We start from the raw sequence: 43,359 nt of genomic DNA on the forward strand, positions 1-43,359 counted from the left end.
GGGCCGGCGCGCGGCGGGCCGGCGCGCGGCGGGCCGGCGCGCGGCGGGCCGGGTGGGGTGCCGGAGATGGCGGGTCCCGGAGGTCCGGTGGGGGCTGAAGCGGCAGGTCGCAAGGGATCGGCGTGGTCCGTCATACGTCCTCGGGCGTTCGATCGTACGGGTCCTGGACGAACACGCGGCCGAACATTAGCAGCGACCCGGCGGCGTTTCGGGCGGCTCCCTGACAATACTGATCCGATACCGGTCCGATACGCAGAGCGATCAACACTGACCGCATGCCGCACTCCGTATCGGTCGTGATCCCCGCCCACAACGCCTCCCGTACCCTCGCCGCCTGCCTGGACTCCGTCCACGCCCAGACCTGGCCGGTCCACGAAGTGATCGTGGTGGACGACGGCAGCACGGACCGGACGGGCGAGATCGCCCGGAGCCGCCCGTGCACGGTGATCCGGCTGGAGCCCAACCGGGGTGTCTCGGCGGCACGCAACACCGGTGTGGCGGCGGCCACCGGCGACATCCTCTTCTTCCTCGACTCCGACGAGGCGCTCGCCCCCGGCTCGGTGGCGGCCGCCGTGGAGATCCTGGCCGCGGACCCGGAATGCGGCTGCGTGCACGGCGTGATCGCCCCCGAGCCGCTCTTCGACGACGGCCCGGTCGAGTGGTACAAGGTGCTGCACGCCCACTGGTGGCGGGCCCGCGGGGTGGGCGAGGTGGAGACGGCGTTCTTCGCCCAGGCGGCCGTGCCCCGGCGGGTGTTCGAGGTCGTGGGCGGGTTCGACGAGCGGCTGCGGGACTCGGAGGACCTGGAGTTCAGCGACCGGCTGGCTCCGCACTTCAGGATCGTGCTCACCGACCGGATCGTCGCCCGGCACGATGAGGAGCACGAGCTGGGAGCGCTGCTCGCCGAGACGTTCCGGCGGGCCCGGCTGCTGGTTCCCGCGCTGCGCTCGGCGCGGCGCGGCGGGCGCCGGAACCTGACCGCCAACAGCCCCGCCTCCGTCGCCGCCGCGGCCCTGTTCTTCCTGACGCTGCCGCTGGCCCCGCTGTGGCCGCCGGCTCCCGTGGCGGGGCTGGCCGCGTTCTGCGTCGCCAACCTCGGGCTGCTGCGGTTCACCGCCCGGCAACGGGGCGCCCGGTTCGTGCCGTTCTTCGTCGCGGTCCACCTGGCGGCCCACGGCGCCCTGCTGAGCGGGGCCGCGCTCGGCGCCCTGCACGCACCGGGCGGAAGGACGCCGGTGGACAGCGGGGCCGGCGCACGCCCGGAGCCGAGGCGGTGAGGCGCCTGCTGCGCGCGCTGCTGACCCCGGCCGTCGTCCTGACCGCGCTCGTCTTCGTCGGCCTCGCGCTGCGCGAGGACGGCCCCGAGGCGGTGCGCGCGCTGGCCCGGCCGGAAGCCGTGCCCCTGCTGGCCGCGGCGGTGGTCGCCAATGTCGCGGGCCTGGTGCTCGCCGTGCACGCCTGGCGGGTCCTCATCCCCGGCGACCACGGAGTGCGGGGCCTGTACGCGGCGAAGGTCTACTTCCTGGGCCAGCTCAGCAAGTACATCCCCGGACGGGTCTGGGGCGTGCTCACCCACGTGGCGCACGGCCGCGCGGCCGGGGTTCCCGGTGCGCAGATGACCTCGGCGTACGTGCTGAGCCTCGGACTGACCCTGCTGACCGGGACGGGAGTGGCCCTGCTCGCCGCGCCCGCCGCGATGCCCGGCACCTGGCCGTGGCTGCTGCTGCCGGCCCTGGCCCTGGTGTCCTGCGTGCTGCGCCCCGCGCTGGCCACCCGGCCGCTGACGGCCCTGGCCTCGAGGTTCCGCGGGCCGGTGGAGGCGCCCGGGGACGGCACGGTCCGGCGGGCGATGCTGCTGGCCGTCGCGTCCTGGCTGGTCTCCGGCGTGCACCTGTGGTTCGTGGTCCTCGCCCTGGGCGCGCCGGCGTGGCGCAGCCTGGGCACGGCGGTGGGTGCCTTCGCCCTGGCCACGGTGGTCAGCAGCCTGGCCCTGATCGTGCCGGACGGGTGGGGTGTGCGCGAGCTCACCATCACCGCCGCGCTGGCCACCGTGCTGCCCGGGGGCACCGCGGTGACCGCCGCCCTGGCCAGCCGTCTCGTCTGTGTCCTGGCCGAACTGGGCAGTTCGGCCGTCGTTCTCGCCTGGTCCCGGTTCCGGGGCACCCCTGCGCTTTCGGCGAGCGCGCGGCCCGCAACGGCGCGGCCCGCCTGCCCGCAGTCCGTGACTTCGATGGGAGAAACCCGTGTACACCCTTGACGACGCCGAACGACTCCCGGTCGACGAGGTGCACGACCTCTACCGGCGGTACGTGAACAAGAGCCAGGTCTCCCTGATGACCTCGTTCGGCTTCGGCCGCGAACTGGTCGACCACGCCGAGGGCGCGTATCTGACGCTGAAGGACGGACGCCGTGTCCTCGACATGACCGGGGGCGTCGGCGTCCTCAACCACGGTCACAACCATCCCCGGATCCTGGCCGCGCGTGCACGGTTCGCCCAGGGCCGGCGGATGGAGGTCCACAAGACGTACTTCTCCCCCTACCTGGCGGCGCTCGGCCGCAATCTGGCCGAGGTGCTGCCCGGCGACCTCAGCATGTCGTTCCTGCCCAACTCGGGCGCCGAGGCGGTGGAGGGAGCGGTCAAGCTCGCCTACAAGTACCACGCCGGCAAGCGGCACACGGTCCTGCGCGCGGACTGCGCCTTCCACGGCAAACTGCTCGGCTCGGGTGGGCTGACCGGCCAGAACCAGTTCGACTTCCCGACGATCCCCGGCATCGACACCTTCCGGTACGGCGACCTGGACTCGGTGCGCGAGGCGGTCGGACGCCACCCGGGGGACGTCTACGCGATCCTGGTCGAGCCGTTCAGCGCCTCCACCGTCCAGTGGTGCTCCGAGCAGTTCCTCCGCGGGCTGCGCGAGTTGTGCACCCGGCACGGCATCGTGCTGATCTTCGACGAGATCTACACGGGGTGGGGCAAGACGGGCAGCATGTTCTACTTCATGCGCTACCCGGGACTGCTCCCGGACGTGGTCACCACGTCGAAGTCCTTCGGCGGCGGCAAGTCGTCCATCTCCGCCTACGTCGCCCGTGAACCGGTCTTCCGCAAGGCCTACGACAATCTCGGCGACTCCCTGCTCAACTCGACGTCCACCACCTACTACGGGTTCGGCGAGGAATGCGCCACCGCCCTGGAGGCCGTCAACATCGCGGTGGAGGACGACTATCCGGCGCGTGCCCGCGCCCTGGAGGCGGTCCTGGAGCCGGGGCTGACCCGGCTCGCCAAGGAGTACCCCGACGCGATCGGCAGGGTGGCGGGCGCCGGTGCGCTGTGGGGCGTCTTCGTCGACGGCGGCCCCAAGGTGCTCGACCTGGTGTCGAAACTGGCGCCCGGCGGCATGGCCGGGGACCCGCGGTTCAGGACCAAGCTGGTGACCTGTGCGGTGATCAACGCGCTCTACGAGGACCACGGCATCTTCGCCTACTACACCCTCAACGGACTCAATCCGCTGGTTCTGGGGCCGTCGCTGGTCACCGAGCCCGACGAGGCGGAGCGCACGGTGGACGCGCTCGGTGCCGTGCTCGACCGGGGCCTGGGCCGGCTGGTGGCCCGTTTCGTCAAGCAGAAGGTGAGCTCGCAGTGGTGATCGCCATCACCGGCGCGGCCGGCATGCTCGGTGGCCGGCTCGCCGAACGTCTGACGGCCGACGGCCGGCGGGTACGCGGGGTGGACCTGCGCCCCGGTCCCGGAGTGGAGTACGTCGGGGACATCCGCGACCGGGACCTCATGCGCCGTGCCCTGGACGGCGTGGACGTCCTGGTGCACGCGGCCGCCGCCCTGCCCAGTTACCCGGACGAGCAGATACGGTCCATCATCGTCGGCGGCACCGAGAACGTGTTCGCCGCCGCGAAGTCGGCCGGTGTCCCCCGGGTGGTGCACGTCTCCTCCACCGCCGTGTACGGGCTGCCGCGGACCGTACCGACGACGGAGGACCATCCGCGCGAGCCGGTGGACACCTACAGCCGGGCCAAGGCCGCCGCCGAGGAGGTGGCCGAGCGGTACCGCGCGGACGGGATGTGCGTACCGATCCTGCGGCCCAAGACCTTCGTCGGGCCGGGCCGCATGGGCCTGTTCTCGATGCTCTTCGAATGGGCGGAGGAGGGACGCAACTTCCCCGTCCTCGGCAAGGGCGACGTACGCATCCAGATGTTCGCGATCGACGACCTGGTCGACGCGGTGGTCACCGTGCTCACCGCCGACGAGGAGATCGCCGACGACACCTACAACCTCGCCGCCGCCGAGTTCGGCACGATCCGCGAGGACTTCCAGGCCGTCCTGGACGCGGCGGGCCACGGCAGGCGTGTGGTCGGACTGCCGGCCCGCCCGGCGCTCGGGGTGCTCGGGGCCCTGCAGCGGGTGAGGCTCTCGCCGGTGTACGGACGTCTGCTGCACAAGCTGATGGCGGACTCGTACGTCAGTATCGACAAGGCCGCCGAACGGCTCGGGTTCACCCCCAAGTACTCCAACCGGGACGCCGTACTGCTCACTTACGAGTGGTGGCGCACCGCCCGGCACGTCTCACCCGCCGGCGGGGCCACCGGCCGCACCAGCCGCGATCCGTGGCGTCAGGGTCTGCTGTCCGCGGCCAAAGTCTTCTTCTGAGGAGTGGGCCATGACCTTCGTCGACGAACGGGCGAAGTCCGCCACCGCCGCTGGCAAGGACGCGGACAACGCCACGAACGACAACTCGAGCGGCGCGACAGGCGACGCCCCCGACGCCCAGGGCGAAGGGTCGGACAGGGGCAGGGACGCGGTCCCGATCCCGGTCGTACCGGCCGGTGGCCGGACGTACCGGTCCACTCTGGCCGGACTGGTCGCCCTGATGCGCCCGGGGCAGTGGCCGAAGAACTTCCTGGTGGTTCCCCTGCCGTTGCTCGGCGCGCCGTGGAGCTGGTCCGCGGCCGGGAACGTCGCCGCGGCCACCGCGGCCTTCGTGCTGGCCTCGTCCCTGGTGTACGTGGTCAACGACATGGCGGATGTGGAACGCGACCGCCGTCACCCGGTCAAGCGGCACCGGCCGCTGGCGTCCGGGCGGGTGCGCATGCCCGCCGCGGTCGCGTTCGGCGGCCTCCAGGCCGTGCTGCTGGTGCTGCTGCTCGCGCTGCTCAGCCCGGAGGGAACCTGGGCGGTCCTGCTCTACCTGGCCGTCAACGCCGCCTACAGCTGGCGGCTCAAGCACCTGCACCTGCTCGACGTGTTCATCGTGGCCACCGGCTTCGTGCTCCGGCTGCTCGGCGGGTACGAGGCGAGCGGCCGGCCCGTGGCGGGCTGGCTGGTCCTGACCGTCCTGACCCTGTGCCTGCTGCTGATCCTGGGCAAACGCCGCCACGAACTGAGCGTCTCCGGCACCGGCCACCGGCCCGCGCTGGCCGGTTACTCCGCGCACTTTCTGGACCTGGTGCTGGTCATGTGCTCGGCGCTCACCATGGTGAGCTACCTGCTCTTCCTGCGCACCGAGTCGGGTTACGCCCCGGCCGCGCTGCTCACGGCTCCCTGCGCGCTGTTCGCGCTCTTCCGCTATCTGCAGATCGTGGTCGTGAAGAGCGAGGGGGGCACTCCGGTGCGGACCCTGTTGCGGGACCCCGTCATGCTCGCCAACTCGTCCGTGTGGGCGGCGCTGCTCCTGCTGTTCCAGGCCGTCTGACCGCGCGTCCGGCCGCGCCCCGGCGCCGCCTGCCCCCTCGGCTCCCTTCACTTCCTGTCCGTTCCTGCCTGTCGGCACCCCGTTTCGAGCGAGGACCTGAATGGCTGCACCCCTCGTGTCGGTGGTCGTTCCCCTGTACAACGACCGCCGCACCGTCGACCTCTGCCTGCGCTCCGTGCTGGAGCAGACCTACCGGAAGCTGGAGGTGATCGTCGTCGACGACGCCAGCGCCGACGACTCGGCCGAGCTGGCCGGCCGGCACCCGGTCACGCTGGTGCGCGCCGAGCGCAACGGCGGCCCCGGCGCCACGCGCAATCTGGGGGTCCAAAACGCCCGGGGGGAGATCATCTTCTTCCTGGACGCCGATCTGACGCTGCACCCCGAGGCGGTGGCGCAGGCGGTGGAACTCTTCGAGGAGAACCCGGAGTACGGGGCCGTCTTCGGCATCCCGGACAAGGAACCGCTGTTCGACGACGGGCCGGTGTGCGACTACCGCATCCTCCAGTACCACTACTGGCGCAAGAGCGCCGAGGGCCTGGTCAGCGGAGGCTTCTACGCGCTGGGCGCGGTGCGCCGGTCCGCCTTCCTCGAGGCGGGCTGGTTCAACTCCGCGCTGCGGCAGACGGAGGAGATCGATCACGCCGAGCGTCTCGCGGCCCGCTTTCCCCTGCTGCTCACCTCGCGCGTACGGGGCAGACTCTCCGACGAGTCCCGGATGCGGCCGTTGCTGCGCAAGGCGTTCGTCCGCGGCCGGCTGCGTGTGCCGTTCTACCTGGACCGCGGCCGGGCCATGCAGGGCATGGAGACCGGCGGGCGTGCGGCGGCCTCGGTGCTGGCGGCTCTCACGCTGCTGACGCTGCCGTCCGTCCTGGTGTGGCCGGCCGCCGCTCCGGTCCCGGTGCTCGCCCTCCTGGCGTGTGTCCTCGCCGACCTGGGCCAGTACCTCTTCGTCGCCAGGGAACGCGGCCCGGCCTTCCTGGTCTTCTTCACCGGCTGTCACCTGCTGGTGAGCACGGCCGTGGTCGCGGGCCTCGCCACGGGCCTGGCCCAGTGGTCGTTCAGCGGCCGCTTCCGCCGCATGTACCGGACCGGGGTGCCGGCATGACCACACAGCCCGCGGCGGCCCACGAGCTGCCCCTGCCCGAGCCCGCTCCGGAGAGCGGCGGCGAGGAGGTCCGCCCGGCTCCCGCCCGCCGGGCGGCCCGTGTCCTGCGGCTCTGGTACGGCCGTGGGGTCGTGGCCCTCGCCGGAGCCTGGCTGCTGTACGCGGCCGTGCGGTGGCTGGTCAGCGGCCGCTGGCACTGGAGCATCCTGCTGGACGCCGCCCCGCCGCTGCTGCTGGTGTCCGTCCCGGCCGTCCTGCTCCTCGCGGGCGCCGCGGCCTGCGGCCGGCGCCGGCCGTGGGCCGCCGGGCTCGCCTCGGCCGCGCTGCTGCTGGCGCTCACCACCGGCTCGGGCATCAACTGGCCCGCACTGTGGCGCGATCCGGGACCCGTACCACCCGACGCGCTGCACGTGGTGTCGCTGAACACCCAGTACTGGGGCCAGGGACAAGGGCCCTCGGGCAGTGACCGGGTGTACGAGCTGCTGCACCGGCACAAGGCCGACGTCTATCTCCTCCAGGAGCACGTGGCCTGGCAGCCGGGCCTCGGGGAGGACGGGTACAGCGAGCTGCGGGACGACGACCGGCTGCGCGAGGAGTTCCCGGGCTACCACATCGCCCGGCGCGGCGAACTTCTCACGCTGTCCCGGTTTCCCGTGGTGGCCACTCCTGCGGTCGGGCCCGGCGCGGAACTCGACGCCCGCCCGGACGCGGACTTCAACAGCGTCTTTCAGCGGGACAAAGTGATGCGCACGGACCTGGCGATCGGCGATCGCGTACTCAGCGTCTACAACGTGCACATCACCGTGCCCCTGGCCGTCGACAATCTCAATCTCTTCTCCGGATACGACTTCGACTCCTACTTCCAGCGGAAGTTCGCATGGCGGCTGGAGGAACTGCGCGGACTGGAAAACGATATGGACCGGAATCCGAATCCGACGCTGGTTTCCGGCGATTTCAACTCCACGGCCTCCATGCGGGAACTGAACGGGATTCGCGAGCGGACCGACGACGCCCTGCGCGCCAACGACGATCTGTTCCCGCTGTCCTGGAAGTTCGGCGCCCCGGCCGGCTTCGAGTGGGACAGCGTGTTCAACCGGCCGCTGCCTCTGTGGCGGGTCGACTGGAGCTTCACCGCCCACCAGGTGCGGCTGCACCGTTACGACCTGCTGCCCACCGACGGGCTGTCCGAGCACCGGCTGCAGGACCTCTGGCTGTCGCTGTGACCGGGACTCATGGCAGGCGGCAGGCGGCAGGCCGGTGGGGTCGTCAACGCCGGGCACCCGAGGAGGGGAGTACGTAGCCGCCGGCGCGGCCGGGACGGGCGCCTTGCGGCCTGGTCCTGTCGCCCGGAGCGTGCCGGGCTGCCGAGGCCCGGTGCCCGGCCGGGCCTGACCCAGCCGAACGGCCCCGGCACGCCCCGGTGCGAAGCGGCCGGTCAGCTCGCCCTGGCCACCCCTCGGACGGGCTGGTCGGCCCCCGTGCCCAGCAGGATGGCCTGCTCCAGGTCGGCGAGTTCGGGGCCTGGTTCGATGCCCAGTTCCTCGACCATCGTCGAGCGGATCCGGCGATAGGCCTCCAGCGCCTCGGCGGTGCGCTGGGACCGGTACAGCGCGAGCATCAACTGGGCGTGCAGGTCCTCGCGGTAGGGATGTTCTGCGGACAGCTGCATCAGTTCGCCGATCAGGTCGTGGTGGCGGCCCAGTCCGAGTTCGAGGCGGATCCGTTCCTCCGTCACCCGCAGCCGCGTCTCCGCCAGCCGCCGCGCGCCCGATTCCAGCGGCCGGCTGGACAGCCCCGAGAAGGCGGGCCCCGTCCACAGGGAGAGGGCGCGGCACAGGACGTCGACGGCCTCCTCGGTCAGCCCGGTCTCCGCGAGGGCACGGGCCCGGCGCACCAGGGTGTCGAAGACCGAGGCGTCCAGCTGGGACTCCTCCAGGCACAGTCGGTAGCCCTGGGGATGGGTCTCGATGAGGTCCGCCAGTCCGGCGGCCTCGAATTCGCGGCGCATGGCGGAAATGCAGATACGAATCTGCGTACGGGCGCTGGCGGGCGGCGAGCCACCCCAGACCGCGTCCACGAGATCGTCGACGGATACGACCCAATTCACTTCCAGAGCCAGCACCGAAAGAATGATCTGCGCTCGCCTGCCGCCGAGATGAATGTTCTTACCGTCGACGGACACGCGCAACGGTCCGAGGATATGGACTAACAAGACAGAGACCCCCCGTATCTGTGCTTCAGGCTCGGCCAGCCTGGTATGAACCAAGGAAGGTGTCAAGGGCCCGTGTCCGTGAGGGAATTGCTCGCCCCGGCCCTCACTTCCGCGCCCGCGGAGGCAACCGGGGAGGCGGCGAAAGAGGCGGCCGGTATTCCTTGACAGCCTCGATTGGTATAGGCCAACCTTGCCATGGTCTGAACCAATCATGGCGCCGTTCGGAGGGTCCACGCATGGCCGAGAGCAGCCACCCGCACCTGCTGCGGCTGGCACATTCCGTGCTCCAGCCGGGCTTCCCCGGTGCCACGGCACCGGACTGGGTGCGCCGCCGGATCGGCGAAGGACTCGCCTCGGTCGTCCTGTTCGGCCGCAACATCCGAAGCGGCGCGCAGGTGGCCGCGCTCACCCACGCGCTGCACGCGGAGAACCCCGACCTCGTCATCGCCATCGACGAGGAAGCGGGCGACGTCACCCGCCTGGAGGCGCGCACCGGTGCCTCCAGGCCCGGCAACCTCGCCCTGGGCGTCCTCGACGACATCGACCTGACCGAGCAGGTCGCCCGGGACACCGGCCGGGAGCTGCACTCGCTCGGCATCACCCTGAACTACGCGCCGAGCGCCGACGTCAACACCAACGCGTTGAACCCGGTCATCGGAGTGCGTTCCTTCGGCGCGCGCACGGATGTGGTCTCCCGGCACGCCGCCGCATGGGTGCGCGGTCTGCAGACCGCGGGGGTCGCCGCGTGCGCCAAGCATTTTCCGGGCCACGGTGACACCGTTGTCGACTCCTATCACGGTCTGCCCCAGGTCTCCGCGCCCGGCGGCACCCTGGCACTCACCGCGCTGCCGCCGTTCATCGCCGCGATGGACGCGGGTGTGCGGGCCGTCATGGCCGGGCACCTCCTGGTCCCGGCCTACGACGCCCGGTGGCCGGCGTCCCTGAGCCGCACCGTCCTGCACGAACTGCTGCGCGGCGAACTCGGGTTCACCGGCCTGGTCGTGACCGACGCCGTCGAGATGGGTGCGGTGGCCGACCGCTACGGCCTGACGGGCGCCGCCGTACGGGCGGTCGCCGCCGGGGCCGACGCCGTCTGCGTCGGCGGGGACCACGCGGACGAGCGGACCACGGCCCGGCTGGCCGGTGCCCTGGTGCGCGCCGTACTGGACGGCCGCCTGCCGGAGGAACGGCTCGCCGGAGCCGCCGGCCGGGTCCAGGAGTTCGCCGCCTGGTCGGGCACGCTGCGCCGTGCGGCGTCCGTGCCCGAAGCGGCCTGCGGTGTGGGGCTCGCGGCGGCCCGGCGAGCGGTCCACGTCCATCACCGGCCGGACCACGACACGCAGTTCCCGCTCGTGGGCACCCCCCACGTGGTGGAGCTGTCCCCCGCCACCATCAGCCTCATCGACCGCGGTACCCCGTGGGGTGTGGCGGAACCGCTGAGCGCACTGCGGCCGGGCACCACCTCCGTCCGGCTCGGCGAAACCGAGTGCGCGGACGGCGCCGAGGTGCTGGACCGCCTGGCGCTGGAACCCGCGTCCGGCCGGCCGCTGGTCGTGGTGGTCCGGGACGCGGCCCGCTACGGCTGGATGACCAGGGCGCTCACCGGCCTGCTGCGCCGACGGCCCGACGCCCTGGTCGTCGAGATGGGTGTCCCCACGGGCGAACGGCCCGGAGCCGTGTACCTGGCCACGCACGGTGCGACCCGCGTGTCCGGCATCGCGGCGGCCGAAGCCCTCGTGGGCGGCCGCACCGGCCCGTAGTCCCCGACGGGTGAGGCACCGAAGACCTCGTTCCCCCTCTCCTTCACCCCGGCCGCGCCACAGAGGCGACGGCCCGACCGGTCCCTGTCCCCATGCGCTCGGCCACCCCGTCCGGACCCCGTCCGGACCCCGGCGGCGGCCACGAGTGCCGTCCGGAGTGTCACCCATACCCGAAAGCGCCACCCATGCCCCCGAGTGCCATCCATTGTTCCGGAGTGACCGCATGACGACGCACCACCGCCCGACGCACCACCGCCCGACGCACCACCGTTTCTTACACCGCGCCGCCTCCGGGCGCCCCTACTTCAGTGCCGACGGCGAGACCTACCTCGCCGAGACCCAGCTGCGGCATCTCACCACGTCACGGCCGTTGCGGGTGCTCTCCGAGGAGGAGTTCGCCTTCTGGCAGGCGTACGGATACGTGGTGGTCCGGGAGGCGATATCCCCGGACGCGGCCAAGCTGCTGCTGGAGTTCGCCTGGGACTTCCAGGGCCTCGACCCGCAGCGCCCCGAGACCTGGTACGAGGAGCGCACCTTCCGCTCGGACCTGGACCGGGACCTGTACGTGTACGGCTTCGTCGAGGCGTACCACCACCAACTGCTGTGGGACAGCAGGCAGTCGCGGCGCGTCTACGACGCCTTCGCCGACGTGTGGGACTGCGAGGAGCTCTGGGTCACCCTGGACCGTCTCAACCTCAATCCGCCCAACGTGAAGAACCGCTCCCGGTCGTTCATCGAGCCGACGGACGAGGGCTTCGACATCGAGTTGCACTGGGACGTCGACACCACGGCCAGTGTGCCGCCCCAGCGGGTGCAGGGCATCATCGCGCTCACCGACACGGAGCCGGACCAGGGCGGCTTCCAGTGCTCGCCCGAGCTGTTCCACCGCTTCGAGGAGTGGAAGGTCGCCCAGCCCGCCGGCCGCGACCCGATCCGCCCCGGCGTCGACCGGGCCGAGTTCCCGGTGGTCCGGCCCCGGCTCAACGCCGGTGACCTGCTGATCTTCAACGGGATGCTGGCGCACGGCGTGGCGCCCAACAGCTCCGTCGACGGGGTGCGGGCGGTGCAGTACCTGTCGATGATGCCGGCGCTGGAGGAGCACGAGGAGCTGCGCCGGTCGCGGATCGAGTCCTGGCGCACGCTCGGCACGCCGGACTGGAACGCGACCCTGCTCGGCGACGCGAGGCGGCACGAGTCCGAGCGGTACGGCACCGCCGAACTCGACGGCCTGGGACGAAAACTGCTGGGCCTGGACTCCTGGCACGAGCACGGCGACCGTCCCGGGCGGGCGCGATGACCGGGGCGTTCGACGTGGCCCGCCGGCACAGGATCGCCCTGGCACTCCCGACCAACCGGGCGTGCTCGGCCACCATCACCGCCGTCGCCGGCGAAGCGGCTTACGCCGTACGGGAGTTCGGCGTCGAGGTGCACCTGCTGGTCCTCGACTCCTCCGACGCGCCGACCGTCGCGGCGCACGCCCGCACCGTCGCCGGACTGCCCGCCGTACCGGGTGTGGTGGTGCACCACCTCGACGAGCGGGCCCAACGCGCCTTTCTGCGGGCCGCGATCGACCGCGCCGCGCTCCCGGAACCGGAGCCCGACCGCCTGCTCGGTCTCCTGCTCCCGGACGGCGTCTCGTACGGAGCCTGCACCAACCGGGCGTTCCTCGTCGCGGCCGCCCTGGGCTGCCGTTCGGTGCACCGCCGGGACTCCGACAGCCGCTACCAGGCCTTCGAGGGCGAGCCCGTCTTCCCGGTCCACCACGAACTGGCGTCCCTCGGCAAGCGGGCCGCCGACGCCTGTGCCGGGGTGTCGGAGGTGAACCTCGATCCCTCGCTCGCCCATCGCCCGGTGGCGATGGTGGGTGCGTCCTTCATCGGGGAACTGTCCGTCGACATCGGCGGCATCCGGGAACTCGACAAGGACGCGTACGACACGGTCGTGGGCCTGTGGGCCCCGGCCGGCTGGTCCGAGGAGGAGCGGGCGGGCCTGGCCGAGGAGTCCTTCAAGGGCGCCGGGCTGCTTCCCTTCCGGGGCGACCGCACGACACTGACCCTGGTCGACCCCATGCGGGTGGACATGTGCAACATCGCCTTCCACCAGGACGTGTACGAGCGGCTGCCGCTGCCGCCCGCGACCGACACCATCGGCAGCGACTACTTCCTCATCCACGCGGTGCACGACGCCACGCTGCCCGGTGTCCTGCACAACCGGGACATCGAGAACTTCTACACCGGGGAACGCCGTACGCACGCCGGGTTCATGGCGTACCAGCGGCGGTTCGTGAAGTTCCTGCTGTCGATGCTCCACTTCCACTTCGTCTACGCCGGCATGGCCGAGGCCGGACCCGCGCTCCTCGACGCCGGGCAGCGGCTCGACGCGGCTCCGGTCCGTGCCCTGCTGGCGAAGAGCGTGCGGCTGGACCGCGCCGAGAACGAGCGCCGACTGGACGTCGTACAGCGGACGTACCGGCGGTTGGGCGGCAAGTACGCGGAATTCGCGGAGTGGTTGGCCGCGGACCGGGAGCGGCTGCTGGCTCGGGCGGGGCGGGACATCGAGGACTTCGTGCTGCTGATCGACGGCTGGGCGGCGCTGGTGGACGCGAGCCGGGCGACGGACGTCCGGGGCACAGCCGGCCGCGGTGGCAGCGCCCGGTCCCGGAGCGCGGCCTCGTGAACCCGGCGCTGCGTGCCGCGCTCGCGGCTGCCCCGGACGACCGGATCATCCACGACCTGGACGGCATTGCCGGTCAGTTCGACGCGCTGGCAGATGAATTGCCCGGCGTCGGCGTGCGGTTCGCCGTGAAGGCGTGCCCCGTCGACGAGGTGCTGGCGTGCCTGGCCGGCCGGGGCGCGGGATTCGACGCGGCGAGCCCCCGGGAGATCGTCCAGGCCCTCACCACGGGCGTACCCGCTCACCGGATCCACTACGGCAACACCGTCAAGTCCGACGAGAACATCGCCCAGGCCCACCGGCTCGGCATCCGGGACTTCGCCACCGACAGCCTGGAGGACGTGGCGGCACTCGCCGAACACGCACCGGGCTCGCGGGTGTTCTGCCGGCTGGCGACCACGGGCCAGGGGGCGTTGTGGGGGCTGAGCCGGAAGTTCGGCTGCTCGGCGGACGACGCCGTACGCGTACTGGAGTCGGCGCGGGAGAAAGGACTGGTCCCTGCCGGGCTGTCGGTGCACGTCGGGTCGCAGCAGATGACCACCGAGGCCTGGCAGCAGGCGTTCGCGACGCTGGGCGAGGTACTGACGGCGCTGCACGCGCGTGGGATCGCGCCCGATCACGTCAACCTCGGCGGCGGCCTGCCCGCGCTCGGCTACACGGACCGGCGGGGGAACCGGCTGGAACCCCCGCTGGACAAGATCTTCGCCGTGCTGCGCGAGGGAATGGAGCGCCTCTTCGAACTCGCCCCGGGTCCGCTGGACTTCCTCGTCGAACCGGGACGCCACCTGGTCGCCGACCACGGCGTTGTCAGGGCGCACGTCTCCCGGCTCACCTCGCGCCGGCGGCCGGACGGGGAACGCGCGTACTGGCTCTATCTGAGCTGCGGGAAGTTCAACGGCCTCTACGAGATGGACGAGGTGCAGTATCCGCTCGTCTTCCCGACCCACCCGGCCGGCGCCGGCCTGGTACCCGCCGTGGTCGCGGGACCCACCTGTGACAGCGACGACTCCTACGCGCCCGAGCACAGCCACGTCCTCGTGCCGAGGGCGCTCGCGTCGGGCGACCCGGTCTGGGTGCTGTCCAGCGGCGCCTACGCCACCAGCTACACGACCCGCGGCTTCAACGGCTTCGCCCCGCTCCCCCACACCTGCGTGGGCGGGAGCGACGACGGTGCGGGGAGGGGCGGTTCACCGGCCCGCTCCGGCCGGGAGCGGATGCCGGCCGGCCTGCGTGTCCGCACCCTCACCGAGGGCGACTGGCCGAGGGTCGCCGCCCTGGAGGCCGAGGTGTACGCGCCCGCCGGGCTGTCCGAGGGCCGGGAGGCACTCGAATCCCGGGGCCGCTCCTCCCCGGCGACCTGCTTCGTCCTGGAGACCGGCGACCGCATCGCCGGCTACGTGCTCGCCCTGCCCTACCCGCCGTCGCGGTACCCGGACCTGGAACGGCCCGAGGAGGAGTCCTTCACCTCCTCCCCCCATCTGCACCTGCACGACCTGGTCGTCGCCGACGACCTGCGCGGCCGGGGTCTGGGCAGCAGGCTCGTACGCCATCTCACCGCGACCGCACGGCAGCGGTACGAGGAGGTCTCCCTGGTCGCCGTGGGAGGCACCGAGAACTTCTGGGCCCGGCACGGTTTCCGGCCCGACCGTCGGGTCGAACTCCCCGCGAGCTACGGCGAGAACGCGGTCTACATGTCCAGCCCGGTCCCGGGCGGCCCGGGCGGCCGGCCCGACGCCCCTGAAACGGAGGGCTGACGCCCATGCCCCGCCCCCTCGTGCCCCGCACGCCCGCACCCCGCCGGTTCGACGCCTTCCGGCGCGACCAGTTGGCCACCGCCGCGCTGTTCTGCTTCCTCGGTTTCCAGTACGCCACGTGGGTCTCCCGGCTGCCGGCCCTCAAGGACCGGTTCGGCCTCGACGAGACCCGGCTGGGTCTGCTGCTGATGGTCTGCGGGGTCGGCGCCGCGGTGTCCTTCCCCCTGGTGGCCCGGCTGATGCGGCAGCTCGGGTCGCGGCGCCTGGCGCTCTGGTCGGCGCTGGTTCTGGCGGCGGTGCTGCCGGCGCTGTCCGCGGCCGGCTCCTATCCCCTCGTCCTGCTGGTGGTGTTCGTGGACGGGGTGGCCGTCGGCTGTCTGAACGTCGCCATGAACGCGCAGGGCGCGGCACTCGAGGCCCGGTACGGCCGGGCGGCGATGGCGCAGTTGCACGCCACGTTCAGCGCGGGCTCGCTGGCGGCCGCGCTGCTCGCCTCGGGGATGACCGTCGTGACGCATGCCGTCTCCGCGCACTTCGCCGCCGCCGCGGCCCTGCTCCTGCTGCTGCTCGCCATCGCGCGCCCCCGGCTGACGGCCGACGATCAGGCTCCGGGTCCCGGGCGGGAGGAGGCCGCCGCCAAGGGCGCCCGGGGCTTCGCCGGTGCTTCCGGGGCGGCACTGTGGCTGGGCTGCGCGATGGTGTTCGGCACCGTCACCGAGGGCGCCATGAACGACTGGTCGGCGCTCTACCTCACGGCGGAGACCGGGGCGTCGGGGCAGCTCGCGCCGCTGGGCATCGCCGTGGTCTCGGTGATGATGGTGCTGGCCCGCCTCCTCGGCGACGGCTGGCGTGGCCGCCTGGGCGACGCCCGGGTCGTCCACATCGGCAGCGTGGTGGCCGGTACCGGTCTCGCGCTCGCCCTGCTGGCCGGCGGGACCTGGCCCGCGCTGATCGGCTTCGCCTGTGTCGGCCTGGGCATGGCGACCGTGACGCCCTGCCTCTACGTCGCCGCCGCCGCGGAGGGCCCGAACGCCCTGGCCCTGGTCGCCGCCATGGGCACGACCGGCCTGCTCGCGGGCCCGGCGCTGATCGGCTTCGTGGCGGGCCGCACGGATCTGACGGTCGGCATGGCGGTGGTCGCCGCCTCGGCCCTGCTGGTGTCCGTCTCCGCACGGCGCATCACCTGGCACGAGCCGGGCAGGTCCGCTCCGACCGGTGAGGGCGAGGGCGGAACCGGTTGAGGCGGTGAGGCCCGTGCGGCACAGAGGTCAGGCCTGTGCCGCACGGGCGGCCGGTGGCCCGGTCAGGGCTTCCGGGGCGGTGCGCCGCCGGGTGCCGTGATGCGGGCGATCGCCTCGAGGGTCAGGGCGCGGTCGTGGGGTTCCCGGGAGAGGGCGAGGTGGAGGGTCAGTCCCTCGATGAGGGCGTCGAGCTGGCGGGCGGTGTCCGGGTCGAAGTACTTCTCGAGGTGGACCCGGCTGCGGCGCATCCACTCGTGGGTGAGTTCCCGGTAGACGGGCCGGCGGGCGGCGAGGGCGTACAGCTCCTGGGTGAGCACGAGGTCGCGCGTGCTGTCCTCGGACAGGGCGTGGATGAGGCCGGCCACGGCCTCGCGGGCCTCCTCGGGGCCGGACGGCGTCGCGAGATGGGTGTCGAAGATCGCGACCACATGGCCGGTGAACTCGCTGAACGCCTCCTTGAGCAGCTCGTCCATCCCGCTGAAGTGGTACGTCATCGACCCCAGCGGCACTCCGGCGCGCCGGGCGATCCTGCGGTGCGAGACCGCGGCGAGCCCCTCCTCGGCGATGAGGTCGAGGGTGGCGTCGATGATGCGTGCGCGGCGCCGCGGGTCGGTGTGTCCGGTGGCCACGGGAGCCTCAGATGCCGCGGACCGGGCGGGCGGGGCTGCCGACGGCGACCACGTTCGCCGGCACGTCCTTGGTGACGACCGCGCCGGCGCCGATCACGGAGTTGTCCCCGACGGTCACCCCGGCCAGGACGATGGCGCCGCCGCCGATCCAGACGTTGTCGCCGATGGTGATCGGCCGCGCGGCCTCCAGTTTGTCGCGCCGGGGCCCGGGTTCCACGGGGTGCGTGGGGGTGAGGAGCTGGACGCCCGGGCCGATCTGGCAGTCCTCGCCGATGACGATGGCCGCGACGTCGAGCGCGGTCAGGTTGTAGTTGACGAAGGTGCGGGCCCCGATGGTGATGTTGCTGCCGTAGTCGACGTACAGGGGCGGGCGCACATGCGCCTCCTCGCCGACGGCGCCGAGCAGTTCGGCGAGGATCGACTGCGCCGCGGCGGCGTCCTCGACGAAGGCGGCCTGGAAGCGGGCGGCCAGACGTACGGCCTCCTGCTGCCGGCGGGCGATCTCGGGATCGTCGGCGATGTAGGGGTCGCCCGCCTGCATCCGTTCCAGGTTCGTACGGGGGTCCTGCGCGAAGTGGTCCGTCACCATGGAAACGACGGTACACCTTGGAACGTACGAACGTACACTCCATACGCCCGGCCGCTGCCGCGGCGCTCTTCTACCTTTCGCCGCCTGCCGGTTGGCGCCTCGGGGACCCCAGCACCCCGGCGAGGACGACCACGAGTGCGCCCGCGAGGGGCACCACCAGCAGACCGAGGCGCAGGCCGGCCCCGTCGGCGACGAGGCCGACGACCGGCGGGGAGAGCAGGAAGCCGAGCCGCATCAGCCAGGAGACGATCGTCAGCCCCGATCCGGGCTTGAGGCCGGGCAGTTCGTCGGCCTCGTGCATCGCGGCGGGCACGAGGGTCGCCACGCCGAATCCGGCCGCCGCGAAGCCGAGGATGGTGCCGGGCACCGTGGGCACGGCCAGCGCCAGGCCCATGCCGGCCGCGGCGATGAAGCCTCCGGCGCGGGCCACGGCGCGCTGGCCGAACCGGTCGACGAGCCGGTCGCCGAGGATCCGGCCGATGAACTGGGCCCCGACCAGGGCGATGAAGCCGGAGGCCGCCAGCGCCGCCGACGCGTTCAGCGCGTCGGAGAGGTAGAGCGCGGCCCAGGAGTTGCCCGCGTCCTCGACGAGGGTGCCGGCGGTGGCGATGAGCACGAGCGCGGCCAGCACGTACCGCGTACGCGAGGTCGGGGCGGGGCCGCCTCCCCGGGCGCCCTCCTTCTCCTGAGACTCTTCCTCCGTCTCCGTCTCCGTCTCCGTCTCCGCCTCCGCCTCCTCGGCCGGTCCGGTGTCGGGTCCCGGCAGGCAGAACCGCAGGGCGACACAGGCCGCGACACCGAAGACCAGGCCCGAGATCAGCAGGTGCGTCCCGAGCGGGAGACCGAGCGCGATGGCGCCGGCGGCCATGGCTCCGCCGGTGACGGCACCGATCGACCAGACGGCGTGGAAGGAGTTGATGATGGAGCGACCGTAGCGGCGCTGCACCCGCAGCCCGTGGGCGTTCTGCGCGACGTCGGTGAACGCGTCCATCGCGCCGGCCAGGAACAGCGCCACCGCGAACAGCACCACCGACTGCGCCAGTCCGGCGACGAGGATTCCGGCCGCGGTCAGCAGCGTGCTCGCCACCGCGGCCCGCGCCGAGCCCAGCCGGCGGACGAGGACCCCCGCCCCCAGCCCGGCCGCGACGGCCCCCGCCGGGAACGCCGCGACGGCCAGCCCGTAGGCGGCGTTGCCGATCCCGAGATCCGCCTTGATCTGCGGATAGCGCGGCAGGAGGTTGGCGAACAGGGCGCCGTTGGTGAAGAAGAGCACGGCAACGGCCGCACGGGCCTGCCGCTCGGCCGGGCCCGGCCGACGCAGTACGTCAATGGTCATACGCCGGACCCTATCCGCAGAGCGTACGAACGTACACTCCCCTTTTTCCGGCGGCACGGCCGACGCCCGGTTCCGGCCCCCGGACGGGGACCGGAACCGGGCGCGTGAGCCCTTCGGCGCGTTCCTAGCCGTTGTAGGTCTCGAACTCGGCGATCCGCGGGGTGCCGTTGGAGCTGGTGATCTCGAAGGTGACCTTCTTCAGCGAGGTCTGCGGGAAGGAGATGACGCCCGCTCCGCTGCCGGAGGCCAGGACGGCACCGGTGTCGTGGTTGAGGACCCTCCAGTTCCGGATGGCCCCCTCGGAGCCGGCCGCCTCCCGGATGTTGATCTTCGACACCGAGGTGGCGGACGACCACTTGACCGAGACGGAACCGGTCGAGCCGCTCGGTGACCAGTGGCTGCCCGTGTTGCCGTCGATCACGTTGCCGTAGCTCGTGCCACTGGCCTTGCTGGAGCCGTCGGCACCGGCTCCGAGGCTGAGGTTGGTCCCGGTGGGGGGATCGGTCGGGTCGGTGGGCGGGTCAGTGGGGTCGGTGGGCGGGTCGGTCGGGTCGGTCGGGCCCGGGTTCTGCGGGGTGCAGTTGCCGTCCGAGACCTGGTTGCCCTTGTTGGCGCCGGCCGTCCGGTTCACCACGTCCGGTACGCAGTTCGCGTTGTCGAGGCGGTGGGAGTAGGGGATGCTGACCGAGGTGTTGGACGTCGGGTTCGGACCGGCGGGCTGGTTGTCGCCGCTGCGGCTGGACCAGGTCACGTTGTCGAAGATGTTGCCGCCGACCTGCCAGTAGCCGGCCTCGCTGGTGTAGAAGGTGCCGAGGACGTCCTTGGAGTCCTCGAAGTAGTTGTTGTCCACCTTCGCGCGCGCCCCGGCCCGGGAGTTGATGCCGGACTCGTGCAGGTCGACGTAGTGGTTGTTGTAGATGTGCGAGATGCCGCCGCGCAGCAGCGGGGTACGGGAGTCGATGTTCTCGTACTTGTTGTGGTGGAACGTGACGTAGCCGTTGGAGCGGTCGCTCTCGCTGGAACCGATGAGACCACCGCGGCCGGAGTTGCGCAGGACGCTGTACGACAGGGTCACGTACTGGGTGTTGTTCTTCATGTCGAAGAGGCCGTCGTAGCCCTCCGACTCGCCGCCGGACGCCTCCAGCGTGGTGTGGTCGACCCAGACGTTGCGGACACCGCTCTCCATGCCGATGGCGTCGCCGCCGTTGGAGGTGGGCGAGCCGGACTTCTTGACGTTCCGGACGGTCACGTTCTGGATGATGATGTTGCTGGACTCCCTGATGTGGATGCCCAGTTGATCGAAGACGGCACCGCTGCCGACACCGACGATCGAGACGTTGCTGATCTGCTTGAGCTCGATCACGCCGTCGGCGGTGCTGCAGCTGTCGCCCGACACCTTGCTGGTGTTGCCGTGGTTGATGGTCCCCTGGACCTCGATGATGATCGGGGTGCTGCTGCTGGCCCGGTTGCACAGGGCCGCGTGGATCGCGGTGCCCGTGGTGGCGCGCACCGTCTGCCCGCCGGCGCCGCCGGTGGTCCCGCCGTTCTGCGTGGCGTAACCGGTGGCACTGCCGGTGACGGCCGCCGACGCCGAGGACGTCGACACCACCAGCCCGGTCGCGGCCGCGAGGGCCGCCGTGGCCAGCGTCGCACTGAGGCGCACTGCTGTTGATCTCTTCATCCGTGTCTCTCCCTGTTCGTCTGCACGTGCCGGGGGGGGCGGACTGCGTGGATGGACCGGGGTGACTGCGACGACCGACTTCAACGAAACAGACATAGTCATGGGCATGTCACATAGAGCGCGGTCGGGCCCGCCGGACGTCTCTCCGGACGGTTCCGGCCGCACTCGGCCGCACTGTGATCACGCCCTGCCGGCGCCCTGGCCCTGCCCTGCTGCGGGTGCTGTTCTCCGAGACGGTTCTTCGGCTCCTGCTCGGCTCTTCTTCGGCTTCGGCACGACCGGACCGACCGTCGCCGTGAGGGCCCGGCGGGCAGGTCGGCCGACGCCGGCCGCGGGATCACCGCAACCGTGCTCCTGCGCCGGACCCGTGGCGGCTCATACGCGAAGTCACCCGCCGAAGAGGCGACTTCACTCCACTGGTCCCGAACCGACAACCGGGGGAAAGCGCTTTCTCACCGCGAGAATAGGGCGGTCCGGACCAGCCTGGCAAGGCTCCGGACGCCATGAGTGCGCTCTTTCGTATCTCATACACCAGACGCTGTTCACACTCATCCGAGGCCCGGGAGAACGGAGTTCGGAGGAAAACCCGTCCGGACCCTCATCCCGGGGCCCCACCCCGGTTCCGAGCGGCGACGGTTCAGCACGCCGGAGTGACAGCACGCCCGGGCCGCCCTTCACTCGGCACCGCAGCAGGCTCGATCAGGGCGAGGGCGGCGACCGGACCGGCGATGCCGGCGGCGAGAGACCGACTCATGGACCACCACCTCCCGGATGAAGGCACCCGGGCAACAGTCCGGGCAGATGCACATGCCAGCCTTCAGCTCCGTACGGATGGCCGGTGCAAGCCAGAAGGAGATTCTCGGCTTGCATCTGCGGCAGTATGATCGACGCACGCACGGCCGCCCGATCGGTCCGCGAGAAGCAGTAGGCAGAGGGAGCAGCCCTGTGACGACCCGCCCCGCACACCGGACCCGCCCGTCCCGCCCGGGCTGCTCGGGCCGCCGGACGCCGATGACGCGGGTGGCCGATGCCGGCGCTGCCGTGCTGCTGGTCCTGGGGGCCGCGACCGCCTGTTCCCCGTCCTCCGACGACGGCTCCTCGTCGGCGCGCGGGGACGCGCGCGCGTCGGGCGGGCTGTCGGGCACGGTGACCGTGTTCGCCGCCGCGTCCCTCACGGAGAGCTTCACGACGCTGGGCGAGCGGTTCGAGAAGGCGAACCCCGGTACCGGGGTCACGTTCAGCTTCGGCGGCAGCGACAGCCTCGCCGCCGGTATCACCAGCGGCGCCCCCGCCGACGTCTTCGCCTCCGCCAGCCCCGGGACGATGAAGATCGTCTCGGACGCGGGGGACGCCGCCGGCACCCCGGCCACCTTCGTCCGCAACCGGCTGGAGATCGCCACCCTGCCGGGCAACCCGGAGGGTGTCTCCTCGCTGAAGGACCTGACCGACGCGGAGCTGAAGGTCGTCCTGTGCGACAGGGAGGTGCCCTGCGGGGCCGCGGCGCGGACGGCACTGGACGCCGGCGGCCTGAAGCTCACCCCGGTGTCGTACGAGCAGGACGTCAAGAGCGCGCTGACGAAGGTCGGGCTGAAGGAGGCCGACGCCGCCCTCGTGTACAGGACCGACGTGCGCGCGGCGGGTGACAAGGTGGAGGGCGTGGACTTCCCCGAGGCCGCGGAGGCCGTCAACGACTACCCGATCACCCTGCTCGAGGACGCCCCGAACGCCGAGGCGGCCGAGGCGTTCATCGCGTACGTGCGGTCCGACGAGGGTCAGCGGGTGCTGGCGGACGCCGGGTTCCTGACGTCGTGATCCCGACGGACACCTCCGGCACGGGGGCCGGCACCCGTAAGGGCCTCCGTAAGGGCACCGGTCCGCGGCGGCGCCGCACGGGGGCGGTGGGCGGGCAGGGCGTACCGCTGCCCCTGCTGCTGCCCGCGCTGCTCGCGCTGGCGTTCCTGCTCGTGCCGCTGCTCGCGCTGCTGGTCCGGGCCCCGTGGCAGAGCATGCCCGAGCAGCTGACCAGCCCCGCGGTGTGGCAGGCGCTGCGGCTCTCCCTGGTGTGCGCCACCGCGGCGACGGCGGTGAGCCTGGTCCTCGGTGTACCGCTGGCCTGGCTGCTGGCCCGTACGGAATTCCCCGGCCGGGGCCTGGTCCGGGCGCTGGTGACGCTGCCGCTGGTGCTGCCGCCGGTGGTGGGCGGTGTCGCCCTGCTCATGGCGCTCGGCCGCAACGGCATCGTCGGGCAGTGGCTGGACCAGTGGTTCGGCGTCAGCCTGCCGTTCACCACGGCCGGGGTGGTGGTCGCGGAGGCGTTCGTGGCGATGCCGTTCCTGGTCATCAGCGTCGAGGGCACGCTGCGGGCCGCCGACCACCGGTACGAGGAGGCCGCGGCCACGCTGGGCGCGTCGCGCTTCACCGCGTTCCGCCGGGTCACGCTGCCGCTGATCGCGCCGGGCATCGCGGCGGGCTCGGTACTCGCCTGGGCGCGGGCACTGGGCGAGTTCGGGGCGACGATCACCTTCGCCGGCAACTTCCCCGACCGGACCCAGACCATGCCCCTCGCCGTCTACCTCGCCCTGCAGAGCGACCCGGAGGCGGCCGTCGCCCTCAGCCTGGTCCTGCTCGCCGTCTCGATCGCGGTGCTGGCCGGCCTGCGCGACCGCTGGCTGACCGCGTCATGACCGACGCCGGGAGGCGCGAGCACGACGGCCCCGCCCGGGGTGACGCCGAGGGCCTCGACGCCCGCCTGGTCGTCGACCGCGGCACCTTCCGCCTGGACGTCGCGCTCACCGCCGCGCCGGGTGAGGTCGTCGCCCTGCTCGGCCCGAACGGTGCCGGCAAGAGCACGGCGCTGCGCGCCCTGGCCGGCCTCACGCCCCTCACCACCGGACACCTCCGCCTGGACGGGAGGGAGCTGGAGCGGCTGCCGCCCGATTCCCGTCCCGTGGGCGTCGTCTTCCAGGACTACCTCCTCTTCCCCCACCTCACCGCCCTGGACAACGTGGCCTTCGGCCCCCGCTGTCAGGGCGCCACGAAGGCTCAGGCGCGGGCGACGGCCGCCGCGCTGCTGGACCGCATGGGCCTGGCGGACCACGCCGGCGCCAAGCCCCGCCGCCTCTCCGGCGGCCAGGCCCAGCGCGTGGCCCTCGCCCGCGCCCTGGCCACCAGCCCCCGGCTGCTCCTCCTCGACGAGCCCCTCGCCGCCCTGGACGCCCGCACCCGCCTGGACGTCCGCGCCCAGCTCCGCCGCCATCTGGCCGCGTTCGAGGCCGTCGCCGTCCTGGTGACGCACGATCCGCTCGACGCGATGGTGCTGGCCGACCGTCTGGTGGTCGTGGAGCACGGCAGGGTCGTCCAGGAGGGGACGCCCCGGGACATCGCCCGTCACCCGCGCACCGACTACATCGCCCGGTTGGTCGGCCTGAACCTCTACACCGGCCGGGCCGAGGGCCACACCGTACGGCTGGACGGCGGCCCGACGCTCACCACCACCGAGGATCTGACCGGCCAGGTCTTCGTCGCGTTCCCGCCCGGCGCCGTGACCCTCCACAGCAGCCGCCCCACCGGTTCCAGCGCGCGCAACCTCTGGCACTGCGAGGTGAGCGGAATGGAGACCCACGGTGACCAGATCCGCGTGGACCTCACCGGCGAACTCCCCCTGGCCGCCGACCTCACCACGGTCGCCGCCGCCGAACTCGGCCTCCACCCGGGCGCGGACGTCTGGGCCACGGTCAAGGCGACCCAGACCCACGCCTATCCGGTCTGACCGGCGTCGGGACCGGTCGGCTCGAACTGGGACGTGATCGCGATACGCGCCAAAAGGGCAACGAGATGATCTTGAAGCCCTGATCCGCTCGGATTCACGTGCGGCGACGTGCAGCGGGGTGGCGTCCGGCGACGCGCCGGGCGACCGCGTCGACGCCGGGGCGGACTTGGGCACGTCGCGGGTGCGCGGCAACCGCAATGCGCCCCGCCCCTGAGTTCGTTCACTGAGCTTCTTCAGCGGTGCCGCTCCAGGGTGAGTACGGCTTTGGCGATTGACGTCATGCAGTTCGGGCTGCAGCGGGCGTGCCGGAAGATCCGCCAGGACTTGAGGCGAGCGACGCCACGCTCGGCCGGGGCGCGGGTCCGGGCCGGCGCCCGGTTCACGATCTGCCGGCTCTGCCGGCTCTGCCGGCTCTGCCGCGGCAAATCCGGCGTTTACTGCGCAGGGCTCGTGTGCGTGGGCCCACCGCCATGGGGCGAGGCATGCATTCCTAGGGGCGGGGCGGAGGCCGGTGGATGTGGTGCAGTGCCAGTGGTGGAGGCGGGGGCAAGAGTGCGGCGTGGCCGGCCCGGAAGGACTGGAGGAGGTAGGCGACCAGACGTCGGGACGCGGCCAGCGAGACCTGCTGCGACTCTCCGACGATGCCGCTGTTGGCCAGGAGCAGGAGAGTGATGTCGGCGGGGTCGAAGTCATCCCGCAGTTGCCCCGCGTCTTTGGCACGCCGCACCAGCTGGGCGAGGCCGTTCTCGGCACGGGTGTGTTCGCGCTCGTAGTCGACGGTGTCGGGGAACTGGGAGAGGAAGGCGGCCGTGAAGCCCCGGTCGGTGGCCTGCATGACGCACACCTTCTCGATGGCGGAACAGAACCCGTGCCAGGGGTCGGGGTCTTCCAGCGCCTCGTCGAGGAGGGTGACGCAGCGGGCGAGTTGTTCGGCGAAGGCTTCGGTGACGAGGGAGGCGCGGGTGGGGAAGCGCCGGTAGAGGGTGGCGGCGCCGACTCCGGCACGGCGGGCGATCGCGGTGAGGGGTACGTCGATTCCCTGGGTCGTGAATGCCTCGCGGGCGGCTTCGAGGATGCGATCACGATTGTGCCGGGCGTCGGCGCGCAGTTCTGCAGCCGCGGCCGGCGGCCGGGGCTCATCGGCGGAAGCGGGTGACCGACCTGGTTTCTGAGGGTGCTGAGCAGACATCTCTCTCACTTTAACGTAAGTGGAAGGTGTCGCCCGTTTACGGCGTTAGCTTGGGTGAGCGAGCGGAGAGAATCCCTCCGCTCACGGTTCCCGAGACAGAGACAGGACGACGCCGTGAACGAGATGCGCGCAGCCCTTCACGACCGGTACGGCCCTCCGGAGGTGCTGTACGAGGGCAGGGTGCCCGTGCCGGACATCAAGCCCGGTGAGGTGCTGGTCCGCGTCCACGCGGCCGGCGTCAACGGCGGCGAACTGGCGGGCAGGGCCGGGAAAATGCGCCTGGTGACGGGGCGCCGCTTCCCCCGGCGCAGCGGGATCGACTTCGTCGGCGAGATCACTGGGCTCGGCCCCTCGGTGAGCGGCATCCGCGAGGGAGAGCGGGTGTGGGGGGTTCTGGGGCGGACGACCCTCGGCAGTGCGGCGGAGTACGTGGCCGTCCGCCCCCGGCAGGTGGCTCCTGCCCCGGGCAACCTCACTCCGGTACAGGCCGTCTCCTTGCTGGCGGGCGGAACGACCTCGATCACCGCTCTGCGCGACAAGGCCCGTCTCAGACCGGGCGAACGCCTCCTGGTACGCGGCGCCAGTGGCGGTGTCGGCAGCGTCGCGGTCCAGATCGGCAAGGTCTTCGGCGCTCACGTCACCGCCCTCGCGGGACCGGAGAACCTCGACTTCGTCCGCGGCCTGGGCGCGGACGAGGTCATCGACTACAAGACGACCCACCCGTCCGAACTGGGCGCGTTCGACGTCGTCATGGACACCGTGGGCACTCAGCACCCCGCCTACCGCCGACTGCTGGCTCCGGGCGGACGCATGGTGGCCATCGCCCTCGACACCGAGAACATCCTCAGCAGCCTTTCCTACATCCTCGGCTCCACCGTCCACGGCTCCCGACGGGTGCGTTTCTTCAGTGGCAACCCCCGGCACGAGCTGTTCGCCGAACTGACCCGGTACGCACAGAACGGCGACATCCGTCCCGTCGTGGACACCGTCCACCCCCTCGCCTCCATTGCCGCCGCGCACCGTGCCTTGGAAGCCGGCGGCGTCCGCGGAAAGCACGTCATCAAGGTCGTGTGAGGCCTGGACATCACCGACAGCCGCTTTGTCCCTGGGGACAGGGAAGAGGAGCCGGGGCCGTGCAGGGGCCCCACCGGCCGGGCCGTCAAGCGGTCTGGCCGAGGCCGGCGGCGGTCAGGTCCTCATCGTCTTCGAGTGCGACGTACGGTCGGGAGCCGGACGCCTCCGGGGCGCCTGCGCACCCTCCGGTCCCGGCCGCTCACCTCGTGCGAAGAAAGCAGCACGAGGTGAGCACGTCACGTGCCGCGCCGACACCCTGCACATCTTCGGACCGAACGGCCCCGACCCCTCAGGCCCGCAACCGCCCACTCCTGAGAGCGGAAACGAAGGACGCCCATCCACCGGCCCGGAACACCAGCACCGGGCCGTGCGGCACCTTGCTGTCCCGTACGGGGACGACGGCGGCGAAGTCGTCGGAGACCTCGACGCACGCTCCGCCGTCCTGGTTGCTGTAACTGCTCTTGCGCCAGGACACGGCAGTCAGGTCTGTCGGTCGCACGTGACTTCCTCCAACCTCCGCAGGATGAACTTCCGCGACTCCGCTGGGGTGAGCGCCAGGTCGCGCACCGCATCGTACGTCTTCTGCAGACGTACAACTGGCTTGGCTCCTCGATGAGTTCGCCCCGGTACCCGTTCTCGGTATACGCGACAGTCCGGCCCTCGGGAAGAAGGAGGTACCACACGTCGGCACTCAGAAGACCGTGAACGCCTGCACTCTGCAGAAGCACGTGGACCGTCACGTTCGGCCGCTCCGCCATGTCCGCCAGGTACTCCAACTGCCCCCGCCACTCCCCCACATCACGCAACGGGGTGCGCAGCACCGCCTCCGACAGGATGGTCCGGAACGGAGGGGCCTTCTCGCCGTCCAGCAGCTCACGCCGCCCCATCCGGGCGTCGACCTGCTGGTCGAGTTCCTTGCCCTTGAGCCCTCCCGCCGCCAGCACCTCCCGCGCGTAGCCCGGCGTCTGCAGCAGCCCCGGCAGCACGCTCACCGCGAAGTGCCACAGACTCACCGCCTCCGCCTCCAGGGCCATGTACCGGCGGTACCGCTCGCGGAACTGCGTGTGGTCCCCGGCGGCCAGTTCCCACAGGGCCAGGAGCAGGCCCGGGGTGCCGTAATGGGTGTCGAGGGCCTGGACGACCTCCGGGCTGCCGATCGTCTCGCCCTTTTCCATCTTGCCGAACAGGGACCAGTCCCAGCCCAGTCGTTCGCCGAGGGCCCGCAGGCTCGTCCCGCTTGCGGCCCGTAGCGTCCGCAGTTCCTCGGCGAAGCGCTGGCGGGGTTCCTGGCTGCGGCCGGTGATGGCGCGTCGCTGCGACATACCGCTCCCTCCGGGACGTGCTGGTGAACGATGTGGCCGTTCGGTCCGTGTGGACGGAGTGGAACCACCTCCGTGCGACGGGGAACCACGGCCCCGTCCACGGTGTGGGCGCCCCCACCCCGGCGCATCCTCGTAACGGCCGGACTACGCAGCGTAATCAATGCAGCGCAGTCGGGTCGGGAGATCGGCGAAACCTCACCGGTCACCGCACCGCAGGCACACGGCCCACCGCATACGGACCACCGCACACGGACGAGGAACCCATGCCCCGCACTCCCAAGATCCAGGAAGCCCTCGACGCCCGCGACGCGCTCGCCACCGCCCTCACACGGGCCGGAATCCAGCTCCCCGCGATGGATGTCCGTACCCCCTGGGCCGACGACCGCGAAGGCGGCGAGGCCCCGTACGGCCTGGTCCACCTCGGCGTGTGCTCGGCCCCGGTCGCCCTCGCACTCGCGGACGTGATCACGAAGGGGGCCGCGGAGGGGATCACGAAGGGGGCCGCCGAGTGACGGAGAACGCCGACGCCGATGTCGATGTCACCCTCGACTGGCTCCCCGGCGTCGGCGAGGCCGTCCGCGACACCGTGCGCGACCGCGTCGGACGGGTCATGGGGCACGTGGGTCCGTACGTCCAGCTCCGCCCGCTCGCCGGGGGCCGCGAGTGGGACGCCGACCCCGCCCGCCTCCGCAGCCTCACCCCTTCCGAGTTGCTCAGCGCCCTCGTCGGCGAGGCGAACGCCCGCAGCAGGCACGGCTTCGGGACTGGTGGGCTCGCATGTTGAGGTGTCGCGTATTCCTCGTTGAGGCCGTGCCTGGTGTCACCGTGTGTGGTCGCCGGAGGCGTATCGGCTCCAGGTTCCATTGGCTTCAGTGACCAGGTGGGTAGGACGAGTTGGCGGATCGCGGAGGTTCTGTCGCGCTGTGGCGGGACGCCGATCTCCCGCAAGTGGGCTTGGAAACTGCCCGGATCGCTGGGGGCGGAATCGGCGATTGTGCTCCCCTGCCGTCCCCATCGCAGTCATTGACGTTCCGTCGCTGCTGGAGGCGCTGGCCGAACGCGCGGCTGCCCGCGCGGAGCGGCACCTTCATCTCGATGCTCCTGGCCCGCTCCTGCCACATCTCCGTCCCCTCCCTGGAGCGGAACGCCCGCCCCGGCGTCGACGCGGTCGCCCGGCAAGTCGCCCAGCCCGGCCCCACCGCCCGACGGAAGCGCTGACGCCTCAAGATCATTACATTGCCGGGCGTGTCTGTGCCCGTCACAGCGTCATCCACCTGACGGGTGCAGGGCTCGACGCGCCACGAGTCGCACTGACACAGATCGTCAACTGATTGATTCTCACGGGTCTGGTCGCTGTCCGGGTCCTGCGTAGGGTTTCAGGAAGACGGCAGTGCGGCATTTGCGCACTCGATCTGCTGCAGCGCCGAGTGTTCAGGCGTACCCACGAGAGAAGGAAACACATCCCTTATGCGCGCCCTTGTGGTCGATCACAGTGAGGCCGGACCCGTCCGGTTCGCCGATGTCGATGAGCCCGTACCGTCCGCCGGTGAGGCGCTGGTGGAGATACGGCACATCGGTCTCAACTTCGGAGAGCTGAATTACGTGGACCAGTGGCCAGCCGGCGCTGTGCACGGTCACGACGCGGCCGGCATCGTGGTGCGCGCCGCATCCGACGGCTCGGGGCCGCCCGAAGGTACGCGCGTCGCGGTGGGAATGGCTCCCCACGCGTGGGCGGAGCGGGTGGCAGTCAGTCCCGCCTCGCTCGGCACCGTCCCAAAGAGCGTGGATCTGGCCGACGCCGCCGCGCTGGGGATCGCCGGCGTCACCCCGTTCCGGGTGCTGCGCACGCGTTCCCTGTTGGCGCGCAACGTGCTGATCACCGGCGCCAGCGGGGGCGTGGGGCACTTCGCCGTCCAACTGGCAGCGCTGGCGGGCGCCCGGGTGACGGCACTCGTCGGTTCGCCGGAGAGGGCCGCCGGACTCCGCGAACTCGGCGCCGACAAGGTCCTGACCGACCTGGCCGAGACCGGGGACCGGTTCGACCTCGTCCTGGACACGGTCGGCGGACCACTGGTGGCCCAGGCGTGGAGTTCCCTCGCCGAGGGCGGCATCCTCCACCTGGTCGGTTACTCCTCGGGACAGGAGACCACGTTCCCGTCAGGTGCCTTGTTCGGCTTCGGCGAACCCCGCAGCATCGCCACCTACGGCGACATGACACCGACCGGCGAGGAGCTGACGGACCTGCTGGGCCTCATGGCCGCCGGGAGGCTCTCGGCGCCGGTCGGACTGCGAGGCCACTGGCACGAGGTGGGCGACGCCGTCCAGGCGCTGTTCGCGCGGAAGGTGCACGGAAAGGTCATTCTTGACGTGGCCTGACGCTGTGGACCAGGACACATGCGCCGTCGCCCGCCGGGGCGGCTCGCGGCGGTGGACGAGAATGGACCCATGGATGTACTGGCGGAGGTCTTGCGTGTTTCGGGTGCGCGTGGGGCGCTCGGGGTCATGCTGAAGGCTGGAGGAACCTGGGGCCTGTGGCTGGACTCCTATCCGGGAGCGGCACTGCACGTGGTGTCCCGCGGCACTATGTGGCTCCACGTCACGGGCGAGAATCCTCTTCAGGTGCAGGCCGGGGACGCCGTCCTGGTGTCGCCGGGCACCGCACACGGGATAGCCGGCGGCGCCGGCGTGACGATGGGCTCCTGCGACCGGGAAGAGGCGGCCCGGGCTTTTGACGATGGCCGGGCCCTGCGGCTGGGCTCGGCGCCGGTGCAGACGGAAGTGATCGTCCTGCACTACGAGCAGGACCCGGAGGTGCGCACACCGGTGCTTACCTCCTTCGCTCGGCCGATGCACGTCACAGCCCGGGAGAACGCGCAGCTCAGAAGGACCGTCGAACTTCTCGCTGCTGAGCTCGCGCAGCCGCAGTTCGGCACCACCGCCGCCATCAACAGCATCGTCGACCTTCTGCTCGTCCAGTTCGTACGCGCCTGGCTTGCCCGCCATCCGCAGGAGCAGTCCGGCTCATGGCTGGGAGCGATGCGTGATCCGGTCGTGCGCGACGCTCTCGCGTGTGTCCACGCCCAACCGGGACACCCCTGGACCACGGAGACCCTGGCCGCCGCGACGAGCGTCTCCCGGGCGACGCTGTCCAGGCGTTTCCGGTCCGCCCTCGGACAGACGCCGGGCGCGTACGTGACGCAGTGGCGCATCGACCTGGCGTCCGTCCGGCTCCGAGATACCGATGAGCCGGTCGAGTCGATCTCCGGCGCGGTCGGATACGGCTCTCCGCACGCTTTCAGCCGTGCCTTCAGACGTGTCCGAGGCACGGCCCCGGGCGAGTACCGTTCTCGACTTCGCAAGTGACCGGCCTCGGGACTGGTGGGCTCGCATGTTGAGGTGCCGCGTATTCGTCAGCGGAGACCGATTCTCGCCCTCAGGGCGTGACAGACAGTGATCGCCGGGAAGTCTCGCCTCCGCTGGGTGCCTCGTGATCGCGATTCGCCGCTTACTCCAGGTAGAGAGCTGCCAAGCGTGGCAGGTGGCGAGTCATTTCGCTGTGGTCGTCGAAGTCGAAGTCCCAGGTGGGGTCCAGCTCCGGGTAGCGGATGGTGAATGCGTCGTCCGGGAGTTGCTTGCCGGTCGCCATGACGTGTGCGTTCCAGACGATACTCAGCGTCTCCTCGCACTCGAGGTCGATTCCGTCGGCTGCTGCAGCTCGCACGATGGGCACTTCTGCGAGGGCATCGGGGTCAGCGACTATGCGCTCGAAGACCTCGCGTCCCTGCGCGATCAGCCAGCCGCGAAAGTAGTCGAAGCCGTCGTCGGAGCATCCGCCGTTGATCACGTAGGCAGCGGCCCACAGAGGATTCGTGTAAGAGTCGGCCATCAGGTCCCACAAAACCTGCTGAGCGGCGACGATCTCCTCGGCCGGGTGCGTGGCCAGTTGCGAGGCTGCCCGGCGGGCGACAACTTCTCCGTCGTTCGGGTTGGACGCCTGGTTGTGGGCTACCTCGATGAGCTGCCAGAACTGCTCTTTGTTCATGGCGGCAGAGCATGCCACCTGGTACTGACATCATGCCGGTCCCGGGAAGTTGGCCCGCCAGAGTAACCATGTCGCCCCCGTCAGCGTGTGTGGTCGCCGGGGGCGTATCGGCTCCAGGTTCCGCCGGCTTCGGTGACTAGCCGGGTGGCGGTCTTGTCGTGGTAGCCAAGGGCTTTCGCGATGACGGGAGCCGGTGCCTGGAGGACGAGTTGACGGATCGCGGAGGTCCTGCCGCGTTGCGGTGGGACGCCGATCTTCCGCAGGTGGACTTGGAGGCTGACCGGATTCATAGGCTGTCCGGGCTGGCGGCCCGGGAAAAGCCACTGTGAGCTTCTGCTGCTGGCGTAGGGCAGGTGCTGGCGGGACTGGACGTATGCCCGCATGAGGTCAGCGACGGGCTCTGGAAGCGGGGACGGCGGGTCTCCCAGCCGGACGGTGACGGTGGCCCCGTCGTCGATGACGTCGTTGACAGTGAGGCGGACGATGCGGGTGACGGGTTGCGCGTAGAGGAGAACGAGCGCGGCGGCGACCCGGGCCCGCAGGGACAGGGAGTCGTCGTTGAGGGTCCGCCGGAGAATGGCGAGTCGGCGGTGCTGGTGCAGCGGCGCTTGGTCCTGGTTGATGACCTGGGGTGGCAGGGTGAGGCGGGGCATCCGGCTCGTCTTCATGCACCAGCGCAGGAACGTCTGGGCCGGGCGCCGGGTGGCCAGCTTCGCGGTGTGCCAGGCGTCGAAGTCGGCCTGCTGGCAGTGTTCGAGGGCGCGGCCTCGGTCGGCGAGCCAGACGAGGAAGGCGCCTGCCTGGGTGATCTCCTGTTTCGCCTGGCTGGTCTGGGAGCGTCCCAGAGGCCCCTTCTCGGCCTTGCTCCGCAGGCGCCGCATCTGGTGCCAGGTGGCGAAGTGCTGAAGAAGCCGACAGTGTTCGGGGTCCTCAATGACGGCGAGTCGTTCGGTCAGCCAGCGCTGATAGAGCATGAGCTGTCGGTCGACGCGTGGCAGGACGCCGCTGTCCATCAGCAGGTCACGCAGGTGGGCGACGGTTCGCCAGGGTGCTTCCTGGTGCAGTCCGTCGTGGGTGAGCGGGATGGTGCCGGTGGCCAGGCCCCGGAGGAGGCGGACGACGTTGGGGTTGCGGAGCCAGATGAGTCGGCTCTTGGGCCGGTCCATCTTCAGCAGGGTGGTGACCAGTGGTTGCAGCGGAAGCGCGACGTGCCCGGTGCCGTCGTCGAGGAGGCGGGCGAGGGCGTCGGCGAGAGTGCAGCGTTCGCAGAGACGCCCGCCGAGTAGGAGCCCTTCGAAGCCGCAACGGTCGCAGAAGAAGTCGCGGGTGATGCCCGCGCAGTCGCGGCAGATTGAATTACCGGCGGTGTCCAGACCGGGTAGTAGCCGGTCGGTTCGGCAGTTGAGGCAGGAGCCGCGGACGCGCATCGCGCGGTCATAGCAGGTCCGGCAAATTGGGCCGTCCGACCATTCCGCCGACTTCGCCGCCCGACGGCCGCAGCGTGCACAGTTTCGGACATGCCAACGCTCGTACTCTTCCGGCGTCATCGCTCAGCTCTCGGGAGTCAGCCGGACCCGCGTGGGTCGTCGGGCAGCGAGGTTGATCGGTACCTCTTCGCCGGCGGCGCGACGGGCTGGGAGGTTCTGGGCCGAGGTGGCGATCAGATCGGCGGGTGTGCAGTCGAGGATGTCGCAGAGGGTGGCCAGCACCGGCAGGGACAGCCGTTCCGGGGTGCCGGAGACCAGGCGGTGGACCTGGGAGGAGGACAGTGTGATGCCGCGTTCGGTCAGGTGCGGCATGAGCTCGGCGACGGTGAACATGCCGCGGGCGGCCATCAGCTCGCGCAGGCGCCACCGGTAGCTGATCTGGCGTGGCATCAGGAGGTCCTTCCCGGCCGCAGAGCGGCCTCGATGGTGGCGTCCAGGACGCGACGCAGGGAGCGGGTGCGGAAGTCGGAGGAGACGCAGGTGTAGATCGCGGTAGTGGAAGCGTGGTCGTGGCCGACCTGCTGTTGGACGAACAGCGGGTCGTGGCCGTCCTCGATCAGGTGGGTGATGTAGGACCTGCGCAGCGAGTGGAACTCCAGCGCGGGGTCCAAGCCGGCGGCATCCCGGTAGGAGGCGAAGCGGGAGTCCAGCCGCTGGACCCCGATCCGCAGGCCTCTCTCGGACGGCCAGAGGGCTCTGCTGGTCGAATGCCGCATCCCAGGCCGGACCTCGCTGATCCACTCCTCGATCGTGCCGGGTGTCCAGTGCCAGACAGTCAGCACGCTGCGACGCTTGGGCGGTGAGCCCTTCTTGGCCTTGCCGTAGCGGACCAGCAGGGTGCCGTACTCGCCGAACTCCCGGCCTTCCGGATTGCGGCCGAAGTCGGTGAGATCCAGCATCCGGGTCTCGTTGCGGCGCAGGCCGTAGGCGTACGCAACCTTGAACAGGACGGCATCGCGGAAGGCCGGCAACCAGCCCTTGCGGCCCTTGCCGCGAACGCGCACCACCTCCTCGTCGGCATGGTCGAAGAACGCCTCCAGCTCGGGCCGGGTGAAGGCCCGTCGTTCCGGCTCGCCTTCGGCCTCGTCGGCGTGCGCCGCGGCGTTCCAGTCGTAGACCACCTGGACCGGGTGGGTGCCGAAGTGCCGCAGGCACTCGTCGGTCCAGCCGTAGGCGGGGTTGGTCAGGAAGTCGCAGAACTGGCGTACGGAGCCCTGGTAGTTGCGCAGGGTGGAGCGGACGCAGCCGTGCACGGCCCGCAGATCGGCCGACCACTCGTCGACGTGCTGCGGCGTCCACTGCCACGGCATCGCATCGGCGTGCCGGGTGAAGGCCCGGACTGTGCGTTCCTGGTCACCGACGTATCCCATCGACAGGTTCCGGGCGAGTTGCTGGTTGCGCCAGCCTTTGATCATCGCCTCGAAGACCTGCTCGTCCGGCCGCAACAACGGCAGCCCGTCCACCAAGTGCAGCCGAGCAGCCCCTGGAACAAGGCCGTCTCCACCCATCCGCCATCACTCTCCGTCTATCGCATCTGACGCGAGAATTTCGCATCAGATGCGACCGGGGGACGTCTTCGCAGTTCAATCGCTCGATGGAGTGAGACTCGCAGGCGTCCGCCGAGGAGACCGCTACCGTGGTTCTGAGGTCAGCGTCCCTGGTGAGACCACTTCCATGCGGTCGTGGGCCAATCTCCAGGACGGGTGTCGCCTATTCGCATCCGATGCAATTGGCGCCGGTAGGCACAGTGGTACAGCGGTTCACGCTAAGTGGTCCACTCCGGAAGTCCTTCGAGGGTTGACCGGGGCACTTGTCTCGTGGTGTCCGTGGGCCGGTGACGGAGTGGACGGGCGACCGGTGCCGGTGTGTGTGCCGTTGGCCAGGCGAGGCCCCTCTGCGGGATCCGGGAGATCCGAGCCTGGATCTGGCCCGAAGTTTCACTCGGCGGCGGCATGCCGTGCGTGCTGCAGGCCGGCCGACGGGCGCCAATACGAGCGGGGGGCAAGAGACGCGAGGATGATCTCCCGCGCCGCGCTGACGTAGCCGCGAGGGCGCCTGGGTCCCCGCCGATGCGTTCGGCGCCGGCGCGCATGGCACCGGACAGCAACTCCACCGCGAGGTGCACATCTCCGACATCGCGGAACTCTCCGCGCGCGATGCCGTCCCGGACGACAGTCTCCACGTTGACCACGATCGGGTGGAACGGGCTGTCCGGCCCCTGCGGCACCTCGGCGACCGGCCCGGAACCCGAACGGGGCGTACGTGCATCGTCGTTCACTACGGGCCCTCACTTGTCTGAGTAGACACTTTAGGCTCAATGTGTAAAGCTTGAGCCCAAAGCCTAGTGAGGAGTGTGATGACGACGCAGACCTGGACCGGGAGCCGAATCTCGGACATGGCCGGCCAAACGCCGATCGCGACACGGGCGGACTCGGACCCATCTGTACGACCATCGCGGTCCGGCGTGCGCAGGGCGCAGGGCCATACGGGCCCAGGACGCGAATGGCGCGTCGGCCGCGGGGAGGCGAACGCGGACCTGACGGGTATGAACTACGCGCCCCTCAGGCGGCGGGAAGCGCAGGTGCCCGCGTGACGAGCCAGAGCGGGCGGGCGCTGTCGCGCGGTGAGGAGATCGCGGACGCCGCGATACCGGTCTTCTTGCGCTTCGGCCTACGCAAGACCTCCATGGACGACCTCGCCGAGGCGGCCGGGCTCTCCCGTCAGGGCCTGTACCTGCACTTCAAGAACAAGCAGCAGCTCTTCCACGCCAGCCTGCAGCGCGTGGTCGCCCAGACCCAGGCCGCCGTCGCCCAGGAACTGGCCGGAGCGGACCTGCCGGCGCACGAGCGGCTGATGGGCGCCTTCAATGCGTTGCATGGACCCGCCGCCACGGCGACCAGCGAGGCGGTGAACGAACTCCTCGCCGCAGCACGCACGTTGGGGGACTCGCTCCTGCACGACCTGGAGCGCTTCGTCGTCGAGGCGGTGGCCGACGTTCTCCGCGCCGAGGGGGCGCCGGAGCGCACCCCAGGCGTCTCCGCCGAGGACCTCGCCTTCCAGTTGCTCGCCGTCGCGGCCGGCGTCAAGCAACTCACCGTCCCGCCCAGCGACCGAGCCCGGCACGTCCAAATCGCGATCGCTCTTGTCCTCGGCCCAGCCGACTGACCCCCCACGACTGGACGCACCATGACGTCAACTGAAACCCAAAAACTGGTCGTAGTCACCGGAGCCTCCACGGGCATGGGCGCGTCAGCCGCCCGCGAACTGGCCCGGCAGGGATTCCACGTCCTGGCCGGCGTGCGACGCGACCGTGACGCCGACGCCATCGGATCGACCGGCATCGAGCCGGTCATCCTCGACATCACCAAGTCCGAGCACGTGGAGGCACTCGCCGCGCGGGTCGCCGACGACTCGCGCGCACTGCACGCGCTCGTCAACAACGCCGGCATCCAGGTGAACGCCCCGGTCGAAGCCCTGCCAATGGCCGAGTGGCGGCGGGTCTTCGAAGTCAACCTGTTCGGCCACATCGCCGTCACCCAGGCGCTCCTGCCCGCACTGCTGCGTAGCAAGGGCCGCGTGATCAACATCAGCTCGATCGGCGGCAAGTACGCCATGGCCACATACGGCGCGTACGCCGGCGCGAAGTTCGCCCTGGAAGCAGTCAGCGACTCACTCCGCCGCGAGGTCGCACCGCTGGGCGTACAAGTCGTCGTGGTCGAGCCCGGCGGCGTCCGCACACAGATCGCCGCCCGCGGGATCGCGACGGCCAACGACCTGGCGGCCAAGATGACACCCGAGCAGGATGAGCGCTACGGCAGCCTGGTCCAGGCGAACAACAAGTTGATGGCCTCGGGCACCGCATCGGGCCTGACCGCCGACGCCGCCGCCCGGGTCATCGCGAAGGCCGTGACGACCCGCAGACCGCGCACCCGCTACACCGCCGGCCGGGATGCCGCCCTGATCATGCGTCTGGGCCCGATCCTGTCCGACCGCACACTCGACCGCATCCTCGCCGCCAACCTGCGCCGCCTCTCCCCAAAGGCAGCCACGGCATGACCCACCGCGTCAGCATGGTCGGGCTGAGCCTGGGCGGTCACATCGCCTACGTCGCAGCCACCGAGTTCGACCTCGCCGAAGTGGCCGTCTTCTACGGCGGCTGGCTGCCGAGCACCGACATCCCGATCAGCCGGCCCGAGCCGACGCTGTCGCTGTCCCCGAACCTCACCGGACGTGTCCTCTTCCTCGTCGGGGAGGAGGACCATGTCGTGCCGCCCGCACAGCACACACTGCTGAACAGCGCCGAAAACTAACGAGGCTGTGAGCGAATGAGTCGGGGGCGTGCTGGTCTGGGATTCGGGTGGTGGGTGATTCAGCGGATCGTCGGGGTGACGGGCACGAGTGCGGTGCTCGGCTTACGGTGAGTGGCACGTTGGGCGGCGCGGTCGGAGACCAGGCCGGCGATGGCGCGGTGGGTGGCCGAGTAGTGCTCGCGACGTCCGAGGAACCGCTGCAAGGGGCGCCACTGCTTGTGCTCGGCGTTGGCGTGCTCCACGCAGATCCGGCGGGAGGATTGGCGGCGGCGCATCTCACGCCATCCGTACCGCTCGGTCAGCGCCACGTCCTCCAAGTTCTTCGGCGGGGTCGAGATCTGGTCGGGGAACTCGTTGGCCAGGCCCCGGTAGCCATCGTCGACCTCGGCTCTCACGTCCGGGTGGAGGCGGACCTGGGTCTCGGTGCCGTCGATGCGGAGCGTGATCCCTTCGGCTGCGGCATAGGCGAAGACATCGGCCAGCGTATGCAGCCGAAGCCCCGGCCGGTCGGGGACGGCGAAACCCCGCGCGGCCAGCAGCGGACGGATCTCGCCGATCGCCCTGGTGATGGTGGACCGCTCCAGGCCGTAGAGCTCCGCGAGGGCGGCGTGCGGGAGCTGATGACGCAGGTGGACCAGGGTGACCAACACCCGGTCGGTGAAGACGAGGTCGTGCTTCGGTCCGGCACCAGGCCGCTGCCTGCGGTTGCCGCCGCGCCGCTCGTGCAGTGCGGACTCACAGCGCGCGGTCCACGGCCCGGCCAGCTCCTCGATCAAACCGCCGAGATGTGCACGGGAGATGCCGGTGAAGGCAGGATGGGACAAGGCCGCACGGGCCCATTCCTTCGTCATCACACATGAGGAACTCGTGCGGCTCTCTCCGCGTTACGGGCCGCCTGGGCTCTGTATTGCTGGTCGTGGTCCGAGAGCGCCGCCGCGGTGGCGCGGGCGAAGCCTTCCGGGTTGTCCAGCATGATGTTGTGCCCGCAGTCCGGGACCGAGACCACGGCCACCCCCGCTTCGATGAGCGCATCGGTGCCCGGGAGCGGGCCGTCGGCCTCGGGCAGCAGGTAGGTACGGGGGATTTTCAGGTCCAGCAGATGCTCGCGCATGGTGGGAGCGGTGCCGCGGGTGAGGTTGACCGCGCTGCGATGCAGGGCTTCCCGGCCTGCCAGGCGCATCGTGGACCACCAGTGGGAACCAGCCCGGTCTCGGATCGCTTCCCAGCCGCTCGCCAGGAACTCCTCCTCGGAGTACGCGGCGATGCCGCTGCTGCCCGCGGAGCCGGGTGCGGGCGGGATCGGGTCAAGGTTGGCGTCGATCAGGACCAAGCGGGAGACCATCTGGGGGTGCCGGGCGGCCAGGACGATGGCCACCGAGCCACCCATGCTGTGCGCGATCAGCTCGGCGCCCGTGACACCCGCACTGGTCAGAGCCGCAGCAAGGGCATCGGCGTGGGATTCCAGGGTGTAGTCGAAGTCCGTCGGCCGGTCGCTGATGCCGTGTCCGAGCAAGTCGATCAGCAGCGAACGACGTCCGGCGAGCAGAGGATGAACCGCAACCTCCGCAAAGTAGGCCGGCGACGTGGCGCCCAGACCATGGACGTAGACGCGGGACGGCTCCTGTCCCGGCAGCTCAACCCAGCGGATCTGGCCGCCCTCGGGCGTCACGGCGGCGTTGCGCACAGCCTGCTTCCCTTCACTCCAGATCGACGGAGAGACGAGAGTAGCCACCGGGCCTCGGTGCACCACCACCGCCCCCAGCACAGACGTTGCGCGGGCACCAGAAGCGTCGGGCCTCGATCAAGGCACCCCAGCGGATTTCGTTCACAACGTCGTAACCACCGAGGCTTCCGGGCCGTGCCGGTGAGGGGAACTGGCCCGTGACCGCTTGATCAACCCCCGAAGGACTTCCGACGCCGACCACTAAGGGCCTGCCGGAAATTAACCTGTGGGTTTTGAGGGTTGATCTCGCAGGTCAGCGTGTCACTCGCCCACATGTTGTTCTCCGGCAGGCCCTAAGCCAGTGATCATGGGCTTCCAGCACAGCCGATCGGCCTGGCGCCGGGTTCGGCGGAAGATCGCTGCACGGCTGCGGGCGTCGATAGCGTCAGGTCCATGCCAGTGGAGTTCTTGACCGACGAGCAGGCGGCTTCGTACGGGAAGTTCAACGAGGAGCCGACCCGGCCGGAGCCGGAGCGGTTCTTCTTCCTCGACGACGAGGACCGCAAGCTGATCGCGAAGCGGCGCGGTGATCACAGTCGGCTCGGGTTCGCCCTCCAGATGTGCAACGGGTCGGGGACTCCCTGGTCCCCGACGTACCGGAAGATCTGGTTGCCGCCGTTGACACCCCGCACCGTGCCGTCCGCGCCCGCCCCGATGTCGCTCAGCGCTCCGGGGACATTGACCCACGGAGCACCGTCGTAGTTGCTGTACTTGCAGATCGCAGCTCCGGCGTTCACACCCCACACCGTGGTCCTGGACCCTGCCGAGATGGCACTCAGGCCGCCCGAGACCTTCACCCGGTCCGCCATGCCCAAACACCTTTCATCGAACCGATGTCAGCGCCGTCCTCCGGGATCGGACGATTCAAAAAGTCGACTGAATCCCTGTTCCAATATCAAACAAGCCAGAAAATCGTGTTTCAACTCTCGCGACCTTGCGGCGCGCTGGGCTTGAGCGGCTCGGTCGAAGCGATTCGGCTGGAAGTGCGGTCCCGCCCAAGGGGGATCGACGTATGGGCTGACCCGTGCATCTCCACCCTGAGCTGCTTCGCTGGCAGGAGTGGGCGAGCCAGCGTGAACGCGCCGCCCGGGGGCGGCGGCACGGACGCGCCTCTCACAGACGTTCATCTGCGAGAGTTCCGCGAGAGCCCCCGGAGTGATCACGTTTCCGCAGGTCGCCCTTCGCGAAAGTCCTCTCGAAACCCGCACGTTGTGCGAGGCACTTCTGAGGGACTCCCCTGTCCCATGCCATTGAGTCTTGACCGATTGCCACTGAAGATCGACCACTGCCCAGTTCGTGCCATCGAACCATTGACTGACCAAGTCAGCGCCCCCGTCCGACAGTTCACTCGATAGAAGGCATCTCCGATCTTCACGCAGTATCGTCGGCCGGGCGCCCTTACAGTCTGCGTGCCGTCCGGATGAGATGGCATCCGTCGCTGACACATGGGAGTGGGACGTGAGGTCTTCGGGTATGGCTGTCTCGGCAATGGCCGTGGCTATGGCGGCGCTGGGAGTGGGAAGTGGCGCCCCCGCGTCCGCCGCCCCCACGGCGACGCCGTCGTGCAGCGGGGCGGAGTGCCCCAGTTTGAAGCCGACCAGGCTCACGGCCAGCCAGGCCAGCCTGAACGTCACCCAGATGCAACTGGAAAACATCAACGCGATGGCGACAGACGCGGTGACCGGGGAGCCCATTCGCGGCGCGAAGATCGTGTTCGCCACCATGGGCGGCAGGACGCTGGGGGCGGCCTACACGGACTACTACGGCATCGCTGCGATCGCCGCGCCGGAGAATTTCGGCCCCGGAACCCTCCAGGAACTGCTGGGCGGCTATGAAGCCGCGATGGTCGGCGACGGCATTCACGCCCCGGCCGGAGCCCACGGAGCGATCACGATCGGCACGGACCAAGGCCCCGGTGTCCCGGGCGGCCCCTGCTCCGTCTGCAGCGACCGTGCGCTCAAGCAGGACGTGGTCCCGGTCGACTGGAGCCGGTAGCGGTGGGGATCTTCCGTCGGCGGTCCCGGGCGGCTGACCACGGTGCCTCGGCACGGCTTCGAGCTGAGGTCCGGGAGTTCAGCGACGTGGCATCGGTCAGCCCGGTCAACGGTTACGCAGTTCTGGGGACCGTGGCCGCGCTGCCCATCAGTACCTGGCGCTACCTCTGGGAGCCCGAGGGCGTGCGTCATCTGGGGCCGATGGCCCAGGACTGGCACGCCGCCTTCGGCTTCAACCACGACGACACCACCATCCCCGTCGTCGACGGCCTAGGCGTCGCCCTGGTGTGCATCCAGGCACTGCACCGCCGCGTGGAAGAGCTCACGGCCGAAGTGGATCGTCTGCGAGAAGCCGCGAGCCTGAACACGCCCGGGGCCGCGTGACGCGCCGGATGGCCTGTTGTGATGCTCCAGCGCTCGGCCGGGGAAGGCCAGTTGCCACGGGCCGCCCTCGCTGAGCGCGGCCCGTGGCCGTCCCTTCCCTCAGAAGGCTGGGGGATTCGGTCCCTGCGGAACTCTCATCGTGATCCAGAAGACAAGACACCATGACAAGGCAGGACACCTTGGCACGACACGACACTGTGACGGGACCATCCCGGGCGATGGATCTGCGGTCACCGGTGTGTACGGACGCGGTCTGGCGGCTTCCGGTGACGGTCTGTCGCATCACCCAGTTCCTGGGTGAGCAGACGGCCGGCGCCTTACTGGAGCGCGCCATCGACTCCGCCGGCGACACGTTGAAGCCCTCCATGATTCGCGACCGGGAAGTGGTCCCCGACTTCCGCCGGTCCCGCTCGCGCCAAGACTTCGCCGCGCCTGAGCTGATGGCAGCCATCCACGAGGTGCTGGAGGCGGTCGAGCACACTCTCGGAGTCTCCTGCCAGTACACCGAACCCATCTACAGCCTCAACGCGCACAACGACGGCGACTTCTACCGGCCGCACCAGGACAGCAGCGCCGAGTTCGCCCCCCGGCGTCTGCTCACATTCGTGTACTACCTGCATCGCACACCCCGGCCTTTCGACGGGGGCGAGCTGCGTGTGTTCGACGCGGCTCTGCCACTGCACACCGGGACGGCCGGGAGATGGCAGGAGCGCACCTGGCGGGACTGGGAGCCCGAGCACGACAGCATCGTGTTCTTCCTCCCCAGCGCCTGGCATGAGGTAAGGCCGGTCAGCTGCCCGAGTAAGCAGCACGCGGACAGCCGCTTCGCCATCAACGGCTGGCTGTGCAGCCCCGACCCCGCGAACCGTGGGAATGACGCGAGCCCGTGAAACGCATCGTCCCCGAGTCCGACTGACGGGGATGCGTCCCGTCAGTCGGACTCGTTCGAGGCGAGGTCACGTGAGCTCCCGGGACTGTGCACGAGCGTCCGGCCCGTTGGCCCGGTCGGTCAACCTTCAGTGGCAGAAACGCGCGCCGGTCAACGTTCGGTGTCAATCGGTCAAGGTTCAGCGTCACAGGACATTCCCGGATGGAACTCACGCCCGATCGGGCCGCATGGGCGGTAGAACGTCACGACTGCCCGAACTGTGACGCGCCCGCCGGCTCCGCCTGCCGCACCCGCGGCGGGAAGACCGCGGTGAAGTACCACACCGCGCGCTTCGTCCTCGTCCCCGCGCTCCGCGAAGAACTCGAAGTCCTCGTCCCCGCCACCGCCACCCCGGCCGCGCGTGGAAGCAGGGCCCGGCACTCGCCGTCGTGCCCGCGCCCCGCACCGAGCGCCCGGTGCGCATCGGGTACGCCAGGACGTCGACCGCGCGCCAG

At 70.7% G+C, this 43,359-nt stretch carries 41 protein-coding genes and 4 pseudogenes; 29 read left to right on the top strand and 16 right to left on the bottom strand.

All coding sequences use genetic code 11. The features are described 5' to 3' along the window. Positions 1-275 precede the first annotated feature (275 nt). The 7 genes from ACFWVE_RS24260 to ACFWVE_RS24290 all read left to right on the top strand — a co-directional run bounded on the left by ACFWVE_RS24260 (position 276) and on the right by ACFWVE_RS24290 (position 8,030). Positions 276-1,277: a glycosyltransferase family 2 protein gene (locus tag ACFWVE_RS24260; RefSeq protein ID WP_384017635.1), complete on the top strand. Its 1,002-nt coding sequence runs from the start codon at positions 276-278 to the stop codon at positions 1,275-1,277. Beyond that, positions 1,274-2,257: a lysylphosphatidylglycerol synthase domain-containing protein gene (locus ACFWVE_RS24265; protein ID WP_384017638.1), complete on the top strand. Its 984-nt coding sequence runs from the start codon at positions 1,274-1,276 to the stop codon at positions 2,255-2,257. The genes ACFWVE_RS24260 and ACFWVE_RS24265 overlap by 4 nt, the downstream gene beginning before the upstream one ends. After that, on the top strand, positions 2,244-3,644 hold the full coding sequence (locus tag ACFWVE_RS24270; protein ID WP_384017641.1) for an aspartate aminotransferase family protein: 1,401 nt from the start codon (positions 2,244-2,246) through the stop codon (positions 3,642-3,644). Before ACFWVE_RS24265 ends, ACFWVE_RS24270 begins: the two co-directional genes overlap by 14 nt. Continuing rightward, positions 3,638-4,660, top strand: coding sequence for an NAD-dependent epimerase/dehydratase family protein (locus ACFWVE_RS24275; protein WP_384017644.1), 1,023 nt, complete (start codon positions 3,638-3,640; stop codon positions 4,658-4,660). The genes ACFWVE_RS24270 and ACFWVE_RS24275 overlap by 7 nt, the downstream gene beginning before the upstream one ends. 10 nt (positions 4,661-4,670) lie before the next feature. Further along, a complete protein-coding gene (locus ACFWVE_RS24280; RefSeq protein WP_384017647.1) occupies positions 4,671-5,702 on the top strand; it encodes a UbiA prenyltransferase family protein in 1,032 nt (343 codons plus the stop codon). A gap of 100 nt (positions 5,703-5,802) precedes the next feature. Further along, positions 5,803-6,807 carry a glycosyltransferase family 2 protein gene (locus tag ACFWVE_RS24285; RefSeq protein ID WP_384017650.1) on the top strand — a complete coding sequence of 335 codons (1,005 nt, stop codon included), beginning with the start codon at positions 5,803-5,805 and terminating at the stop codon, positions 6,805-6,807. After that, positions 6,804-8,030 (top strand): endonuclease/exonuclease/phosphatase family protein, encoded by a 1,227-nt coding sequence (locus tag ACFWVE_RS24290; protein WP_384017653.1) that lies wholly within the window; start codon positions 6,804-6,806, stop codon positions 8,028-8,030. The genes ACFWVE_RS24285 and ACFWVE_RS24290 overlap by 4 nt, the downstream gene beginning before the upstream one ends. A 212-nt stretch (positions 8,031-8,242) precedes the next feature. On the opposite strand, the gene ACFWVE_RS24295 is transcribed toward ACFWVE_RS24290, so the two are convergent. Next, positions 8,243-9,232, bottom strand: a complete 990-nt coding sequence (locus ACFWVE_RS24295; RefSeq protein ID WP_384017656.1) for a BTAD domain-containing putative transcriptional regulator — start codon at positions 9,230-9,232, stop codon at positions 8,243-8,245. 23 nt (positions 9,233-9,255) lie between these two features. On the opposite strand from ACFWVE_RS24295, the gene ACFWVE_RS24300 reads away from it, so the two are divergent. From ACFWVE_RS24300 to ACFWVE_RS24325, 6 genes and pseudogenes are all read left to right on the top strand, one after another. After that, a complete protein-coding gene (locus ACFWVE_RS24300; RefSeq protein ID WP_384017659.1) occupies positions 9,256-10,779 on the top strand; it encodes a glycoside hydrolase family 3 protein in 1,524 nt (507 codons plus the stop codon). Positions 10,780-11,002: 223 nt separating this feature from the next. After that, positions 11,003-12,076 carry a phytanoyl-CoA dioxygenase family protein gene (locus ACFWVE_RS24305; RefSeq protein ID WP_384017662.1) on the top strand — a complete coding sequence of 358 codons (1,074 nt, stop codon included), beginning with the start codon at positions 11,003-11,005 and terminating at the stop codon, positions 12,074-12,076. Continuing rightward, positions 12,073-13,455 carry a DUF6271 family protein gene (locus ACFWVE_RS24310; protein WP_384017665.1) on the top strand — a complete coding sequence of 461 codons (1,383 nt, stop codon included), beginning with the start codon at positions 12,073-12,075 and terminating at the stop codon, positions 13,453-13,455. Before ACFWVE_RS24305 ends, ACFWVE_RS24310 begins: the two co-directional genes overlap by 4 nt. After that, positions 13,452-14,618: pseudogene (locus ACFWVE_RS24315) on the top strand (type III PLP-dependent enzyme); the annotation flags it as partial. The gene ACFWVE_RS24310 and the pseudogene ACFWVE_RS24315, both read left to right, overlap by 4 nt. A 48-nt stretch (positions 14,619-14,666) precedes the next feature. Further along, the gene (locus ACFWVE_RS24320; RefSeq protein ID WP_384017730.1) at positions 14,667-15,206 is read left to right on the top strand and encodes a GNAT family N-acetyltransferase; all 540 of its coding nucleotides are present in this window, start codon (positions 14,667-14,669) and stop codon (positions 15,204-15,206) included. Between the two features lie 5 nt (positions 15,207-15,211). Next, positions 15,212-16,447, top strand: coding sequence for an MFS transporter (locus ACFWVE_RS24325; RefSeq protein WP_384017667.1), 1,236 nt, complete (start codon positions 15,212-15,214; stop codon positions 16,445-16,447). A 62-nt stretch (positions 16,448-16,509) separates the two neighbouring features. On the opposite strand, the gene ACFWVE_RS24330 is transcribed toward ACFWVE_RS24325, so the two are convergent. From ACFWVE_RS24330 to ACFWVE_RS24345, 4 genes are all read right to left on the bottom strand, one after another. Next, positions 16,510-17,076 carry a TetR/AcrR family transcriptional regulator gene (locus ACFWVE_RS24330; protein WP_384017670.1) on the bottom strand — a complete coding sequence of 189 codons (567 nt, stop codon included), beginning with the start codon at positions 17,074-17,076 and terminating at the stop codon, positions 16,510-16,512. 7 nt (positions 17,077-17,083) lie between these two features. Continuing rightward, entirely contained in the window at positions 17,084-17,665 is a 582-nt protein-coding gene (locus tag ACFWVE_RS24335) for a sugar O-acetyltransferase (protein ID WP_384017673.1), read from the bottom strand. Between the two features lie 70 nt (positions 17,666-17,735). Beyond that, complete coding sequence (locus ACFWVE_RS24340; RefSeq protein ID WP_384017675.1) at positions 17,736-19,001, bottom strand: MFS transporter; 1,266 nt, start codon at positions 18,999-19,001, stop codon at positions 17,736-17,738. A 124-nt stretch (positions 19,002-19,125) separates the two neighbouring features. After that, on the bottom strand, positions 19,126-20,682 hold the full coding sequence (locus ACFWVE_RS24345; protein WP_384017678.1) for a polysaccharide lyase family 1 protein: 1,557 nt from the start codon (positions 20,680-20,682) through the stop codon (positions 19,126-19,128). Positions 20,683-21,693: 1,011 nt separating this feature from the next. Between ACFWVE_RS24345 and modA the strand changes: the two genes are divergently transcribed. The 3 genes from modA to ACFWVE_RS24360 are packed head-to-tail and all read left to right on the top strand — an operon-like array spanning position 21,694 to position 24,451. Further along, the gene (gene modA, locus ACFWVE_RS24350; RefSeq protein ID WP_384017733.1) at positions 21,694-22,494 is read left to right on the top strand and encodes a molybdate ABC transporter substrate-binding protein; all 801 of its coding nucleotides are present in this window, start codon (positions 21,694-21,696) and stop codon (positions 22,492-22,494) included. Beyond that, complete coding sequence (gene modB, locus ACFWVE_RS24355; protein ID WP_384017736.1) at positions 22,494-23,366, top strand: molybdate ABC transporter permease subunit; 873 nt, start codon at positions 22,494-22,496, stop codon at positions 23,364-23,366. The genes modA and modB overlap by 1 nt, the downstream gene beginning before the upstream one ends. Further along, positions 23,363-24,451, top strand: coding sequence for an ABC transporter ATP-binding protein (locus ACFWVE_RS24360; protein ID WP_384017681.1), 1,089 nt, complete (start codon positions 23,363-23,365; stop codon positions 24,449-24,451). Before modB ends, ACFWVE_RS24360 begins: the two co-directional genes overlap by 4 nt. A 233-nt stretch (positions 24,452-24,684) precedes the next feature. Here ACFWVE_RS24360 and ACFWVE_RS24365 read toward each other — a convergent pair. Both ACFWVE_RS24365 and ACFWVE_RS24370 read right to left on the bottom strand, forming a co-directional pair. Further along, positions 24,685-24,831, bottom strand: a pseudogene (locus ACFWVE_RS24365) (IS5/IS1182 family transposase); the annotation flags it as partial. 110 nt (positions 24,832-24,941) lie between these two features. Continuing rightward, positions 24,942-25,640 (bottom strand): TetR/AcrR family transcriptional regulator, encoded by a 699-nt coding sequence (locus ACFWVE_RS24370; protein ID WP_384017683.1) that lies wholly within the window; start codon positions 25,638-25,640, stop codon positions 24,942-24,944. Between the two features lie 123 nt (positions 25,641-25,763). On the opposite strand from ACFWVE_RS24370, the gene ACFWVE_RS24375 reads away from it, so the two are divergent. Continuing rightward, complete coding sequence (locus ACFWVE_RS24375) at positions 25,764-26,714, top strand: NAD(P)-dependent alcohol dehydrogenase (protein WP_384017739.1); 951 nt, start codon at positions 25,764-25,766, stop codon at positions 26,712-26,714. A gap of 289 nt (positions 26,715-27,003) precedes the next feature. Here ACFWVE_RS24375 and ACFWVE_RS24380 read toward each other — a convergent pair whose 3' ends face one another. Next, positions 27,004-27,213, bottom strand: a complete 210-nt coding sequence (locus tag ACFWVE_RS24380; RefSeq protein WP_384017685.1) for a DUF397 domain-containing protein — start codon at positions 27,211-27,213, stop codon at positions 27,004-27,006. Then, positions 27,195-28,036 (bottom strand): annotated as a pseudogene (locus ACFWVE_RS24385) (helix-turn-helix domain-containing protein). The gene ACFWVE_RS24380 and the pseudogene ACFWVE_RS24385 overlap by 19 nt, the downstream one beginning before the upstream one ends. A gap of 263 nt (positions 28,037-28,299) precedes the next feature. Here ACFWVE_RS24385 and ACFWVE_RS24390 point away from each other — a divergent pair. The 5 genes from ACFWVE_RS24390 (at position 28,300) to ACFWVE_RS24410 (ending at position 31,399) form a co-directional block, all read left to right on the top strand. Beyond that, on the top strand, positions 28,300-28,548 hold the full coding sequence (locus ACFWVE_RS24390) for a hypothetical protein (protein WP_384017688.1): 249 nt from the start codon (positions 28,300-28,302) through the stop codon (positions 28,546-28,548). Beyond that, on the top strand, positions 28,545-28,820 hold the full coding sequence (locus ACFWVE_RS24395; protein ID WP_384017691.1) for a hypothetical protein: 276 nt from the start codon (positions 28,545-28,547) through the stop codon (positions 28,818-28,820). Before ACFWVE_RS24390 ends, ACFWVE_RS24395 begins: the two co-directional genes overlap by 4 nt. Positions 28,821-29,059: 239 nt before the next feature. Beyond that, positions 29,060-29,254, top strand: a complete 195-nt coding sequence (locus ACFWVE_RS24400; RefSeq protein ID WP_255305823.1) for a PmrA — start codon at positions 29,060-29,062, stop codon at positions 29,252-29,254. Between the two features lie 249 nt (positions 29,255-29,503). Further along, positions 29,504-30,412: a zinc-binding dehydrogenase gene (locus ACFWVE_RS24405; RefSeq protein WP_093797186.1), complete on the top strand. Its 909-nt coding sequence runs from the start codon at positions 29,504-29,506 to the stop codon at positions 30,410-30,412. Between the two features lie 69 nt (positions 30,413-30,481). Further along, positions 30,482-31,399 (top strand): cupin domain-containing protein, encoded by a 918-nt coding sequence (locus tag ACFWVE_RS24410; RefSeq protein WP_384017695.1) that lies wholly within the window; start codon positions 30,482-30,484, stop codon positions 31,397-31,399. Positions 31,400-31,541: 142 nt separating this feature from the next. Here the strand turns inward: ACFWVE_RS24410 and ACFWVE_RS24415 are convergent, their stop codons facing one another. The 4 genes from ACFWVE_RS24415 to ACFWVE_RS24430 all read right to left on the bottom strand — a co-directional run bounded on the left by ACFWVE_RS24415 (position 31,542) and on the right by ACFWVE_RS24430 (position 35,028). After that, positions 31,542-32,078 (bottom strand): DUF4240 domain-containing protein, encoded by a 537-nt coding sequence (locus ACFWVE_RS24415; RefSeq protein ID WP_093797190.1) that lies wholly within the window; start codon positions 32,076-32,078, stop codon positions 31,542-31,544. Between the two features lie 80 nt (positions 32,079-32,158). Further along, positions 32,159-33,505 (bottom strand): hypothetical protein, encoded by a 1,347-nt coding sequence (locus ACFWVE_RS24420; protein ID WP_384017698.1) that lies wholly within the window; start codon positions 33,503-33,505, stop codon positions 32,159-32,161. A gap of 123 nt (positions 33,506-33,628) precedes the next feature. Beyond that, entirely contained in the window at positions 33,629-33,955 is a 327-nt protein-coding gene (locus tag ACFWVE_RS24425) for a helix-turn-helix transcriptional regulator (RefSeq protein WP_093797192.1), read from the bottom strand. Next, positions 33,955-35,028, bottom strand: coding sequence for a tyrosine-type recombinase/integrase (locus ACFWVE_RS24430; protein WP_384017701.1), 1,074 nt, complete (start codon positions 35,026-35,028; stop codon positions 33,955-33,957). Before ACFWVE_RS24430 ends, ACFWVE_RS24425 begins: the two co-directional genes overlap by 1 nt. A gap of 1,126 nt (positions 35,029-36,154) precedes the next feature. Between ACFWVE_RS24430 and ACFWVE_RS24435 the strand changes: the two genes are divergently transcribed. From ACFWVE_RS24435 to ACFWVE_RS24445, 3 genes are read left to right on the top strand one after another with little or no spacing between them, the layout of a single operon-like run. Further along, on the top strand, positions 36,155-36,730 hold the full coding sequence (locus ACFWVE_RS24435; protein WP_384017704.1) for a TetR/AcrR family transcriptional regulator: 576 nt from the start codon (positions 36,155-36,157) through the stop codon (positions 36,728-36,730). A 21-nt stretch (positions 36,731-36,751) separates the two neighbouring features. Beyond that, positions 36,752-37,621 (top strand): SDR family NAD(P)-dependent oxidoreductase, encoded by an 870-nt coding sequence (locus tag ACFWVE_RS24440; protein ID WP_384017707.1) that lies wholly within the window; start codon positions 36,752-36,754, stop codon positions 37,619-37,621. Next, entirely contained in the window at positions 37,618-37,875 is a 258-nt protein-coding gene (locus ACFWVE_RS24445; protein ID WP_384017710.1) for a dienelactone hydrolase family protein, read from the top strand. The genes ACFWVE_RS24440 and ACFWVE_RS24445 overlap by 4 nt, the downstream gene beginning before the upstream one ends. A gap of 59 nt (positions 37,876-37,934) precedes the next feature. Here ACFWVE_RS24445 and ACFWVE_RS24450 read toward each other — a convergent pair whose 3' ends face one another. Continuing rightward, positions 37,935-38,726 (bottom strand): transposase family protein, encoded by a 792-nt coding sequence (locus tag ACFWVE_RS24450; protein ID WP_384017713.1) that lies wholly within the window; start codon positions 38,724-38,726, stop codon positions 37,935-37,937. Further along, positions 38,726-39,559: an alpha/beta fold hydrolase gene (locus tag ACFWVE_RS24455; RefSeq protein WP_384017716.1), complete on the bottom strand. Its 834-nt coding sequence runs from the start codon at positions 39,557-39,559 to the stop codon at positions 38,726-38,728. Before ACFWVE_RS24455 ends, ACFWVE_RS24450 begins: the two co-directional genes overlap by 1 nt. Positions 39,560-39,991: 432 nt before the next feature. Between ACFWVE_RS24455 and ACFWVE_RS24460 the strand changes: the two are divergent. Next, positions 39,992-40,159 (top strand): annotated as a pseudogene (locus ACFWVE_RS24460) (DUF4158 domain-containing protein); the annotation flags it as partial. On the opposite strand, the gene ACFWVE_RS24465 reads toward ACFWVE_RS24460, so the two are convergent. Further along, positions 40,129-40,407 carry a tectonin domain-containing protein gene (locus ACFWVE_RS24465; protein WP_384017719.1) on the bottom strand — a complete coding sequence of 93 codons (279 nt, stop codon included), beginning with the start codon at positions 40,405-40,407 and terminating at the stop codon, positions 40,129-40,131. The pseudogene ACFWVE_RS24460 and the gene ACFWVE_RS24465 sit on opposite strands and share 31 nt — an antisense overlap. A 778-nt stretch (positions 40,408-41,185) precedes the next feature. On the opposite strand from ACFWVE_RS24465, the gene ACFWVE_RS24470 reads away from it, so the two are divergent. The 3 genes from ACFWVE_RS24470 to ACFWVE_RS24480 all read left to right on the top strand — a co-directional run bounded on the left by ACFWVE_RS24470 (position 41,186) and on the right by ACFWVE_RS24480 (position 42,866). After that, on the top strand, positions 41,186-41,593 hold the full coding sequence (locus ACFWVE_RS24470; RefSeq protein ID WP_384017722.1) for a hypothetical protein: 408 nt from the start codon (positions 41,186-41,188) through the stop codon (positions 41,591-41,593). An 86-nt stretch (positions 41,594-41,679) separates the two neighbouring features. Next, positions 41,680-41,976: a tail fiber domain-containing protein gene (locus ACFWVE_RS24475; protein WP_384017724.1), complete on the top strand. Its 297-nt coding sequence runs from the start codon at positions 41,680-41,682 to the stop codon at positions 41,974-41,976. Positions 41,977-42,194: 218 nt separating this feature from the next. Next, on the top strand, positions 42,195-42,866 hold the full coding sequence (locus ACFWVE_RS24480) for a 2OG-Fe(II) oxygenase (RefSeq protein ID WP_384017727.1): 672 nt from the start codon (positions 42,195-42,197) through the stop codon (positions 42,864-42,866). Positions 42,867-43,359: the final 493 nt, after the last annotated feature.

The sequence above is a fragment of the Streptomyces sp. NPDC058632 genome (assembly GCF_042717095.1).
In the GTDB taxonomy this organism is placed as follows: Bacteria; Actinomycetota; Actinomycetes; order Streptomycetales; family Streptomycetaceae; genus Streptomyces.

What these genes read in the sequence shown, in the direction of transcription:
- ACFWVE_RS24260 (WP_384017635.1), top strand. Translation starts at nt 276, where the DNA reads ATGCCGCACTCCGTATCGGTCGTGATCCCCGCCCACAACGCCTCCCGT.
- ACFWVE_RS24280 (WP_384017647.1), top strand. Translation starts at nt 4,671, where the DNA reads ATGACCTTCGTCGACGAACGGGCGAAGTCCGCCACCGCCGCTGGCAAG.
- ACFWVE_RS24285 (WP_384017650.1), top strand. Translation starts at nt 5,803, where the DNA reads ATGGCTGCACCCCTCGTGTCGGTGGTCGTTCCCCTGTACAACGACCGC.
- ACFWVE_RS24290 (WP_384017653.1), top strand. Translation starts at nt 6,804, where the DNA reads ATGACCACACAGCCCGCGGCGGCCCACGAGCTGCCCCTGCCCGAGCCC.
- ACFWVE_RS24295 (WP_384017656.1), bottom strand. Translation starts at nt 9,232, where the DNA reads ATGATTGGTTCAGACCATGGCAAGGTTGGCCTATACCAATCGAGGCTG.
- ACFWVE_RS24300 (WP_384017659.1), top strand. Translation starts at nt 9,256, where the DNA reads ATGGCCGAGAGCAGCCACCCGCACCTGCTGCGGCTGGCACATTCCGTG.
- ACFWVE_RS24305 (WP_384017662.1), top strand. Translation starts at nt 11,003, where the DNA reads ATGACGACGCACCACCGCCCGACGCACCACCGCCCGACGCACCACCGT.
- ACFWVE_RS24310 (WP_384017665.1), top strand. Translation starts at nt 12,073, where the DNA reads ATGACCGGGGCGTTCGACGTGGCCCGCCGGCACAGGATCGCCCTGGCA.
- ACFWVE_RS24320 (WP_384017730.1), top strand. Translation starts at nt 14,667, where the DNA reads ATGCCGGCCGGCCTGCGTGTCCGCACCCTCACCGAGGGCGACTGGCCG.
- ACFWVE_RS24325 (WP_384017667.1), top strand. Translation starts at nt 15,212, where the DNA reads ATGCCCCGCCCCCTCGTGCCCCGCACGCCCGCACCCCGCCGGTTCGAC.
- ACFWVE_RS24335 (WP_384017673.1), bottom strand. Translation starts at nt 17,665, where the DNA reads ATGGTGACGGACCACTTCGCGCAGGACCCCCGTACGAACCTGGAACGG.
- ACFWVE_RS24340 (WP_384017675.1), bottom strand. Translation starts at nt 19,001, where the DNA reads ATGACCATTGACGTACTGCGTCGGCCGGGCCCGGCCGAGCGGCAGGCC.
- ACFWVE_RS24345 (WP_384017678.1), bottom strand. Translation starts at nt 20,682, where the DNA reads ATGAAGAGATCAACAGCAGTGCGCCTCAGTGCGACGCTGGCCACGGCG.
- modA (WP_384017733.1), top strand. Translation starts at nt 21,694, where the DNA reads ATGACGCGGGTGGCCGATGCCGGCGCTGCCGTGCTGCTGGTCCTGGGG.
- ACFWVE_RS24360 (WP_384017681.1), top strand. Translation starts at nt 23,363, where the DNA reads ATGACCGACGCCGGGAGGCGCGAGCACGACGGCCCCGCCCGGGGTGAC.
- ACFWVE_RS24370 (WP_384017683.1), bottom strand. Translation starts at nt 25,640, where the DNA reads ATGTCTGCTCAGCACCCTCAGAAACCAGGTCGGTCACCCGCTTCCGCC.
- ACFWVE_RS24375 (WP_384017739.1), top strand. Translation starts at nt 25,764, where the DNA reads ATGCGCGCAGCCCTTCACGACCGGTACGGCCCTCCGGAGGTGCTGTAC.
- ACFWVE_RS24390 (WP_384017688.1), top strand. Translation starts at nt 28,300, where the DNA reads ATGCCCCGCACTCCCAAGATCCAGGAAGCCCTCGACGCCCGCGACGCG.
- ACFWVE_RS24405 (WP_093797186.1), top strand. Translation starts at nt 29,504, where the DNA reads ATGCGCGCCCTTGTGGTCGATCACAGTGAGGCCGGACCCGTCCGGTTC.
- ACFWVE_RS24410 (WP_384017695.1), top strand. Translation starts at nt 30,482, where the DNA reads ATGGATGTACTGGCGGAGGTCTTGCGTGTTTCGGGTGCGCGTGGGGCG.
- ACFWVE_RS24415 (WP_093797190.1), bottom strand. Translation starts at nt 32,078, where the DNA reads ATGAACAAAGAGCAGTTCTGGCAGCTCATCGAGGTAGCCCACAACCAG.
- ACFWVE_RS24420 (WP_384017698.1), bottom strand. Translation starts at nt 33,505, where the DNA reads ATGCGCGTCCGCGGCTCCTGCCTCAACTGCCGAACCGACCGGCTACTA.
- ACFWVE_RS24425 (WP_093797192.1), bottom strand. Translation starts at nt 33,955, where the DNA reads ATGCCACGCCAGATCAGCTACCGGTGGCGCCTGCGCGAGCTGATGGCC.
- ACFWVE_RS24440 (WP_384017707.1), top strand. Translation starts at nt 36,752, where the DNA reads ATGACGTCAACTGAAACCCAAAAACTGGTCGTAGTCACCGGAGCCTCC.
- ACFWVE_RS24445 (WP_384017710.1), top strand. Translation starts at nt 37,618, where the DNA reads ATGACCCACCGCGTCAGCATGGTCGGGCTGAGCCTGGGCGGTCACATC.
- ACFWVE_RS24450 (WP_384017713.1), bottom strand. Translation starts at nt 38,726, where the DNA reads ATGACGAAGGAATGGGCCCGTGCGGCCTTGTCCCATCCTGCCTTCACC.
- ACFWVE_RS24465 (WP_384017719.1), bottom strand. Translation starts at nt 40,407, where the DNA reads ATGGCGGACCGGGTGAAGGTCTCGGGCGGCCTGAGTGCCATCTCGGCA.
- ACFWVE_RS24480 (WP_384017727.1), top strand. Translation starts at nt 42,195, where the DNA reads ATGGATCTGCGGTCACCGGTGTGTACGGACGCGGTCTGGCGGCTTCCG.